A 57,671-nucleotide genomic window follows, 5' to 3' on the forward strand; every position below is an offset into this window, starting at 1 on the left:
CCGTGAGGTTCTGGTCTGAACCCCGCTGACCCGGCGGCCTGTGTGCCGTTGTTCCGTGTCAGTGGTGGCGCATTATAGGGAGTTATTTCTGCCTGACAAGAGGAAATTTAAAATAATTTTCTGAGTGTCTCTTTTTTCATCAATAGCGTGCTTAACGTGCCATAAAATAAGCAAATTGCCGTTATTGCAACTGCAATCACACTTCCAGGTGGCATACTAATAACCAAACGAAAGAGAAAGGAAGAACATTCATGCCTTTAAGCGCACAACAATTAGCCGCACAGAAAAATCTATCCTATGTTCTGGCTGAAAAGCTGGCGCAGCGGATATTAAAGGGTGACTACGCCCCCGGTACGATTCTTCCCGGCGAAATAGAACTGGGCGAGCAGTACGGCGTAAGTCGAACGGCAGTTCGCGAAGCGGTGAAAACGTTGACGGCTAAAGGTATGGTGCTACCCCGTCCGCGCATTGGTACGCGGGTGATGCCGCAGGGAAACTGGAACTTTCTGGATCAAGAGCTGCTGACCTGGTGGATGACGGAAGAAAATTTTCATCAGGTGGTAGATCATTTTCTGGTGATGCGTATTAGCCTGGAGCCGCAAGCCTGCCTGCTGGCGGCGACGCTTGGCACTCCGGAGCAGAAAGCGCGGCTTAATGCCTTAATGGAAGAGATGGTCGCGCTGAAAAAGCATTTTAAGCGTGAACGCTGGATTGAAGTGGATATGGCGTGGCACGAGCATATCTACGAAATGAGCGCCAATCCCTTTCTAATCTCTTTTGCTACGCTATTTCATTCGGTTTATCACACTTACTTTACCTCAATCACCTATAACGAGGTGGTAAAGCTGGATTTGCACCAGGCCATTGTTGATGCCATCGCTGATGGCGACGGCGAACGCGCTTTCCAGGCCTGTCAGGCGTTGTTAATAGCGCCCAATGAGAGACCAGATAATTAACAGGATATTGAATGACCAGCAAAAAAGCGCGCAGTATGGCTGGCCTGCCGTGGATCGCGGCGATGGCCTTCTTTATGCAGGCGCTAGACGCCACCATTTTGAATACCGCTTTACCGGCTATTGCGCATAGTCTTAACCGTTCACCACTCGCCATGCAGTCCGCTATTATCAGTTATACCCTGACAGTAGCCATGTTAATTCCGGTAAGCGGCTGGCTGGCTGACCGCTTCGGTACGCGTCGCGTCTTTATGGTTGCCGTAAGTCTGTTTACGTTAGGCTCGCTGGCCTGCGCGCTCTCCAGTTCACTATCTGAATTGGTTATTTTTCGCGTCGTACAAGGCGTCGGCGGAGCGATGATGATGCCAGTGGCGCGACTGGCGTTATTGCGAGCCTATCCGCGTAGTGAGCTGCTGCCCGTTCTTAACTTTGTCACTATGCCGGGGCTGGTAGGTCCGATTCTGGGGCCGGTATTAGGCGGCGTACTGGTGACCTGGGCAAGCTGGCACTGGATCTTCCTGATTAATATTCCCATTGGGGTTGCAGGCATTCTGTATGCCCGCAAATATATGCCCAACTTCACCACGCCGCGTCGCAAGTTTGACATGACCGGCTTCTTTCTTTTTGGATTAAGTCTGGTTTTATTTTCCAGCGGAATGGAACTGTTTGGCGAAAAGATTGTGGCGACATGGATCGCATCCGCCATTATTTTTTGCAGTATCGTTCTACTATTGGCCTATATCCGCCACGCCCGCCGTCATCCGACACCGTTAATATCACTATCGCTGTTTAAGACACGCACATTTTCCGTCGGTATTGCCGGCAACCTCGCCACGCGTCTGGGGACAGGCTGCGTACCTTTTTTGATGCCGTTAATGCTACAGGTTGGTTTTGGCTACCCGGCTCTGATCGCCGGCTGCATGATGGCGCCGACAGCTTTGGGTTCTATTATCGCGAAATCGACCGTAACGCAGGTTTTGCGACGTTTGGGATACCGGAAGACTCTGGTCGGCATTACGGTATTTATCGGTCTGATGATTGCCCAGTTTTCGTTTCAATCTCCCGCCATGCCGATCTGGATGCTCGTGCTGCCGCTATTCATTCTTGGAATGGCGATGTCCACTCAATTTACGGCAATGAATACGATTACTCTTGCGGATCTGACGGACGATAACGCCAGCAGCGGCAACAGCGTTCTGGCGGTTACGCAGCAATTGTCTATCAGTTTAGGCGTGGCGATCAGCGCGGCGGTGTTACGTATTTATGAAGGTTTTGCGGGCACCAGTACCGTGGAACAGTTCCACTATACCTTTATCACGATGGGGGCGATCACTATCGTGTCCGCGCTGATGTTTATGCTGCTAAGAGCCAAAGACGGCAACAATCTGATTAAAGAACGGCATAAATCTAAACCGACCCACGCACCGTCAAAACCGGAGTAAGCTGAAGTCGCTGTTGTTGCAAGGCGGGCTGCGCCATCCGATGAATCAACACATCAATAGCCAGCTCGCCCAATTCATCTTTCGGCTGATGGATAGTCGTCAGCGGCGGCGTCATATAGCGCGCCAGCTCAATATCATCATAGCCAATGACTGCCATATCCTGCGGAATACGAAGCCCCGCCTGATATAGCGCCTGATAGGCGCCGACAGCCATCGCATCGTTTCCGGTAAAAACCGCTTGCGGTCGCTGTTGATGGGCGAGTAACGCCTGCATGGCGTCAAAGCCGCCGCCAAATTCAAAATCGCCGGTGATCTCATAGCCTTGCGGAATAGCCAGCCCTGCGCGTTTCATCGCCGCCCGATACCCTTCCAGCCGCAAACGCGCTGGCGTTTTGTCCAGCGGGCCGGTAATACAGGCTATTCGGGTAAATCCTTTATCGATAAGGTATTGGGTAGCAAGATCGCCGCCTAGCAACGAATTATCCTGAATGAGATCGCTATCGCCCTCACCATCAAACGGCGACCAGTCCATCATGACGGTAGGAATAGACGGATAACGCTCCATGATTTCACGAGAAGGCTGATGCGTTTCGGTACACAGCAGCAGTAAACCGTCTACCCGTTTTTGCATCAGGGTCTCCAGGTTGCGGTTCATCCGTTGCTCGTCGCCTTCGGTATTGCACAACACCAGACTATAACCGCGCTCAAAACAGCTTCGCTCAACGCCGCGCACCAGTTCGGAATAAAAAGGGTTGGTACTGGCGGTAATTAGCATACCAATCGTGCGGGTCTGGTTTAACTTGAGGCTTCGCGCCAGCGCAGAAGGCGCATAGTTAAGTGATTTAATCGCCGCTTCAACTTTTTCGGTTATCGTCTCACTCACAAAGCGATCTTTGTTAATAACGTGAGAGACCGTCGATGTAGAGACTCCCGCCAGGCGGGCAACATCTTTCATAGTAGCCAAGCGTTACCCCTGCTGATGTAAAAACGCTTCTATCTCTTCGCGCCACGGAACGGAAGGTTGCGCGCCTTTACGCGTTACGGCAATCGCGGCGGCGGCATGGGCAAAGCGAATCGCTTCCGGCAACGGCGTCTCCTCCAGTATCGCGGTGATAAAGGCGCCGTTAAACGTATCTCCGGCGGCAATGGTATCGACAGCCTCAACGCTAAAACCAGGAACGCGGCGGCCCTCGCCGTCTACGCTGGCCCAGACGCCACGGCTTCCTAAGGTAATTAATACGGTTCGAATGCCTTTATCATGCAAAACCTGCGCAGCTTTCGCGGCATCGTCGTCATTTTCCACACGCACGCCCGTCAGCTTTTCAGCTTCCGTTTCATTTGGCGTGATGATGTCCACCAGCGCCAGCAGTTCATCCGGTAGCTCACGGGCAGGCGCCGGGTTAAGCGCAACAGTAGTATGATGTTGATGGGCGATTTTCGCCGCCGCCAGTACGCTTTCCAGCGGCGATTCCAGCTGCATCAGTAACGCATCCGCCTGCGCGATACGTTCACGTTGCGCATCAACCAACGCCGGCGATAACGCGGCATTCGCTCCGGCATGAATACCGATGACGTTCTCGCCTTCGCCGTTAACGAAAATCAGCGCCACCCCGGTAGACTCGCCTTTAATAACGCTAACTGGCGCGATATCAATACGATCGCTGACTAATTGTTTACGAATACTGTCGCCAATATCGTCATCGCCTGTGCAGGCAATAAACGCAATATTTGCCCCGCTACGTCCCGCAGCAACCGCCTGATTCGCGCCTTTCCCGCCAAACGCGACCTGATAATGGCTACCGGTTACCGTTTCACCCGGGGTAGGGAAGGACTCAAGATTAAGGATATGATCGGCATTAATGCTGCCAAGGACGATGAGATTACCTGCGGTTTTCATATTCGGGGTTCCACGTCAAAGTGCGCCACCGGTTAGGGTGGCGCGTGCCCTGCTTTTCTTTTTTTACGTTCACCTCAGCGGAGGCTCGCGTATTTCTGTCGCCATCAGGCCATAGTTGACCCGTGTCGTTTATTACTGCTTGATGACCAGTTTCAGGTCAACCGGATATTTGGCCTGAACTTTTTCGCCTTTCAGCACCTTATCCGCCACTTCAACGCCTTTGGCGCCGATTTGATCCGGTAACTGAGCGATAGTCGCTGCCAGTTTGCCATCTTTTACGGCCTTTTCGCCATCCGGCGTACCGTCAAATCCAACCACCATCACATCTGCTTTACCGGCAGTTTGCAGCGCGCGCAGTGCGCCCAGCGCCATTTCATCGTTCTGGGCGAAGACAGCCTGAACATCCGGATGCGCGGTCAGCAGGTTCTGCATGACGTTCAGACCCTTAGTACGGTCGAAATCGGCAGGCTGGCTGGCCAGGACATTAAATTTGTGGGCGGCTACCGCCTGCTGGAAACCTTCGCCACGCTCACGCGCCGCAGATGTTCCGGCAATGCCTTGCAGCTCAATCACTTTGGCGCCTTCACCAGCTTTTTTCGCGATATAGTCGCCAGCAATCTTACCGCCCAGCACGTTATCAGACGCGATATGGCTGACGACATCACCTTTGGTTGCCTGGCGGTCAAGTGTGATAACCGGAATCTTCGCCTGGTTCGCCATCTTCACCGCGTTACCCACCGCATCGGAGTCAGTCGGGTTGATCAGCAAAATTTTGGTCCCGCGAACGGTTAAATCCTGCACGTTCGCCAGCTCTTTGGCAGGGTTGTTCTGGGAGTCCAGCACCACCAGGTTATAACCCAGTTTATCCGCCTCTTTTTGCGCCCCGTCTTTTAACGACACGAAGAAGGGATTATTGAGGGTAGAGATCACCAGCGCAATGGTGTCTTTCGCCATTGCATTCGCGCTCACGGTGGCGCTCAGCGCAACAGCAGATACCAGGGTAGCCAGTTTTTTCATGTTCATATTTCAGATGTCCTGTAGTCGTTGTTACTGCTTTTTGTTGTCTACCAGTACCGCCAGCAAAATCACCACCGCTTTGACGATCATCTGGTAATAGGAGGAAACACCTAACAAATTCAAACCATTATTAAGGAAGCCGAGAATCAATGCGCCGATCAATGTCCCAACAATGCGCCCTTTACCACCTGCAAGGCTGGTGCCGCCCAGCACCACGGCAGCAATAGCATCCAGCTCATAGCCGGTACCCGCCGTCGGCTGCGCGGAAGAGAGGCGCGCCACTTCAATGATGCCCGCCAGCGATGCTGTCAGGCCGCAAAGTGAATAGACGATAATTTTCACTTTGCTCACGCTAATGCCAGACAGACGCGTCGCCGCTTCGTTACCGCCCAGCGCGTAGATATAGCGTCCCAGACGGGTGTGATGCAGCATATACCAGGCGGCGATAAAGACGATAGCCATGATCCAGACCGGCGTAGGAACGCCCAGCGGACGGCCGATACCGAACCAGCCAAACAGATCGGCGTTATCGGTAAAGCCAGTGTTGACCGGGCTACCGTCGGTGTAAACCATCGTTACACCGCGCAGTAATAGCATCATCACCAGCGTAGCGATAAACGCCTGTACGCGGCCTTTCGCGACGATAACGCCAGTAACAGCGCCAATCGCGGCGCCCAGCGCCAGCGCGGCGGCAACCGCGACCAGCGCATTCACTTCAACGCCGACGATTGAAGCGGCAACCGCGCCGGTGAGCGCCAGCAGGGAACCGACGGACAGATCGATCCCCGATGTCAGAATCACCAACGTCATCCCCACCGCCATAATGGCGTTGACGGAGGTCTGTTGAAGAATATTGAACAGATTATTAACGGTAAAAAAGTTGGGGCTCAACGTCGACACAATCGCGATCAACACCAGCAGGGCAATGAGCGACTTCTGCTCAAGAAGCCACGCTTTAGTGAAATAACGGCGACCAGAAACAGCCTGGGTTGTCATCTTTTTTACTCCTGATTCACGCGATTAAGCTTGCCCACTGCGGCAGCCATTAACACTTCTTGGGTGGCCTGCTCGCGAGTAAATTCACCGCTGAGATGCCCTTCATGCATGACGATGATGCGATCGCTCATGCCTAATACTTCTGGCATCTCAGATGAGACCAGAATGATGCTCAGGCCGTCGGCCTTAAACTGGTTGATAAGCTGGTAAATCTCTTTCTTGGCGCCGACGTCCACGCCGCGGGTCGGCTCGTCGAGAATGAGCACTTTCGGGCGCGTCATCAACCCGCGGGCAATCGCCACTTTTTGCTGATTACCGCCAGAAAGCAGGCCTATCGCCTGTTCCATTGACGGCGTCTTGACGTTGAACAGACGGATAAAATCCCCCACCGCCTGCTGCTCATCTTTGTGTTTCAGGCTTCCGCCAGCGCGGCTGAAATAGTCCAGCGCCGTCAGCGACATATTCTCTTTAACTGACATGCCGAGCACCAGTCCATCGCGCTTACGGTCTTCAGAGATATAAACGATGCCATTGGCCAGCCCGTCCTGCGGAGAACGCGTCACCACTTCGTGTCCATCGAGCGTCACGTAACCGCTGGTTCGCGGCATCGCGCCGTACAATACTTTCATCAGCTCGGTGCGACCGGCGCCCATCAGGCCGGAGATGCCAAGGATCTCGCCTTTTCGCAGCACAAAAGAGACATCATTCACGCCCGGTCCGCACAGATTATCGACCTTCAGGCGAATCTCACCCGGCGCGTTATCCAGATGCGGGTACTGATCTTCCAGCTTACGTCCCACCATCATTTCGATAAGAAAATCTTCGGTCAACGTGGCCACTTCACGCTCGGCGATAAATTGCCCATCGCGGAAGACCGTCACGTCATCGCAAATTTCGAAAATCTCTTTCATACGGTGGGAGATATAGACAATGCCGCGCCCCTGCGATTTTAATTCGCGGATAACGCGGAACAGAGAGTCGGTTTCAGTGTCGGTCAGCGCATCGGTCGGTTCATCCATAATGATGACTTTGGATTCGAAGCTCAGCACTTTGGCGATTTCCACCATTTGCTGATCGCCGATAGAGAGTTCGCCCACCAGCTTATCGCTCTTAAAACGCAGATTGAGTTTGGCTAAGAGGTGGTCGGCTTCGGCATACATCTTTTTCCAGTCGATTTTGCCAAAGCGATTCACAAACTCACGGCCCAGGAAGATGTTTTCCGCAATGGTCAACTGCGGAATCAGGTTCAGTTCCTGATGAATAATGCCGATCCCGGCTTCCTGAGACGATTTAGGCCCATTAAAGGTGGTCTCTTTACCCAGCCATAACAACGATCCCGCATCTCGCGTATAGATGCCGGTTAATACTTTCATCATGGTGGATTTTCCGGCGCCGTTTTCCCCCACCAGCGCCATAACGCGGCCAGGATAAACGTTTAACGCGGCGCCGGAGAGAGCCTTCACGCCGGGGAACGCTTTATCGATCCCTTTGAGTTGCAGTAATGCGTCCATAGCGGCCTCAGAACGTAACGCCAGCGCAAAGAATGACGTTCGCATACGGGGAACACTCCCCGCTGCGAATCACCGCCTGACTGTCTGCAGTCAATTTTTTGAATTGTTCGTGTGTCGTATAACTAATTTTTATGGTGTTTCCCTGGTGTTGCTGCAGTTGCTCAAGGTGAGTGAGCAACGTTTCGTGGAGCTGCGGATTCTGTTGTTTGATTTCCGTTGCAAGAATCGCCGCCTCAACCTGCATTTCCCGGGTCACGACATCCACCACCTGCATAAAAGAAGGTACGCCCTGGGTTAGTGCCATATCGATACGCGCGGTGCTATTCGGGATGGGTAAACCCGCATCACAGACCACCAGAGTATCAGTATGCCCCAGACGGGAAATGACCGACGAGATTTCAGAGTTGAGTACGGTGCCTTTCTTCATTTTTCTGCTCCACTAGCGAAACGTTTCGCTGGCCGCAGTGTAACCCTGGATGTGTTCATAAAACCATCATGACGTAACAGAATTGTGATCGCCGTCGAAACGTTTCGCTAGCGGAAATCAGGTGAAGATAATCGCCATCAGGCGATTATCTTGTGGGAATCTACGGATTGGTCAGGCCGGGTAAGCCAACGCGGCCCCCGGCATGTTGATGGGAGGTTAAATCTCGACCTGCGTACCTAACTCAATCACGCGGTTAGGCGGGATCTCGAACTGATCCGGCGCGCGCAGGGCGTTACGTTGCAGCAACAAATACAGTTTACCGCGCAAACGCAAATACCACGGGCGTTTGCCGACAATCAACGACTCGTGCGACATAAAGAACGACGTTTCCATCATCCGACAGCTAAGCCCTTCCAGACCGCAGCGGTGGAACACCTCTTCAACGTTTGGCGTTTCGCGCCAGCCGTAGCTAGCCACCACGCGCCAGAATGTCGGAGACAACTGCTCAATCTGCACCCGGCGAACGTTATGCACATAAGGCGCATCTTCCGTACGCAACGTCAGTAAGATTACGCGCTCATGCAACACTTTGTTGTGCTTCAGGTTATGCAATAAAGCAAAAGGGATCACACTGAGCGCGCGCGACATGTATACGGCAGTACCCGGTACCCGAACCGGCGGTGACTTCTCCAGTGAAGCAATCATCGCTTCCAACGAATTACCGTGTTCATGCATACGACGCAACAGACGGAAACGCTCGCTCTTCCAGGTGGTCATGATCGTGAACATGATCAGGCCCAGGCTCAGCGGAAGCCAACCACCGGACAACAATTTGTCGAGGTTGGCCGAGAACAGCGGGATATCCACGCACAGGAATGCGATGAGGATCAGCGCGACAAAATATTTGTTCCAGTGCCAGTTCTTACGCGCCACGGTCGTAGAAAGAATAGACGTCAGCACCATCGTGCCGGTCACGGCGATACCATAGGCCGCCGCCAGGTTGCTGGAGTGCTCAAAGCTAACAATAACAACCACGACCGCGAAATAAAGCAGCCAGTTAACGAAAGGGATATAGATCTGACCGGATTCCATCTCGGAGGTATGGATAATGCGCATTGGCGACAAATAGCCAAGACGCACGGCCTGACGCGTCAGCGAAAAGACGCCGGAAATGACCGCCTGGGAGGCGATCACCGTCGCCAGCGCGGCCAGAATCAGCAGCGGAATTAACGCCCAGTCCGGTGCCAACAGGAAGAAGGGGTTTTTAATCGCTTCCGGATGCTTTAGTAGCAATGCGCCCTGACCAAAGTAGTTCAGTACTAACGACGGCAATACCACGGTAAACCACGCCAGGCGAATCGGGAACTTACCGAAGTGTCCCATATCGGCGTACAACGCCTCTACGCCGGTAATCGACAGCACCACCGCGCCCAACGCAATAAACGATACGGTTTTATATTCAAGGAAAAAACGTACCGCCCAGACAGGATTCAGCGCATGTAACACTTCGGGATTGGCGATAATACTGCGCAGGCCAAGTACCGCCAGGATTAAAAACCAGGTCAGCATGATCGGCGCAAAGAGTTTCCCTACCATTCCCGTACCGTGCTTCTGAATCATAAACAACAGAGTCAGCACAATAATGGAAAGCGGGACAATCCAGGTATCCAGCTGCGGCGCGACAATTTCCAGGCCTTCAATCGCCGACATCACTGAAATCGCCGGCGTAATGACCACTTCGCCATAGAAAAAGCTGCCGCCTATCAGTCCCATGATAACTAACATGGATGTGGTGCGCGCCGAGGTATTACGCCCGGCAAGCGACATCAGTGTCAAAATTCCACCTTCACCCGCGTTATCGGCGCGCATCACGAAGGTGAGATATTTGATGGAAACCACAAAGATGAGTAGCCAGAAGATCAGCGACAGAAAACCAAACACGGCATCTCGTTCAACGCCAAAACCAAACTGACCGGACAAACATTCACGAAGCGTATAAAGCGGGCTGGTACCAATATCACCGTAGACAACCCCAATAGCTGCGAGGGTAATCGCAGGCAACGATTGCTTATTATCAGTGCTCATAGACTCATCTTTCGTTTATACACGTCACCCTTCACGCTACCTCCTTGTCGGCTGCATTCGCTTACCCCAGTCACACGTTTAAGTCAGTGCCAGGGGATTCACTCCTTTGCCGCCTTGATGTAGTTTGAATGAATGAGTGTATAGATATGAAATGTGTGCTTAGTCCCTTGGCCCACAAAAAAGCGCACAGTATGCACGATTAATCATAAAATCGTACCCCTAAATGAAGCCAGATTAACCTGGCTCAAAGAAAAATAAACAGCGCGTCAGACGATTACAGCCCCGGTGGTGAAACGTCTATACTCGCAATTAGCATGATCCATTTGTCGAAAGGACGCCTCTTTATTATGGCTCACCCACATTTATTAGCGGAAAGAATTTCCCGTCTGAGCAGCGCCCTTGAGAAGGGGCTGTATGAACGTAGTCACGCCATACGCCTGTGCCTACTGGCGGCGTTAAGCGGTGAAAGCGTCTTTTTGTTGGGCCCGCCCGGTATCGCCAAGAGTCTGATTGCCCGCCGCCTGAAGTTTGCTTTCCAGCGCGCCCGCGCTTTTGAATATCTGATGACACGCTTTTCCACGCCGGAAGAGGTGTTTGGCCCGCTCTCTATTCAGGCGCTGAAAGATGAAGGTCGCTATGAACGCTTAACGACCGGCTATCTTCCCGAAGCCGAAATCGTTTTTCTGGATGAAATCTGGAAAGCCGGGCCCGCTATCCTGAACACATTGCTGACCGCCATTAACGAACGCCATTTCCGCAACGGCGCATTTGAGGAAAAAATTCCGATGCGGCTGCTGGTGGCGGCCTCTAACGAACTGCCCGAAGCGGACAGCAGCCTGGAAGCGTTGTACGACCGAATGTTGATTCGCCTGTGGCTGGATAAAGTTCAGGATAAAGCCAATTTCCGCTCCATGCTGGTTAGTCAGCAGGATGAGAGTGATAACCCGGTCCCCGCCTCGTTACAGGTTAGCGACGAAGAATATCAACAGTGGCAAAAAGATATCGGCACGATTTCACTCCCTGATCCGGTCTTTGAGCTGATATTTACTCTGCGCCAACAGCTGGATAATTTGCCGAATGCGCCTTATGTCTCCGACCGTCGCTGGAAGAAAGCCATCCGCCTGTTACAGGCCAGCGCCTTCTTTAGCGGACGCGACGCGGTTGCGCCGATTGACCTTATCCTGCTAAAAGATTGCTTGTGGTATGACGCGCAGAGTCTGAATCTCATGCAACAGCAACTGGAAATATTGATGACCGGACACGCCTGGCAGCAGCAGGCCATGCTGACTCGCCTCGGCGGTATTGTCCAGCGCCGCCTCCAGTTGCAGCAACAGCAAAGCGATAAAACCGCCTTCACCGTCATTAAAGAAGGCGGTATGTTCAGCCGCCGCCCGCATTACACTTTACCGCCGGAAGCCAGTGCGTCAACGTTGACGTTATTGCTACAAAAACCGCTAAAACTGCATGATATGGAAGTGATCCATATTACCTTTGACCGCAGCGCGCTGGAACTTTGGCTGACCAAAGGCGGCGAGATCCGCGGCAAACTGAACGGGATCGGCTTTGCCCAAACGCTGAATATGGAAGTCGATAACGCTCAACATCTGGTGGTGCGCGACATCAGTCTACAAGGTACCCGTCTGGCGTTACCGGGAGCGGCTGAAGACAGTATGCCTGCGGAGATCAAACAGCAGCTGGAAACGTTAGAAAACGACTGGCGCCAGCAGCATACCCGCTTCAGCGAACAGCAACATTGCCTGTTTATTCACAGCGACTGGTTAGGGCGCATTGAGGCCAGCCTGCAGGATGTAGGAGAACAGATCCGCCAGGCGCAACAATGCTGACGCTGGATACGCTAAATACCATGCTGGCCGTCAGCGAAGAGGGAATGGTCGAAGAGATGATCCTCGCGCTACTGGCTTCCCCACAGCTGGTCATTTTCTTTGAAAAGTTTCCACGTTTAAAAAACGCCGTGACCGCCGATCTCCCGCGCTGGCGGGAAGCGCTACGCAGCCGTCTTAAAGACGCACGCGTTCCGCCGGAACTCACGGAAGAGGTCATGTGTTATCAGCAAAGCCAACTTCTCTCTACACCACAGTTCATCGTGCAACTGCCGCAAATACTGGCGTTGCTTCATCGCCTGCATTCACCGTATGCCGCGCAGGCGAAGCAGTTGACGGAGAGCAACAGTACCTTTACCCCTGCGCTACACACGCTTTTTTTGCAACGCTGGCGGTTAAGTCTGGTCGTGCAGGCCACCACGTTAAACCAGCAACTACTGGAAGAAGAGCGCGAGCAGTTGCTGAGTGACGTTCAGGAACGGATGACGCTGAGCGGGCAACTGGAACCGACGCTGGCGGAAAATGATAATGCCGCAGGCCGCCTGTGGGATATGAGCACGGGCCAGCTTAAACGTGGTGATTATCAACTGATCGTAAAATACGGCGAATTTCTCGCCGCCCAGCCGGAGCTAATGCAACTGGCGGAACAACTGGGACGTTCGCGGGAAGCCAAATCGGTACCGAAAAAAGACGCGCCGATGGAAACCTTTCGTACACTGGTACGCGAACCCGCAACGGTGCCGGAGCAGGTTGACGGTATTCAGCAAGGCGATGATATTCTGCGCCTGTTGCCGCCAGAGCTGGCGACGCTCGGCATCACCGAGCTGGAATATGAATTCTACCGCCGGTTAGTGGAAAAACAGCTCCTCACCTATCGCCTGCATGGCGAAGCGTGGCGTGAGAAAGTAACCGAACGGCCGGTAGTACACCAGGATGTCGACGAGCAGCCGCGCGGACCGTTTATTGTCTGCGTCGATACTTCAGGCTCGATGGGAGGATTTAACGAGCAGTGCGCAAAAGCGTTCTGCCTGGCGTTGATGCGCGTTGCGCTGGCGGATAACCGCCGCTGCTTTATTATGCTGTTTTCCACTGACGTTGTGCGCTATGAACTCTCCGGCCCGGAAGGTATCGAGCAGGCTATCCGCTTTTTAAGTCAACGTTTTCGCGGCGGCACGGATATCGCCAGCTGTTTTCGCGCCATTATTGAAAGAATGCAGGGACGGGAATGGTTTGATGCCGATGCGGTGGTCATTTCGGATTTTATCGCCCAGCGCTTGTCGGATGACGTGGTGAGCAAAGTGGGAGAGTTGCAGCGTCTTCACCAGCATCGATTCCATGCGGTGGCGATGTCGGCGCACGGCAAACCCGGCATCATGCGCATTTTCGATCATATCTGGCGCTTTGACACCGGGATGCGAAGCCGCCTGCTGAGACGCTGGCGGCGCTAACGGCTTATAAAATAGCAGGAATGCTTTCGCGAACCTGCGCGGGCCATACGCCGCACTGTACCTGACCAATATGCGGCAATTGCAGCAGCAACATCGTCAGACGCGACTGCCCAATCCCGCCGCCGATGGTCTGCGGCATTTCGCCGCGCAGCAGCGCCTGATGCCACTCCAGTTGCAGACGATCTTCATCACCGGTCAACGCCAGCTGGCGCATCAGCGTATCGGCATCTACGCGAATACCCATAGAGGAAAGCTCAAACGCATCTTCCAGCACCGGGTTCCACACCAGGATATCGCCGTTCAGACCGGCGTAGCCCAGCTCAGATGCGGAGCTCCAGTCATCATAATCCGGCGCGCGTACATCATGGCGGTGGCCATCGCTCAGTTTACCGCCGATCCCCACCAGGAAAACGGCGCCAAGTTCTTTGGCAATCGCGCGTTCGCGCCCTTTCGCATCCAGATCCGGATAGCGAGACAACAGCTCCTGGCTGTGAACAAACTGAATTTGCTCTGGCAGGAACGGCGCCAGACCAAACTGTTTATGCACTTCTGCTTCCGTCGCCTTAATTCCTGCCCATATAGCCTCTACTGTGCTTTTCAGGGTGGAAAATTGGCGCTCGCCATCGCCCATGACACGCTCCCAGTCCCACTGATCCACATAGACCGAGTGGAGCGGAGAGAGTCGGTCTTCATCGGGGCGAAGGGCTTTCATGTGCGTGTACAGTCCTTCGCCCGCGCTGAAGTCATGTTGCCCCAGGGTTTGACGTTTCCACTTCGCCAGTGAATGCACCACTTCGAACTGGGCGTCAGGCAACGCTTTCACTTTTACCTGCACCGCTTTTTCACAGCCGGACAAATTATCCTGCGTACCATCCCCTACGCGACTCAGGATCGGCGCCTGGACCTCAATCAGACCCAGACGCTCCTCCAGCTGGCGAGAGAAATGTGATTTCACGAAGCTAATTTGACGTTGTTTGGCAATGTAAGCGGTTTTCATTTTTTTACTCCTGCGTCCTGTTGCCTATGATTAAGCAACAAAACGAGAGTACTATTCAATAATCAACAGATAAAAAGCTAATTTATGTTTTGATTCGTTAAAAATAATGGCTAAAATAGAGATAATCATTAATCTGCATAAGAAAAAGCGATGGAAAATTATCAGATCGACAATCTGGACCGCGGCATACTTGACGCCTTAATGGGAAATGCCCGCACCGCCTACGCCGAACTGGCCAAACAATTTGGCGTTAGCCCTGGAACCATTCACGTTCGCGTCGAGAAAATGAAGCAGGCCGGGATCATTACGGGCGCACGGATTGACGTCAGCCCTAAACAGCTGGGCTACGATGTGGGCTGCTTTATTGGCATCATCCTCAAAAGCGCCAAAGACTATCCCTCCGCACTGGCCCGGCTGGAAAGCCTGGATGAAGTGACGGAAGCGTATTACACCACCGGTCACTACAGCATCTTTATAAAAGTGATGTGCAAATCAATCGACGCGCTTCAGCACGTACTTATCAACAAGATCCAAACAATTGATGAAATTCAGTCCACTGAGACACTGATCGTCTTGCAGAACCCGATCATGCGCACCATCAAGCCATGATCGGCTTTTTTAATCCCACATTTTTCCACAGGTAGATCCCAGCTCGTTCACAGAGTACAATGCAGCCTCTTTACCTGAGCGAGCGATCAATGGCAGACATTACTCTTATCAGCGGCAGCACCCTGGGCGGCGCCGAATACGTCGCGGAACATCTGGCGGAAAAGCTGGAAGCTGCCGGTTTTTCAACCGAAACGGTGCACGGCCCGTTATTAGAGGATCTGTCAACTTCCGGGATCTGGCTGATAATCAGCTCAACGCACGGCGCCGGAGACATTCCGGACAACCTGACTCCTTTCTATGAAGACCTTCAGACGCAGAAACCCGATCTTTCCGCGGTACGTTTCGGCGCAATTGGCATTGGTAGTCGAGAATACGACACGTTTTGCGGCGCGATTGAGAAAATAGAAGCGGAACTGAAAGGCGCTGGCGCAAAACAGGTTGGGGAAACACTGAAGATCAACATCCTTGAACATGAGATTCCGGAAGATCCAGCGGAGATTTGGCTCGGATCCTGGATTAATTTACTCAAATAAGTGTAAAGATCGTGCGATCCATTGTGGATAAATCTGGTGGAAAGCTTGGATCAACCGGTAGTTATCCAAAGAATAACCGTTGTTCACTTTTTGAGTTGTGTATAAGTACCCGTTTTGATCCCAGCTTATACGGACCACGATCACCGATCATTCACAGCTAGTGATCCTTTCCAACGCATTGATCTTTATTACAGGATCCGGGTTATCCACAGCCTGGAGCGATCCTAATAAGAGATCACAATAGAACAGATCTCTAAATAAAAAGATCTTCTTTTTAATAGCCCGGATCCCGGGGCTTTCTCCATCGGCTAAAGTTGAGTAGAATCCACCGCCCGGGCTTCAATCCATTTTCACACCGCGTTATGCGAGGCAATTACCATGTTTTATCAGGATCCTTTTGACGTCATTATTATTGGCGGGGGTCATGCAGGCACTGAGGCCGCGATGGCCGCAGCGCGTATGGGTCAACAGACTCTGCTTTTGACACACAATATTGACACGTTGGGACAGATGAGCTGCAACCCGGCGATCGGCGGTATTGGAAAGGGACATCTGGTAAAAGAGGTGGATGCGCTCGGCGGTCTGATGGCGAAAGCGATCGATCAGGCAGGTATTCAGTTTAGGATACTAAACGCCAGCAAAGGTCCGGCTGTTCGCGCTACCCGGGCTCAGGCGGATCGAGTCTTATACCGCCAGGCGGTGCGTACCGCGCTGGAGAATCAGCCGAATCTGATGATCTTCCAGCAAGCGGTTGAAGATCTGATTGTCGAAAACGATCGCGTTGTCGGCGCTGTGACCCAAATGGGGCTCAAATTCCGCGCGAAAGCGGTGGTGCTGACAGTCGGAACCTTCCTCGACGGCAAAATTCATATTGGTCTGGATAACTACAGCGGCGGTCGTGCTGGCGATCCGCCATCCATCCCGCTGTCTCGCCGTCTGCGTGAGCTTCCGCTACGCGTCAGTCGCCTGAAAACCGGCACACCGCCGCGTATTGATGCGCGTACTATCGATTTCAGCGTGTTGGCTCAACAGCATGGCGATAACCCGATGCCGGTTTTCTCGTTTATGGGGAATGCTTCTCAGCATCCGCAACAGGTGCCGTGTTACATCACGCATACCAATGAGAAAACCCATGACGTGATTCGTAATAACCTCGATCGTAGCCCAATGTACGCTGGCGTGATCGAAGGGATCGGCCCACGCTACTGTCCTTCGATCGAAGACAAGGTGATGCGTTTTGCCGATCGTAACCAGCATCAGATCTTCTTGGAGCCGGAAGGACTGACCTCTAACGAGATTTACCCTAACGGTATCTCCACCAGCCTGCCGTTTGACGTGCAGATGCAGATTGTCCGTTCCATGCAGGGCATGGAGAACGCGAAGATCGTTCGCCCTGGTTACGCGATTGAGTACGATTTCTTCGACCCGCGCGATCTGAAACCGACTCTGGAAAGTAAATTTATTCACGGCCTGTTCTTTGCTGGTCAAATCAACGGTACTACCGGTTATGAAGAGGCTGCGGCGCAGGGCTTGCTCGCTGGTCTGAATGCCGCGCGTCTTTCCGCCGACAAAGAGGGCTGGGCGCCTGCGCGTTCTCAGGCTTATCTCGGCGTGCTGGTGGACGATCTCTGTACGCTGGGCACCAAAGAGCCGTATCGCATGTTTACCTCCCGCGCCGAATATCGCCTGATGCTGCGTGAGGACAACGCCGATCTGCGTTTGACTGAAATGGGCCGCGAGCTGGGTCTGGTGGATGATGAACGCTGGGCGCGCTTCAACGAGAAGCTGGAAAATATCGAACGCGAACGTCAGCGGCTGAAATCGACATGGGTAACGCCGTCTGCGGAATCCGCCGATGAAGTGAATGCGCATTTGACCACGCCTCTCTCCCGTGAGGCCAGCGGCGAAGATCTGTTGCGTCGTCCGGAAATGACCTACGCGCAGCTCACTTCGCTTGCCGCATTCGCGCCTGCGCTTGAAGATGAGCAAGCCGCTGAGCAGGTGGAAATCCAGGTCAAATACGAAGGCTATATCGCTCGCCAGCAGGATGAGATTGAAAAACAACTACGTAACGAGAATACGTTGCTGCCTGCCACGCTGGATTATCGTCAGGTTTCCGGTCTGTCGAACGAAGTTATCGCCAAGCTGAACGATCATAAACCGGCGTCTATCGGCCAGGCATCGCGTATCTCCGGCGTTACGCCAGCGGCAATCTCCATTCTGCTGGTATGGCTGAAAAAACAAGGTATGCTGCGTCGTAGCGCTTGATAACACTAATTTGGCGGGGGCGCTTCGCTTGCCCGCCCTACAAATTTGTAGGCCCGATAAGCGAAAGCGCATCGGGCATTTGATTATTAACAGGTAATGACCGTGCTCAACAAACTCTCTCGTCTGCTGGCTGATGCCGGTATTTCTCTTACCGATCACCAGAAAACGCTGCTGGTCGCCTACGTTGATATGCTGCACAAATGGAACAAAGCATACAACCTGACGTCAGTGCGGGATCCCAACGAAATGTTGGTACGCCATATTCTCGACAGCATAGTCGTTGCGCCGTATCTTCAGGGACAGCGTTTTATCGACGTAGGAACAGGACCGGGGCTGCCGGGCATCCCGCTGGCTATTGTTCTCCCTGACGCGCATTTCACCTTACTCGACAGCCTGGGCAAGCGGGTACGTTTTCTGCGTCAGGTCCAGCACGAACTGAAACTGGAAAACATCACGCCGGTTCAAAGCCGCGTTGAAGCCTATCCCTCCGAACCGCCGTTTGATGGCGTTATCAGCCGCGCTTTCGCATCGTTGAATGATATGGTGAGCTGGTGTCACCATCTGCCGGGAGAGAAAGGGCGTTTTTATGCCTTAAAAGGGCAATTGCCAGGGGATGAAATTGCCTCACTACCTGACGATTTTAGCGTCGAATCTGTTGAAAAATTACGCGTTCCGCAACTGGAAGGCGAGCGGCATCTGGTGATTATTAAGTCAAACAAAGTTTAATTTTTATCAAAAAAAATAGAAAAAAAACGACGCGGCTTGTGTTAAAAATCGACAGGTATAACGCATTTCAGCGTTGTTACATTTAACTCTGGATTTACGGTTTCGTTTCAACATGACAACGTCGCTTCTTTTGTTAAAACAGAGAGTAATCAACTTTGTAAATATCAGTCTGCTAAAAATCGAATCGAAAAATCACTTTTGCTTGTTAAATTTTTATTATAAATGTCAATGGGGCGTTTTTAAGGTGTAAGCTGGTATTTTTAAAACAGTACCTGGTTTTACGCTTAAATATCAAAAAGATGAAAAGGCATGAATTGACACGTAAATGAATTGCGTAAGCATGAATATGTTTAATGTGTGATCTGGTGCACGCTTTATCGCCAGTGTTTTCGCGCTATTTGCAGTTTTGTACGATCGTTCACACTTTGGCTAAAAGTTAAAAATGCGGGCCAGAGAAAAATATTTAAACATTTATTCACCTTTTGGCTACTTATTGTTTGAAATCACGGGGGCGCACCGTATAATTTGACCGCTTTTTGATGCTTGACTCTAAGTCTTAAAGAACGTTTTATACGACACGCGGCATACCTCGAAGTGGGCAGGAGTAAAAACGTGATGTCTGTGTCGCTCGTGAGTCGAAACGTTGCTCGTAAGCTTCTGTTCATTCAGTTTCTGGCGGTAATAGCAAGTGGATTGCTGTTTTGCCTCAAAGACCCCTTCTGGGGCATCTCCGCAGTATGTGGGGGATTGGCAGTGGCACTGCCTAATATGTTGTTTATGATATTTGCCTGGCGTCACCAGGCGCATACACCTGCTAAGGGCCGCGTGTCCTGGACTTTCGCCTTCGGTGAAGCCTTCAAGGTGTTAGCGATGCTGGTTTTACTGGTGGTGGCGTTGGCGGTTTTAAAGGCGGTGTTTTTGCCGCTGATCGTTACGTGGGTTTTGGTGCTGGTGGTTCAGATACTGGCGCCGGCTGTAATTAACAACAAAGGGTAAAAGGCATCATGGCTTCAGAAAATATGACGCCGCAGGAATACATAGGACACCATCTGAATAACCTTCAGCTGGACCTGCGTACTTTCTCGCTGGTGGATCCGCAGAACCCCCCAGCCACCTTCTGGACGCTCAATATTGACTCCATGTTCTTCTCGGTGGTGCTGGGTCTGTTGTTTCTGGTGATGTTCCGTAGCGTTGCTAAAAAAGCGACCAGCGGCGTGCCAGGCAAGTTTCAGACCGCGATTGAGCTGATAGTCGGCTTTGTGCATGGCAGCGTCAAAGACATGTACCATGGCAAAAGCAAGCTGATTGCGCCGCTGGCCCTGACGATTTTCGTCTGGGTATTCCTTATGAACCTGATGGACTTACTGCCTATCGACCTGCTGCCGTATATCGCTGAGCATTGGCTGGGTCTGCCGGCAACGCGCGTGGTGCCGTCTGCTGACGTCAACATCACCCTGTCGATGGCGCTGGGCGTATTCATCCTTATTCTGTTCTACAGCATCAAAATGAAAGGCATCGGCGGCTTCGCAAAAGAGTTGACGCTGCAGCCGTTCAATCACTGGGCGTTCATTCCTGTCAACTTAATCCTTGAAGGGGTAAGTCTGCTGTCCAAACCGGTTTCTCTCGGTCTGCGACTGTTCGGCAACATGTATGCCGGTGAGCTGATTTTCATTCTGATTGCTGGTCTGTTGCCGTGGTGGTCACAGTGGATTCTGAATGTGCCGTGGGCCATTTTCCACATCCTGATTATTACGCTGCAAGCCTTCATTTTCATGGTTCTGACGATTGTCTATCTGTCGATGGCGTCCGAAGAGCATTAATTTACCAACACTACTACGTTTTAACTGAAACAAACTGGAGACTGTCATGGAAAACCTGAATATGGATCTGCTGTACATGGCTGCCGCTGTGATGATGGGTCTGGCGGCAATCGGTGCTGCGATCGGTATCGGCATCCTCGGGGGTAAATTCCTGGAAGGCGCGGCGCGTCAACCTGATCTGATTCCTCTGCTGCGTACTCAGTTCTTTATCGTTATGGGTCTGGTGGATGCTATCCCGATGATCGCTGTAGGTCTGGGTCTGTACGTGATGTTCGCTGTCGCGTAGTAAGCGTTGCTTGAATTAAGAGCAATATCAGAAGGTTAACTAGATAGAGGCATTGTGCTGTGAATCTTAACGCAACAATCCTCGGCCAGGCCATCGCGTTTATTCTCTTTGTCTGGTTTTGCATGAAGTACGTATGGCCGCCGTTAATGGCAGCCATCGAGAAACGTCAGAAAGAAATTGCTGACGGTCTCGCTTCTGCTGAACGAGCACATAAGGATCTTGACCTTGCAAAGGCCAGCGCGACCGACCAGCTGAAAAAAGCGAAAGCGGAAGCTCAGGTAATCATCGAGCAGGCAAACAAACGCCGCGCTCAGATCCTGGACGAAGCCAAAACTGAAGCAGAGCAGGAACGTACTAAAATCGTGGCGCAGGCGCAGGCGGAAATTGAAGCCGAGCGTAAACGCGCCCGTGAAGAGCTGCGTAAGCAAGTTGCTATCCTGGCTGTTGCTGGCGCCGAGAAGATCATCGAACGTTCCGTGGATGAAGCTGCTAACAGCGACATCGTGGATAAACTTGTCGCTGAACTGTAAGGAGGGAGGGGCTGATGTCTGAATTTGTTACGGTAGCTCGCCCCTACGCCAAAGCAGCTTTTGACTTTGCCGTTGAACACCAAAGTGTAGAGCGCTGGCAGGATATGCTGGCGTTTGCCGCCGAGGTAACCAAGAACGAACAAATGGCAGAGCTTCTCTCTGGCGCGCTGGCGCCGGAAACGCTCGCTGAGTCGTTTATCGCAGTCTGCGGTGAGCAGTTAGACGAAAACGGTCAGAACCTGATTCGGGTGATGGCTGAAAATAATCGTCTGAACGCGCTCCCGGATGTTCTGGAGCAGTTTATTCATCTGCGTGCCGCCAGTGAAGCTACCTCCGAGGTAGAAGTTACGTCGGCAACCGCATTGAGTGAAGAGCAGCTTTCGAAAATCAGCGCCGCGATGGAAAAACGTCTGTCACGCAAAGTGAAGCTGAATTGCAAAATCGATAAGTCTGTAATGGCAGGCGTTATCATCCGGGCGGGTGATATGGTCATTGATGGCAGCGTACGCGGCCGTCTTGAGCGCCTTGCAGACGTCTTGCAGTCTTAAGGGGACTGGAGCATGCAACTGAATTCCACCGAAATCAGCGAACTGATCAAGCAGCGCATTGCTCAGTTCAATGTGGTGAGCGAAGCTCACAACGAAGGTACTATTGTTTCTGTCAGTGACGGTGTTATCCGCATTCACGGCCTGGCCGATTGTATGCAGGGTGAAATGATCTCCCTGCCGGGTAACCGTTACGCTATCGCACTGAACCTGGAGCGCGACTCCGTGGGTGCGGTAGTCATGGGTCCATACGCTGACCTTGCCGAAGGCATGAAGGTTAAATGTACGGGGCGTATCCTGGAAGTTCCGGTTGGCCGCGGCCTGCTGGGACGTGTGGTAAACACCCTGGGTGCGCCAATCGACGGTAAAGGTCCGGTTGATAATGACGGCTTCTCTGCCGTTGAAGCGATTGCGCCGGGCGTTATCGATCGTCAGTCTGTCGATCAGCCGGTGCAGACCGGTTATAAAGCCGTTGACTCCATGATCCCAATCGGTCGTGGTCAGCGTGAACTGATCATCGGTGACCGTCAAACCGGTAAAACCGCACTGGCTATCGACGCCATCATCAACCAGCGCGATTCCGGTATCAAATGTATCTATGTCGCTATCGGCCAGAAAGCGTCCACCATCTCTAACGTGGTGCGTAAACTGGAAGAACACGGCGCGCTGGCTAACACCATTGTTGTGGTGGCGACCGCGTCTGAATCCGCTGCGCTGCAATATCTGGCGCCGTATGCCGGTTGCGCAATGGGCGAATACTTCCGTGACCGCGGTGAAGATGCGCTGATCATTTACGATGACCTGTCTAAACAGGCTGTTGCTTACCGTCAGATCTCCCTGCTGCTCCGTCGTCCGCCAGGACGTGAAGCATTCCCGGGCGACGTATTCTACCTCCACTCTCGTCTGCTGGAGCGTGCTGCGCGTGTTAACGCCGACTACGTCGAAGCCTTCACCAAAGGTGAAGTGAAAGGGAAAACCGGCTCTCTGACCGCGCTGCCGATTATCGAAACGCAGGCAGGTGACGTTTCCGCGTTCGTTCCGACCAACGTAATTTCCATTACCGATGGTCAGATCTTCCTGGAATCTAACCTGTTTAACGCCGGTATTCGTCCTGCGGTTAACCCGGGTATCTCGGTATCCCGTGTAGGTGGCGCAGCCCAGACCAAGATCATGAAAAAACTGTCCGGTGGTATTCGTACCGCGCTGGCGCAGTATCGTGAACTGGCGGCGTTCTCTCAGTTTGCATCCGACCTTGACGATGCCACCCGTAAACAGCTTGACCACGGTCAGAAAGTGACCGAACTGCTGAAACAGAAACAGTATGCGCCGATGTCCGTCGCGCAGCAGTCTCTGGTTCTGTTCGCAGCAGAACGTGGTTATCTGGCGGATGTCGAACTGGCGAAAATCGGTAGCTTCGAAGCCGCACTGCTGGCTTACGTCGACCGTGATCACGCTCCGCTGATGCAAGAGATCAACCAGTCCGGTGGCTATAACGACGAAATCGAAGGCAAGCTGAAAGGCATCCTCGATTCCTTCAAAGCAACCCAGTCCTGGTAACGTCTGGCGGCTTGCCTTAGGGCAGGCCGTAAGGCATTGAGGAGAAGCTCATGGCCGGCGCAAAAGAGATACGTAGTAAGATCGCAAGCGTCCAGAACACGCAAAAGATCACTAAAGCGATGGAGATGGTCGCCGCTTCCAAAATGCGTAAATCGCAGGATCGCATGGCGGCCAGCCGTCCTTATGCAGAGACCATGCGCAAAGTGATTGGTCACCTTGCGAACGGTAATCTGGAATATAAGCACCCCTACCTGGAAGAGCGCGACGTTAAACGCGTGGGCTACCTGGTAGTGTCGACCGACCGTGGTTTGTGCGGTGGCTTGAACATTAACCTGTTCAAAAAGCTGCTGGCGGATATGAAGGCATGGTCCGATAAAGGCGTTCAGTGCGAACTCGCAATGATCGGCTCTAAGGGCGTGTCATTCTTTAATTCCGTAGGCGGCAACGTTGTCGCTCAGGTGACAGGTATGGGGGATAACCCTTCTCTGTCCGAACTGATCGGTCCGGTTAAAGTGATGTTGCAGGCCTACGACGAAGGCCGTCTGGACAAGCTTTACATTGTCAGCAACAAATTTATTAACACCATGTCTCAGGTGCCGACGATCACTCAACTGCTGCCGCTGCCGGCGTCAGAAGATGATGATCTGAAGCGTAAAGCCTGGGATTACCTGTATGAACCAGACCCGAAAGCGCTGCTGGATACTCTCCTGCGTCGTTATGTGGAGTCTCAGGTTTATCAGGGCGTGGTAGAAAACCTGGCCAGCGAGCAGGCCGCACGAATGGTGGCGATGAAAGCCGCAACCGATAATGGCGGCAGCCTGATTAAAGAGCTGCAGTTGGTATACAACAAAGCTCGTCAGGCCAGCATTACTCAGGAACTCACCGAGATCGTCTCGGGGGCCGCCGCGGTTTAACCAGGTTATTTCGTAGAGGATTTAAGATGGCTACTGGAAAGATTGTCCAGGTAATCGGCGCCGTGGTCGACGTCGAGTTCCCTCAGGATGCCGTACCACGCGTGTACGATGCCCTTGAGGTGCAGAATGGTAATGAGAAGCTGGTGCTGGAAGTTCAGCAGCAGCTTGGCGGCGGTATCGTGCGTACCATCGCGATGGGGTCTTCTGACGGTCTGCGTCGCGGTCTGGATGTAAAAGATCTCGAACACCCGATCGAAGTCCCGGTAGGTAAAGCCACGCTGGGTCGTATCATGAACGTCCTGGGCGAACCGGTCGACATGAAAGGCGAGATCGGCGAAGAAGAGCGTTGGGCGATTCACCGCGCAGCACCTTCCTATGAAGAGTTGTCAAACTCTCAGGAACTGCTGGAAACCGGTATCAAAGTTATCGACCTGATGTGTCCGTTCGCGAAGGGCGGTAAAGTCGGTCTGTTCGGTGGTGCGGGTGTAGGTAAAACCGTAAACATGATGGAGCTTATCCGTAACATCGCGATCGAGCACTCCGGTTACTCTGTGTTTGCGGGCGTAGGTGAACGTACTCGTGAGGGTAACGACTTCTACCACGAAATGACCGACTCCAACGTTATCGATAAAGTATCCCTGGTGTATGGCCAGATGAACGAGCCGCCGGGAAACCGTCTGCGCGTTGCATTGACCGGTCTGACCATGGCGGAGAAATTCCGTGACGAAGGTCGTGACGTACTGCTGTTCGTCGATAACATCTATCGTTACACCCTGGCCGGTACGGAAGTATCCGCACTGCTGGGCCGTATGCCTTCCGCAGTAGGTTACCAGCCGACTCTGGCGGAAGAGATGGGCGTTCTGCAGGAACGTATCACCTCCACCAAAACCGGTTCTATCACCTCCGTACAGGCGGTATACGTACCGGCGGATGACTTGACTGACCCGTCTCCAGCCACCACCTTTGCGCACTTAGATGCAACCGTGGTACTGAGCCGTCAGATCGCATCCCTGGGTATCTACCCGGCCGTTGACCCGCTGGACTCCACCAGCCGTCAGCTGGATCCGCTGGTTGTTGGTCAGGAACACTACGACACCGCGCGTGGCGTTCAGTCCATCCTGCAGCGTTATCAGGAACTGAAAGACATCATCGCCATCCTCGGTATGGATGAACTGTCTGAAGAAGATAAACTGGTGGTAGCTCGCGCGCGTAAAATTCAGCGCTTCCTGTCCCAGCCGTTCTTCGTGGCGGAAGTATTTACCGGTTCTCCGGGCAAATACGTCTCCCTGAAAGACACCATCCGTGGCTTTAAAGGCATCATGGAAGGCGAATACGATCACCTGCCGGAGCAGGCGTTCTACATGGTCGGTTCCATCGACGAAGCCGTGGAAAAAGCCAAAAAACTTTAACGCCTTAATCGGAGGGTGATATGGCAATGACTTACCACCTGGATGTCGTCAGCGCGGAGCAACAAATGTTCTCCGGTCTGGTCGAGAAAATCCAGGTTACGGGTAGCGAAGGCGAACTGGGGATTTACCCGGGGCACGCGCCGCTACTCACCGCCATTAAGCCTGGTATGATTCGCATCGTTAAGCAGCACGGTCATGAAGAGTTTATCTATCTGTCCGGCGGCATTCTGGAAGTGCAGCCTGGCAGCGTGACCGTTCTGGCGGATACCGCGATTCGCGGTCAGGATCTCGACGAAGCGCGAGCCCTGGAAGCGAAGCGTAAAGCCGAAGAGCACATTAAGAGCTCGCACGGTGACGTGGATTACGCTCAGGCGTCTGCGGAACTGGCCAAAGCGATCGCTAAACTGCGCGTTATCGAGTTGACCAAAAAAGCGATGTAACACCGGCTTGAAAGCATAAAACCAGTCTGATTGCGGACTGGTTTTTTTTTATCCTCTCAATTTTTATTCGATAAACTAGCAACGACAAAAACAAGCGGCTGAAGGCGACGCGTTTTCAGCGACAGCGCTGTTTTCATTAAATCCTTCTTTCTGTCATTGGCATCTGCACATTGTGCGAAGAAGGGAGGAATGGATGCGTTTTTATTGCATAAAATGAGGGATTATTACTATGTCATTTCAGCCATCCTTTGCGGGTCCACAACCCGACTCAAGGATTGATCGTACTACCTTTATTCGTCGTGCTTATCTTCATCTCGCCGTCGCCATCGTCGGTTTTATCGTATTGAGCGCGGCGTGGAGTTTTATAGGGGTCGGGGAGTATGCGCTTGATGTGCTGCTGGCTGGTGGAAGATATAGCTGGTTGGTTGTTCTCGGCGCTTTTATGCTGGTGGGAATGCTGGCGACCCGTCTGGCGGATAATGCGGGGAATAATCAAACGCAACTTATCGGGCTGGGGATTTATGTGTTGGCAGAATCCCTGATTTTTGCCCCCCTGTTAACGGTGGCGGCGTATATTAACCCGTCGAGCATTGGCGCGGCGGCAATAACGACTCTGTTGCTGGTCGGCGGCCTGACGTTTACCGCTTTTTCTATAAAAAAAGACTTTTCTTTTCTGCGCTCGTTTCTGACTATGGCTGGGTTCATTGCTTTTGGCGCGATTATTGCCAGCGTCATCTGCGGCTTCTCGCTGGGCGTCTGGTTTTCTGCGCTGATGGTACTGCTGTGCGCCGGGTTTATACTTTACGATACTTCTAACATTATTCACCATTACCCTACCGATCGCCCTGCTGGCGCGGCATTACATCTGTTTGCTTCTATCGCGACCATGTTCTGGTATATTTTGCGGATTTTTATGTCGCGTAATTAAGTAAAAAATACGCGCAACGGAAAACCAGCGGCCTCTGTCGCTGGTTTTTGCTTTTCTGACTCCCCTGCGCTTTATTACGTTATCTTCTTTATTTATGGAGTAAAAAAACAGCAAAAACATCGGACTACGTTGCCAATACGCGGGTGTTTTTACTTTTCAGGAGACAAGAGGCGCGGTAATGAACGAAAATGATTCATTAGCAGGCGGGGATTTTATCCCGGTGAGCGTTTTATCCTTCTTCCATTTTACGATGAAAAAAATGTAGTATTTTCAACGTGAAACAGTATAAATTCGTTCTCAAATTACAGTCAGGACGCGTATGTTAAATAGTGCTATGAGCGTAGTGATCCTTGCCGCAGGTAAAGGCACACGCATGTATTCCGATATTCCTAAAGTGCTGCACACGCTGGCGGGTAAACCCATGGTGCAGCATGTCATTGATGCAGCTACTAAATTAGGGGCCGCACAGGTTCATCTGGTCTATGGCCACGGTGGCGAGTTGTTAAAACAGACCCTGAAAGATGACAAGCTGAACTGGGTGCTTCAGGCGGAACAGTTGGGAACAGGTCACGCAATGCAGCAGGCCGCGCCCTTTTTTAGCGACGATGAAGATATTTTAATGCTTTACGGCGACGTGCCGCTGATTTCGGTTGAAACCTTACAGCGCCTGCGCGATGCCAAACCGCAGGGTGGTATTGGGTTATTAACCGTGAAGCTGGACGATCCGAGCGGCTATGGCCGTATTACGCGTGAAAACGGTAAAGTGACCGGCATCGTTGAACATAAAGACGCCACTGATGAACAGCGTCAGATCCAGGAAATTAACACTGGTATTCTGATCGCCAACGGCGCGGACCTGAAACGCTGGTTGTCTAAGCTGACTAACAATAATGCGCAGGGTGAATATTACATCACAGATATCATCGCGCTGGCTTATCAGGAAGGACGGGAAATCGCCGCGGTGCATCCGGCTCGCATCAGCGAAACGGACGGCGTGAATAACCGTCTACAGCTTTCTCGTCTGGAGCGTATTTACCAGGCCGAACAGGCGGAGAAACTGCTGTTATCCGGTGTTATGTTGCGCGATCCGGCACGTTTTGATCTTCGCGGCACCCTTCATTGTGGAATGGATGTGGAAATTGACGCTAACGTTATCATCGAAGGTTATGTAACGCTCGGTCACCGCGTGAAGATCGGCGCGGGCTGCATTATTAAAAACAGCGTTATTGGCGATGACTGCGAAATTAGCCCATACAGCGTGGTGGAAGATGCGCATCTGGAAGCGGCCTGCACCATCGGTCCGTTTGCTCGCCTGCGTCCCGGCGCGGAGCTGTTAGCGGGCGCTCACGTCGGCAATTTCGTTGAAATGAAAAAAGCGCGTCTCGGTAAAGGTTCTAAAGCCGGCCATCTGACCTACCTGGGCGATGCGGAAATTGGCGACAACGTGAATATCGGCGCGGGGACCATCACCTGTAACTATGATGGCGCGAACAAATTCAAAACGGTTATTGGCGACGATGTGTTTGTCGGCTCCGATACCCAACTGGTGGCGCCGGTTACTGTTGGTAAAGGGGCCACCATCGCCGCAGGGACTACCGTCACCCGTAATGTAGCCGACAATGAACTGGTATTAAGCCGCGTGCCGCAGGTGCATAAGCAAGGCTGGCAGCGTCCGGTGAAGAAAAAGTGATTTTGTAGGTCGGATAAGCGTCAGCGCCATCCGGCAGACCGGAGATGAGAGGATAAAATAATCCTCCGCTCCATGAGCAGTACTTATAAAAATAACCCCACTCTCTACAAGGCTCGGGGCGCCCGCAACGACGGGCATACAGGTCAGCGACAACGCATGGCGTAATGCCATAATCAGGAAATAAAACTATGTGTGGAATTGTTGGCGCTATCGCGCAGCGTGATGTAGCTGAAATCCTTCTCGAAGGTTTACGTCGTCTGGAATACCGCGGATATGACTCTGCCGGTCTGGCCGTGGTGGATGCAGAAGGTCATATGACCCGCCTGCGTCGCCTCGGTAAAGTCCAGATGCTGGCTCAGGCAGCGGAAGAACATCCTCTGCATGGCGGCACTGGTATTGCTCACACTCGCTGGGCGACGCACGGTGAACCTTCAGAAGCTAACGCGCATCCGCATGTTTCTGAACACATTGTGGTGGTGCATAACGGCATCATCGAAAACCATGAACCGCTGCGTGAAGCGTTAAAAGCGCGTGGCTATACCTTCGTTTCTGAAACCGACACCGAAGTGATTGCACACCTGGTAAACTGGGAACTGAAACAGGGCGGTACTCTGCGTGAGGCTGTTCTGCGTGCTATCCCGCAACTGCGTGGTGCGTACGGTACAGTGATCATGGACTCCCGTCACCCGGATACCCTACTGGCGGCACGTTCTGGTAGCCCGCTGGTGATTGGCCTGGGTATGGGCGAAAACTTTATCGCTTCTGACCAGCTGGCGCTGTTGCCAGTGACTCGTCGCTTTATCTTCCTTGAAGAGGGCGATATCGCTGAAATCACTCGCCGTTCGGTAAATATCTTCGATAACACCGGCGCGGAAGTAAAACGTCAGGATATCGAATCCAATCTGCAATATGACGCGGGCGATAAAGGTATTTACCGCCACTACATGCAGAAAGAGATCTACGAACAGCCGAACGCGATCAAAAACACCCTTACCGGGCGCATCAGCCACGGTCAGGTGGATTTAAGCGAGCTGGGACCGAACGCCGATGAACTGCTGTCGAAGGTTGAGCATATTCAGATCCTCGCCTGCGGTACGTCTTACAACTCCGGTATGGTTTCCCGTTACTGGTTTGAATCGCTGGCAGGTATTCCGTGCGACGTTGAAATCGCCTCTGAATTCCGCTATCGCAAATCTGCCGTGCGTCGTAACAGCCTGATGATTACCCTGTCACAGTCTGGCGAAACCGCAGATACCCTGGCTGGCCTGCGTCTGTCGAAAGAGCTGGGATATTTGGGCTCTCTGGCCATTTGTAACGTGCCGGGCTCTTCGCTGGTGCGTGAATCCGATCTGGCGCTGATGACCAACGCGGGTACGGAAATTGGCGTAGCATCTACCAAAGCCTTCACCACCCAGTTAACCGTGCTGTTGATGCTGGTGGCGAAACTGGCGCGTCTGAAAGGTCTGGATGCGTCCATTGAGCATGATATCGTGCATGGCCTACAGGCGCTGCCGAGCCGTATTGAGCAGATGCTGTCGCAGGACAAACGTATCGAAGCCCTGGCGGAAGATTTCTCTGACAAACACCATGCGCTGTTCCTGGGGCGTGGCGATCAATATCCGATTGCGCTCGAAGGCGCGCTGAAGCTGAAAGAGATCTCTTACATTCACGCGGAAGCCTATGCTGCAGGCGAGCTGAAACACGGGCCGTTGGCGCTGATTGACGCCGATATGCCGGTGATTGTGGTGGCGCCGAACAACGAACTGCTGGAGAAACTGAAATCCAACATCGAAGAAGTTCGCGCACGTGGCGGTCAGTTGTACGTCTTCGCCGATCAGGATGCGGGTTTCGTCAGCAACGACAACATGCACATCATCGAGATGCCGCATGTGGAAGAGGTCATTGCGCCTATCTTCTACACCGTTCCGCTGCAACTGCTGGCGTATCACGTGGCGCTGATTAAAGGCACCGACGTTGACCAGCCGCGTAACCTGGCGAAATCGGTTACCGTAGAGTAAGTACAAATGTAGTACCAGGCAGAAGGCCGTCGATAGACGGCCTTTTTTTGTGCGCCGTGACAGGCGCTGTTCTTTCTCTATGGTGGCTGAAGAGCGACTAAGAGGTGCTACGCCTACCTGCGCTACGGGTACCCGGTCACATTCTCTTCTTTAAGGCCCTGGCTCAATCCAGGTGGATCGGAAATCAAACCATCCTAGGTTATTCAGGTGGATCCCCCTGGCCCGGTCGGGGCCTTTGAGTCGCATCCAGTGGTGAAAAAGCGGCTGTAGCCAGCCTGAACGGGTGGTTTCCCTGACCAGTTGTTCCGCGCTGATGGTTTCGGCATGCCACTGGGTTTCCCATTGGGCCAGCAGCGCATCATCCCCACCGCTGATGGCGTGGCGCAGTAAAGGGGAGCCCAGCAGCCATGTACCGACGTTCCACTCTTCGGGAATGGGGAAATTGACCGTCCCCAGCCAGAGATCCACATTGGCTTTGCCATTCGCCCAGTCATCATAATTCAGCTCCACGCCCTCAAGTAAAATGCCCTGCTGGCGCATGATCTCTTGCATGATATCCAGGAGCATCGGAAATTCAGGGTGCTGATCGTGATAGGCCAGACGCAGTTTTGCGTAGGGCGACGACGAGATAAAAGGTGAACAGGCTGGGCCCGCCTCAATAGTATGAAACCAGGAGGACAGTAGGCTGCCGCCCGGTACCCAGAAGGGGCGAATTGCCTCACTCAGATGCTGGAGTAAGGCGTAAGGGCTGAGTGTTTCCCGCAGCCAGCGGCGATGTTCGGCGGTATGCCAGTGCGGAGAGCGACTGTCGCATAATAAAAAATAGCCTCCACGCTCAAGAAACATCTCGCGCAGGTTGTCAGAAGGTTTGCCTGATACCTGGCTAAGCCGTCCGGAAACGTAATCCTCATCGCTCAGGCTGGAACTGAGCCAGGCTGCCGTGTCGTTATCCGACAGCGATTCCGCCAGGTTATCTGTCTCCGTTAAATTCGGCCAGATAAAGACCTCCACTTCATCCAGCAGCCCGCGCAGGCCGAAATAGTGGTCAAAGGCCTTCATTTGCAGATGAAAGCCATTGTTTTCCACCACCTCATAAGGGCCAGTCCCCACAGGATGTGCCGGGAAATCAGCGCGTTGTGTATGGTCAGGCGGTAGGATCATGGCATCAATATGGCTGAGCAGCAGCGGCAGTCGGTTATCCGGGTGCGCCAGCGTAATTTCAAGGCTCAGCGGCCCGGTGGCCTGAATGGTCTGCAAGTGCGAGAACAACGGCAGCTTAGCGCTGCGGGTCAGTGAAGCGATAACCGCGTCGATCGTCAGCTCCTGACCATCATGCCAGAGGACGGCGGGGCGCAGATAAAAACGCCAGCGCAGCGGATCAATCTGCCGCCAGTGGTGGGCAAGATCGGCTTCGACTTCACCTTTTTCCTCATTTATGCGCGTCAGGCCGCTAAAAATCTGCCTGACCAGATGCTGCTCAGAGCGGCGCAACGGCGTGCCGGGGCACAGCGACGGCATTGTCCGGTAATAGGGGATGCACAGCCGCTGATAGTCTGCCCGCACGCTATAGCCCAGCTTTGAACGCAGCAGTTGCGCCACCTGGTGCTTATTTTTACCCAGCAGCTGAATGGCCTGATCAATATGACCAGACTCCAGTAACTGCTCCGCCTTTTCGCTTAACAGCTGTTCTGGTTTATAGCGCAGGTGAAGCCGGGCGCGATGCCCACGTCCGGCCTGTGATTGCCAGATGAGCCACTTTGCCTCCTGCATCTGAAGCAACAGATTACGCATATGCCGTCGGGTGCAGAACAACACATCCGCCAGCTCCTGTAATGTCACGCTAACAGGCTTGTCGCCATAGTGCTGGAGTAGCTTTAAGTATTTTTGTTCAGTGTGCCGGGTTGTCATAAAAGGTGAAATTTCCCGAACGGGAATGAGCAATTTTTAATATCCCCTTTTTAGCCGATGATTTTCTCTATCGCAACTTCTATGAGGATTCATCATGACAAAGCGCATTAATAAAGACACTCAGGTCTGCATGTCCTTGGCGGCACGCCCAAGTAACTTCGGTACACGCTTTCACAACTATCTGTACGAAGCGCTGGATCTCAATTATCTCTACAAAGCTTTCTCGCCGACCGATCTTACGCAGGCCATTAGCGGCGTGCGCGGTCTGGGGATCCGTGGGTGCGCGATCTCTATGCCGTTTAAAGAAGCCTGCATTCCGCTGGTGGATGAACTGGATGCTTCTGCTCAGGCCATTCACTCAGTTAATACCATTGTGAATACCAATGGCCATCTGAAGGCGTACAACACCGATTACATTGCAATAGCTCGCTTGCTGGCGAGTTACAAGGTCTCTCCCGACCTGGTGTTTGCTTTGCGTGGCAGCGGTGGTATGGCAAAGGCGGTGGCCTGCGCGCTGAAGGATGCGGGGTTTACCCGTGGTTATATTGTCGCGATTGATGAAGCGTCAGGTAAACAACTGGCCGAACTCTATGGCTATGAATGGCGCCCGGATACCGACGGTATTGAAGCCGATTTGTTAATTAACGCCACGCCTATCGGAATGGCTGGCGGTAATGATGCCGACAAACTCTCTTATTCCGAACAGGAAGTGGATAAGGCGAGCGTTATCTTTGATGTGGTGGCGCTACCGCCCGTCACACCGCTGATCCGCTACGCCCGTGAACGCGGTAAAACCGTGATTACCGGTTCCGAAGTGTTTGCTATTCAGGCCGTGGAGCAATTTGTCCTTTATACCGGGATTCGCCCGGATGACGCGCTGTTCCAGAAAGCAGCGGCCTGGTCACGCCTGTAACATTTTTTCCCGCTTTTTCTTTAAATTAAAAGAACAGGGTACCCTACTATGACTAAAAAAATTGTTGCTGTGACGGCCTGTCCGACGGGCGTCGCCCATACCTTTATGGCGGCAGAAGCGCTGGAAATTGAAGCCCGCAAGCGTGGTGACTGGATCAAGGTTGAAACTCGCGGTTCCGTCGGGGCGAAGAACACGCTGACCGCGGAAGAGATAGCGCAAGCGGATGTGGTGATTATCGCGGCGGATATTGAGCTGGATCTGTCAGGCTTTGTTGGCAAAAGACTCTATCGCACCAGTACCGGCGCGGCGCTAAAAAAGAGTGCGCAGGAAATGGATAATGCTTTCAATAGCGCCGAGGTCTATCAGGGGAGTGCCGGGCGCTCTTCTTCAGCTGGTAAAACAGAGCTACCCGGCGTTTATAAGCATTTAATGACCGGCGTATCCCATATGCTTCCTTTGGTGGTGGCGGGAGGGTTGTGTATCGCGCTCTCTTTTGTCTTCGGTATCCAGGCCTTCAATGAGCCGGGCACGCTGGCGGCTGCGCTATTTCAAATTGGTGGTAAGGCGGCCTTTGCGCTGATGGTGCCGGTACTGGCTGGGTTTATTGCCTTCTCAATTGCCGATCGTCCGGGCCTGGCCCCGGGGCTTATTGGCGGGATGTTGGCCAGCCTGTGCGGTGCTGGTTTCCTGGGAGGGATTGTGGCCGGTTTTCTGGCCGGTTACAGCGTACGGTTTCTGGCGCAAAATATTAAGCTGCCGGCGTCAATGGAAGCGCTTAAGCCTGTGCTGGTTTTGCCGCTACTGTCTACGCTGATTACCGGCCTTATCATGATTTACGTGGTGGGTGGCCCCGTTTCTGCGGTGATGGAAGGGCTGACGACGTTCCTGGGGAATATGACCTCTACGAATGCTATCTTGCTGGGAATGTTGCTGGGCGCAATGCAAGGTTTTGACCTTGGTGGGCCGGTGAATAAAGCTGCGTATACCTTCGGCGTCGGTTTACTGGCTTCTCATTCTTATATGCCAATGGCGGCCATTATGGCGGCAGGGATGGTACCGGCATTAGGAATGGGCGTCGCAACCTGGGCGGCCAGAGCGAAATTCAATGCCGCTGAGCATGAAGCGGGTAATGCATCTTTTATCCTGGGGCTGTGCTTTATCTCTGAAGGGGCGATTCCCTTCGCCGCGCGTGACCCGATGCGCGTCATCCCTTCCACGATGGTCGGTGGCGCAATCGCCGGGGGACTATCGATGTATTTCGGTTGTACACTGATGGCGCCACACGGCGGCCTCTTTGTCCTGGCGATCCCACATGCGGTAGAACATGTGATGCAGTACCTGCTCTCAATTGCCCTGGGCACGATTGTCTGCGGCCTGATGTACGCGCTGTTGAAACCGTCTGCGGTTGCGCAAACAGTTTAATTCATCTCCCCCTGCAGGCTGGTCTGGTGTCTCCCCGGGCCAGCTTTTTTATTTCCATTGTCATCAAACCGTCATAATCAAGACATATAACTGTCATCAATTTGTCCTATTTTGCTCATCGTAGCAACTCAAACAACGATTTACCGAAACCGTGCAGGAGACATTATGAAAGTTATGCGTACCACTGTCGCAACTGTTGTCGCCGCGACCTTATCGATGAGCGCGTTCTCTGCCTTTGCAGCAGCAAGCCTGACAGGTGCCGGTGCAACGTTTCCTGCGCCGGTGTATGCCAAATGGGCGGATACCTACCAGAAAGAAACCGGTAACAAAGTCAATTACCAGGGGATAGGCTCTTCCGGCGGCGTGAAACAAATCACCGCGAATACCGTTGATTTCGGCGCTTCCGATGCGCCGCTGTCTGACGAAAAACTGAATCAGGAAGGCCTGTTCCAGTTCCCGACGGTGATCGGCGGCGTGGTGCTGGCGGTGAATATTCCAGGCCTCAAATCCGGTGAACTGGTGCTGGATGGTAAAACGCTGGGTGACATCTACCTCGGTAAAATCAAGAAGTGGGATGATGAAGCCATCACTAAACTGAACCCAGGCGTGAAGCTGCCTTCTCAGAACATCGCTGTGGTGCGTCGCGCTGACGGTTCCGGTACCTCCTTCGTGTTCACCAGTTACCTGGCGAAAGTCAACGACGAGTGGAAATCGAAAGTGGGCGCGGGTTCTACCGTGAACTGGCCAACCGGTCTGGGCGGTAAAGGTAACGACGGCATCGCGGCATTTGTACAGCGTCTGCCAGGCGCTATCGGCTACGTTGAATACGCTTACGCTAAGCAGAACAACCTGGCCTACACCAAACTGGTTTCTGCCGACGGCAAACCGGTAAGCCCGACGGAAGAGAGCTTCTCTAATGCGGCGAAAGGCGCAGACTGGAGCAAAACCTTCGCGCAGGATCTGACCAACCAGAAAGGTGACGATGTGTGGCCAATCACCTCCACCACGTTTATCCTGGTCCACAAAGCGCAGAAGAAACCTGAGCAGGGTGCTGAAGTGTTGAAGTTCTTCGACTGGGCCTACAAAAATGGCGCTAAGCAGGCGAATGATCTGGACTACGCCAGCCTGCCGGATAACGTTGTTGAGCAGGTTCGTACCGCCTGGAAGACCAGTATAAAAGACAGCAACGGTAAGGCGCTGTATTAATTAACGAATTGGCGGATGGCGCTACTCTTATCCGCCCTACGGTTTCGACCGCAGGCCCACGTTGTAGGCCGGATAAGCGTAGCGCCATCCGGCAGGGGCAACGTCGTAAAACGCGTTTAATGGAAAGAGTAATTTATGGCTGCAACCAAGCCTGCTTTTAACCCGCCGGGTAAAAAAGGCGACATGATTTTCAGCGCGCTGGTAAAACTGGCTGCGCTGATTGTGCTATTGATGTTGGGCGGTATTATCGTCTCATTGATCATCTCCTCCTGGCCAAGTATTCAGAAATTTGGTTTCTCATTTCTTTGGACTAAGGAATGGGACGCGCCAAACGATATCTACGGCGCTCTGGTGCCCATTTACGGCACGCTGGTAACCTCCTTTATCGCACTGCTGATCGCCGTTCCGGTCAGTTTCGGCATTGCCCTGTTTTTAACCGAGCTGGCGCCAGGCTGGCTAAAGCGTCCGCTCGGCATCGCCATTGAACTGCTGGCGGCAATTCCCAGTATCGTGTACGGCATGTGGGGGCTGTTTATCTTCGCGCCGCTGTTTGCGACGTACTTCCAGGAGCCGGTCGGCAATATTCTTTCCAACATTCCGTTTGTCGGCGCGCTGTTCTCCGGCCCGGCGTTTGGTATCGGCATTCTGGCGGCGGGCGTCATCCTCGCCATCATGATCATCCCCTACATTGCGGCGGTTATGCGCGACGTCTTCGAGCAAACGCCGGTAATGATGAAAGAGTCCGCTTACGGTATCGGCTGTACTACCTGGGAAGTTATCTGGCGCATCGTGCTACCGTTCACCAAAAATGGCGTGATCGGCGGCATTATGCTGGGGCTGGGCCGTGCTCTTGGTGAAACGATGGCGGTCACTTTTATCATCGGCAACACCTACCAGCTCGACAGCGCGTCGCTGTATATGCCGGGCAACAGCATCACTTCCGCGCTGGCGAACGAATTCGCTGAGGCGGAATCGGGTCTGCACGTGGCAGCGTTGATGGAGCTGGGGCTGATTCTGTTTGTGATCACCTTTATCGTCCTGGCGGCGTCTAAGTTCATGATTATGCGTCTGGCGAAGAACGAGGGAGCACGTTAATGGCTACGCTTGATATGCAGAACACCGCGCAGCTCGCGGAATCCCGTCGCAAGATGCAGGCGCGTCGCCGCATGAAGAACCGTATCGCACTAACGCTATCAATGGCGACGATGGCATTTGGCCTGTTCTGGCTGATCTGGATTTTGATGTCCACCATCACGCGCGGCATTGATGGTATGTCGCTGGCGCTGTTTACCGAAATGACGCCGCCGCCGAACACGGCGGGCGGCGGGCTGGCGAACGCCCTGGCGGGGAGTGGATTATTGATTCTCTGGGCTACCGTATTGGGTACGCCGCTGGGGATTATGGCCGGGATCTATCTGGCGGAATATGGCCGTAAATCCTGGCTGGCGGAAATCATTCGCTTTATTAACGACATTCTGCTTTCCGCGCCGTCAATTGTTGTGGGGCTGTTTGTTTACACCATCGTGGTGGCGCAGATGCAGCACTTCTCCGGCTGGGCAGGGGTGATTGCGCTGGCGCTGTTGCAGGTGCCGATCGTTATCCGTACCACTGAAAACATGCTCAAGCTGGTACCGGATAGCCTGCGTGAAGCCGCTTATGCGCTGGGTACGCCGAAGTGGAAGATGATCTCCGCGATTACGCTGAAAGCCTCTATCTCCGGCATTATGACCGGTATTCTGCTGGCTATTGCGCGTATCGCCGGGGAAACGGCGCCATTGTTGTTTACCGCGCTCTCGAACCAGTTCTGGAGCACCGACATGATGCAGCCGATCGCCAACCTGCCGGTGACTATCTTTAAATTCGCGATGAGCCCGTTTGCCGAATGGCAACAATTAGCCTGGGCGGGCGTGCTGATTATTACCCTGTGCGTACTGCTGCTGAATATTCTGGCGCGTGTTGTTTTCGCGAAGAAAAAACACGGTTAAAGACATTGTCGGCCTGATAAGCGTAGCGCCATCAGGCATTATTTTACGGCGTGGCGGATGCGGCGCTGGATGAGGAAAAGAGTGAAATGAGTATGGTTGAAACTGCCCCGAGTAAGATTCAGGTTCGTGATTTGAACTTCTACTACGGCAAATTCCATGCCCTGAAGAACATTAATCTGGATATCGCGAAGAATCAGGTAACGGCATTTATCGGGCCATCCGGCTGCGGTAAATCAACGCTACTGCGTACCTTCAATAAAATGTATTCGCTTTATCCGGAGCAGCGAGCGGAAGGTGAAATTCTGCTGGATGGCGACAATATTCTCACCAACACCCAGGATATCGCGCTGCTGCGCGCAAAAGTGGGGATGGTATTCCAGAAGCCGACGCCGTTCCCGATGTCCATCTATGACAATATCGCCTTTGGCGTGCGTCTGTTTGAGAAGCTGTCTCGTGCCGATATGGACGAGCGCGTGCAGTGGGCGTTGACCAAAGCCGCATTATGGAACGAAACCAAAGATAAATTGCACCAGAGCGGGTACTCTCTCTCCGGTGGTCAGCAGCAGCGTCTGTGCATTGCGCGCGGTATCGCCATTCGTCCGGAAGTGTTGCTGCTGGATGAGCCATGTTCAGCTCTGGACCCGATCTCCACCGGGCGTATCGAAGAGCTGATCACCGAGCTGAAACAGGATTACACCGTGGTGATCGTGACCCACAACATGCAGCAGGCGGCACGTTGTTCCGATCATACGGCGTTTATGTACCTGGGCGAGTTGATTGAGTTCAGCAACACGGACGATCTGTTCACCAAGCCCGCGAAGAAACAAACAGAAGACTATATCACCGGTCGTTACGGTTAATTCAGGAGTGCGTAATGGACAGTCTGAACCTTAATAAACATATTTCCGGCCAGTTCAACGCCGAACTGGAAAGCATCCGCACTCAGGTAATGACCATGGGCGGCATGGTGGAGCAGCAGCTTTCTGACGCTATCACCGCTATGCACAACCAGGACAGCGAGCTGGCGAAGCGCGTGGTAGAAGGCGACCATCAGGTTAATATGATGGAAGTCGCCATCGATGAGGCCTGCGTGCGTATTATCGCCAAGCGCCAGCCGACGGCGAGCGATCTGCGCCTGGTGATGGCGATTATCAAAACCATCGCCGAACTGGAGCGCATTGGTGACGTGGCGGATAAAATCTGCCGTACCGCGCTGGAGAAATTCTCCCAGCAGCACCAGCCGCTGTTGGTGAGTCTGGAGTCACTGGGCCGCCACACCGTGCAGATGCTGCACGACGTGCTGGATGCGTTCGCGCGCATGGATCTCGACGAAGCGGTGCGTATCTATCGTGAAGATAAGAAAGTTGACCAGGAGTACGAAGGCATCGTGCGTCAGCTGATGACCTACATGATGGAAGACTCGCGCACCATTCCCAGCGTGCTGACCGCGTTATTCTGCGCGCGCTCTATCGAGCGTATCGGCGACCGCTGCCAGAATATCTGTGAATACATCTTCTACTTCGTGAAGGGGCAAGATTTCCGTCACGTCGGCGGCGATGAGCTGGATAAGCTGCTGGCGGGGAAAGACCCAAAAGAGTAAATCTCATTCTTTTGCCCGGTGGCGCTGCGCTTACCGGGCCTACAGGTACAGATGCTGTAGGCCGGATAAGCGTCAGCGCCATCCGGCATTTCAGTTAACGCGTAATCTCCCACCCGCGCGCTTTCCACAATCCCGGCAACTGCGCCAAATCGGTAAAAGTCGTCACGTTAGGGTGATCGATCGGCTTGTTATGCGGATCGGCGCAGAAATAAAACACTTCCATTCCCGCCGCAATTCCTGACTGCGCGCCTGCGCTGGAATCATCCACCAGAATACACTTCTCAACATTGACCTTCATGGCGTTCGCCGCATGGAGCATCAGCGCCGGATCGGGCTTCCAGCGTTGAATATCGTAACCGCTAAACAGCAAATCAGGAAAATGATGCAACATGCCCAGTTTACCCAGCGAATGCTGCATCTTACTGACCGGCCCGTTGGATACCACGCACATGGGCGTCTTAATGCTGTCCAGCAGCGTATTTGCGCCCGCGATCGCTTCCAGTTCGGTATCGAACAGGCGCGCCACTTCCGCGCGGTACACCGGCTCCAGCTCCGCCTTTGCCAGCGCAACGCCATGCTCTTTACTGATGGTATCGATAATTTCGTAGAGCTTTACGCCTTTAAAGCGTCTGAATACTTCCGTGAGCTCAAGCGTAATGCCGAACTGCCGGAACATAGCGACATAGGCACGCGAGCAAATCACTTCACTGTCGACCAGCGTGCCGTCACAGTCAAAAAACACCGCTTCGATTTGGGACATGTCATTTCCATTTTAACAAGTTTAACGTTTACGTAATGCTGAATGAGGGGACGCAATCGTTGCCGTACTAACAAATTGAGTGAAAAAAATTACCACACAACTGCGCCAGGTGTCGCATTTTGGTATAGGATAACGGCGAATTTTCCCTCCTTTCTCCGGAAATTGATAATGAGTCAACAACACACCACCCAGGCTTCTGGTCAGGGTATGCTGGAACGCGTGTTTAAACTGCGCGAACATGGCACGACGGCACGAACCGAAGTGATCGCCGGTTTTACCACTTTCCTGACGATGGTTTATATCGTTTTTGTTAACCCGCAAATTCTGGGCGTAGCTGGCATGGACACCAGCGCCGTCTTTGTGACCACCTGTCTGATTGCGGCCTTTGGCAGTATTCTGATGGGCCTGTTCGCTAACCTGCCGGTGGCGCTGGCGCCCGCGATGGGGCTGAACGCGTTCTTTGCCTTCGTGGTTGTGCAGGCAATGGGACTGCCGTGGCAGGTAGGCATGGGCGCCATTTTCTGGGGCGCTGTTGGTCTTTTATTGCTGACTATCTTCCGCGTGCGTTACTGGATGATCGCCAACATTCCGGTCAGCCTGCGCGTGGGCATCACCAGCGGCATCGGCCTGTTTATCGGCATGATGGGGCTGAAAAACGCCGGCGTGATCGTCGCTAACCCGGAAACGCTGGTCAGCATCGGCAACCTGACCTCGCACAGCGTGCTGCTGGGGGTTCTCGGATTCTTTATTATTGCGATTCTCGCTTCGCGCAACATTCATGCGGCGGTGCTGGTGTCCATCATCGTCACGACGCTGCTTGGCTGGATGATGGGCGATGTACATTACAACGGCATTGTCTCCGCGCCGCCAAGCGTCACCAGCGTGGTAGGGCATGTCGATTTGGCAGGTTCGTTCAATCTTGGCCTGGCGGGGGTTATTTTCTCCTTCATGCTGGTAAACCTGTTTGACTCCTCCGGTACGCTGATTGGCGTGACCGATAAAGCCGGGCTGGCGGATGAGAAAGGCAAATTCCCGCGCATGAAGCAGGCGCTGTTTGTTGATAGTATCTCTTCTGTCACTGGCGCATTTGTCGGAACGTCTTCTGTGACCGCTTATATTGAATCCTCTTCCGGCGTTTCGGTGGGCGGTCGCACCGGTTTGACGGCGGTGGTGGTCGGTATTTTGTTCCTGCTGGTTATCTTCCTGTCGCCGCTGGCGGGCATGGTGCCGCCTTACGCGGCGGCGGGCGCGCTGATTTACGTCGGCGTGCTGATGACCTCCAGCCTGGCGCGGGTAAACTGGCAGGATTTAACCGAATCGGTCCCGGCGTTTATTACGGCGGTAATGATGCCGTTTAGCTTCTCGATCACCGAAGGTATCGCGCTGGGCTTTATCTCTTACTGCGTGATGAAAATCGGTACCGGTCGCCTGCGCGACCTTAGCCCGTGCGTAGTGATTGTCGCGCTGTTATTTGTGCTGAAGATTGTGTTTATTGACGCACACTGATGAAATGAACCCTCGCCCCATCGGGGGGAGGGTTTTTAAATAACTTACGCTTTAACGCGCTGAATATACTCGCCAAATGCGGTCAGCTGACCGGTCAAATGATCTAACGTTCCCTGATCCACCACTTCTCCAGTCTGCGGGTCGACTTTATTCTGAATCACGCCGCCCATAAACTCCGGTTTGTTCATCACCATCGCATCAAGGAACACCAGAATCTGGCGCAGATGATACTGGCAGCGCGCGCCGCCAATCGCCCCCATTGAACTGGTCTGGATAAGAACGGGCTTACCCGCCAGCGGCTGCTCAGGCAGACGGGATAGCCAGTCGATGGCATTCTTCAGGCCGCCGGGAACGGAATAGTTATATTCCGGCGTCACAATGACGACGCCGTCGGCGTTGCGAATCTGCTCCGCCAGCGCCTCTACGCTGGCTGGAAATCCCTCTTCCTGCTGGATATCGGCGTCATACAGCGGAATATCCCCGATCGAAGGCAGCGGCGATACCGTCATTCCTGCCGGCGCGACTTTAGGCAGCGTACGCGCCACCATCCCGTTAAAGGAACCTTTGCGTAAACTTCCCAGCAATGTAACCACATTCAGCGTTTCAGACATACGTGCCCCTTTTTTCATTATGAACGATTAAGCGTATACGATTTGGCGGCGGGGAGTTGGGCGAATCGCATCAGACGCCCGGTTGGCTCATTGGCGCGCGTCTGGATATCGGGCAGGCTTTTCCAGCCCAGTTTGCCATCGAACTCCCACACTTTTAATTTTTCTATCGCTGGCGTAACGGTTACGGACCATACCAGCACATCTTCCGCATCGCATACGGCTTCAAGCTGTGTGACATGCGCGCACTTCAGGCGTCCGGCAACGGGTAAAAGTTGCAGCTCCCGCGGATCGTCATTCATGACATCGCCGGTGAGTTTTAACACGCTCTGGCGCAATGTAATGAGTTGCGCTCGCGCTTCGTTGGGATCGTTTTGATTGGCTACCCATAAGTTTTCATTACGGGAGAAAGGGTGGCGTTCGAGCGAATGCGGATGGTGAAAGCCGCGGGAGGTGCGCTGTAATTCCATATCCAGCCCGCACTCTCCTTCGGTGGTCAACGCCACGCCAACCATATTTCCGGCGTAGGAGATAGAAAAGCCTGGCAGATTTTTGTCACGAAACGCGGGTTTACCTTTCGCCTGAATAATGATTTCCGGCAGCTCGCTAATTCCGTACAGCATAAACATCAGTTCGGCAAGAAGGCCTCTGGAGGCGAGAAAACGCGTTCGTCGGTGAGCAGGCAGGTTTCTGGCTTCAATATGGCAAGACGAAGAGAGACGAATTGAAACCAACTGTCCCTCCGTAAGTATCCCTCTGGCAAAGTGAGTCGCCATTTTTCGCTCCGTGATTAATGGTCCGTGATAATGACGAGAGTAACATTAACGTAAATTATGGACAGGTTTTACGCGCTAAAAATTCAATTTCAGAAGGTTCTTTAATCAGACGGTGACATTTCTGGTAAGAGGAAGGTTAATTTATCAACGCAGGTGGTCAGATAAGGCGACGGCAGAGCGTGTTGATAGCCTGTCGTAGCCACACAATCTTGGGATTATGACTATTACGTTTGTGCCATAATAGGGTAAACGGCACCATCAGCTTTTCCCGCTGTTGCGCATCAAAAGGCAGGGGGCGCGCCACTAACGGTAGCTGGTGGAGCTGATTGTAGTGCTGGCAATAGCGCGGCGCGGTTGCTATCAGGGTGTGATCCGGCTGGGCGGCCATAAAGAGCGACTGCTCGAACCCCGGCAGGCTCAACGCGATATGGCGTTTGCGTCCCATTTCTTGCAGGACATCATCCAGCGCCCAGGTATCACTTTGCTCCCAGCAAATACTGATATGCGGGTAGCGCAGAAAAGTGTCCAGATCCCACGCTTCGCGCAGCGCCGGATGATCTTCCCGCAGCCAGACCCACGGCAAATCGCTAAACAGTACCTCAAAATCAATCGCGAGCGGCAACAGACTGAGCAATTCTCGCGAGCGGGGATGGCTTTCGCGTCCGGTAAATCCGATATCGACTTCCCCGCGCGTAATCGCCTCCAGCGAGTCATAATCCCAGTTGCGAACCTTAATGGTAGCCTGCGGATAGCGCTGATAAATCTGCTGCGACAGTGAATTAAACATAATCATCATCAGCGGCGACTCTGCCGCCAACTCAAATTTTAAACCGCGCGGCGTTTGATGATGCGGCTTATCAAGCAGTTGATTCCCCATCTGCATCCAGTCCGCCAGACTTTGCTCCATACTGACCATCAGCGGCGTCGGCGCCAGGCCCAGCGGCGTATTGACGAACAGCGGATCGTCAAACCATGCCCGGAGTTTCGCCAGCGATTTGCTGACCGCCGAGGGCGTTACGTTCATCCGTTTTGCAGCTTTAGTGACGCTGCGCTCCTGCATGAGTAACTGTAGGCATAACAGCAAATTAAGGTCGAGATTGGTAAGGGATTTCTTCATGCTCGGCTACGGACCTGTTGGGCGTGACGGAGAAGATCAGCAGAATACTCACTATGCTACAACCAATCAGAATCCCGATCAGCATATTCATCGCGCTGATACCGAGTATTGCCGCCAGCCAAATCCACAGTGATGAACCGCAAACCTGCGCGATACCGAGCGTGGAACTGGCCACTCCGGCGCGCAGCGAAAACGGCCCCAGCGCCTGGCTCATCGCGACGCCAAAACCAACCGAGAATCCGGCGCAGATAAGCGTCAGGCCAAAGAGTGTGACGGTATTGGTATGAGCAAGGCTTAACGTCACGCCAGCCGTCAAAAACAGCCCCTGTGAGACGAGCATTAAGGTTCGCGGCTTAAATAACCCAAGCGCAAAAGGGGTGGAAAAAGAGACGACCATACTGACGCCTGCGGTGAGCGCCATGGTAATGGCATAGTCGCCACGGCTAAATCCCATCACCTCCATCAGCAGCACTGGAGAGGCATTGACAAAGGTCAGGATCACCGACACGCTAAGGGTGGTGATCGCCAGTCGACTAACGAAAAAACGGTTAATCAGCGACTCGGCGGCGGGCGACGATCGTGATAAATCGCGTGGAGCCAGCCTTACCGGGCGCGTCTCGCGCAGGATAAACAGTGATAACAGGCCCACAATAATGCCCATCGCGGACATCGTATAGAACAGACTTTGCCAGGGGAAACGAAGCATAATCAAATGCCCCACCACCGGGGCGAGTACCGGCACAATACAGGTAATCCCATTCAATAATGACAGCACTTTCGCCCGGCGATGCTCGTCGAGCGTGTCGCGCAGAATGGCGAACGCCACCACATAGCAGCCGCCTGCACCTATTCCCTGAAGAAAACGCCCACTCAGAAATAGCGAGCCTTCCGACGCCCGTGAACAAAGCAGTGAGGCCATCATAAAAACGATCGCGCCGACGATCGCGACCGGTTTGCGGCCTGACTGATCGGCTATCTTCCCGGCAAACAGCATGGCCGTCGCCATTCCGGCCAGGTAAACGGAGAAGGCGATATGCAACTGCGACTCACTGGCGTTCAGATCGACGGCTATACGCGGTAAACCGACCAGATACATATCAATACCGGCAGGATAGAGTAAAACCAGGGCAAAACTACACAGTAGAAAACGTTTCATAGCGGCCTCACGAAAAGTGTGGCGCTAAGAATACGGGGCGACGTTGCGCGAGACGAGTTGCCATTTGGACAACAGTGATTTCCTCATGGGAAATTATTGCTGCCGGATGGCGGCATAAACGCCTTATCCGGCTTACGGGTTTTGTAGGCCCGGTAAGCATCGCGCCACCGGGCAACACAACGTTATTTGCCGATACAGAAGCTGGAGAAAATCCGTCCCAGCAGGTCGTCGGAGGTAAACTCGCCGGTAATCTCGCTTAAGCTTTGCTGCGCCAGGCGCAACTCTTCCGCCAGCAGTTCCCCCGCCCATGCGCCTAATAACTGCGCTTTGCCCTGCTCAAGATGTTCAGCGGCTTCCGCCAGCGCCTGTAGGTGACGGCGGCGGGCCAGGAAGCCGCCTTCCATATTGGTATCAAACCCCATGCTCTGCTTGAGGTGGTTACGCAACACGTCGACGCCTTCGCCGGTACGCGCCGAGAGGCGAACCAGTGAGTGACCGTTTACTTCACTAATACCCAGCGTTTCGCCGGTGATATCCGCCTTGTTACGTACCACGGTAATCGGTAGATTTTTGGGCAGACGGGCGATAAAGTCCGGCCAGATGTCGGCAGGGTCAACGGCGTCCGTCGTGGTGCCATCCACCATAAACAGCACGCGATCGGCCTGTTCAATCTCCTGCCAGGCGCGTTCGATGCCGATACGCTCAACTTCGTCGCTGGCGTCGCGCAGTCCGGCGGTATCGATGATATGCAGCGGCATCCCGTCGATGTGAATATGCTCGCGCAACACGTCGCGCGTGGTGCCGGCGATATCGGTAACAATGGCCGCTTCACGGCCTGCCAGCGCATTCAGCAGGCTGGATTTCCCGGCATTCGGGCGTCCGGCAATCACTACCTTCATCCCTTCGCGCAGCAGGCTGCCCTGGCGCGCTTCGGTGCGCACGGCGTCAAGATCGGCGATGACACCATTGAGCTGCGCTTCGATTTTGCCGTCAGAGAGAAAGTCGATCTCCTCATCCGGAAAATCGATAGCCGCTTCGACGTAGATTCGCAGGTGAGTAAGTGCTTCCACAAGGTGGTTAACGCGGGCGGAAAATGCCCCCTGTAACGAGTTTAGCGCCGAACGCGCCGCCTGTTCGGAACTGGCATCGATCAGGTCGGCAATGGCTTCCGCCTGGGCTAAATCGAGCTTATCGTTGAGGAACGCTCGCTCGGAGAACTCGCCCGGTCGGGCAATGCGCACGCCTGGAAGCGTCAGGATACGTTTTAACAGCAGGTCCAGGATCACCGGACCGCCGTGCCCTTGTAGCTCCAGCACATCTTCACCGGTGAAGGAGTTTGGGCCGGGGAACCACAGCGCAATACCCTGATCCAGCGCGCTGCCGTCAACGTCTTTAAACGGCAGGTAGTCGGCATAGCGCGGCTTCGGCAGCTTGCCCAGCACCTCTTGCGCAACGTCGCGCGCTTTCAGACCAGAGATACGCAGGATACCCACGCCACCGCGTCCCGGTGGGGTTGCCTGGGCGACGATAGTGTCGTTATGGCTCATGGTTAGTCTCAACTTTGTTGCAATAAAAAAGGCGGTCATATGACCGCCTTTTGATTGTAGGCCTGATAAGCGTTAGCGCCATCAGGCTGACCGGCGCGCCTTGCCGGATGGCGGCTTCGCCTTATCCGGCCTACACCGAATCAGGATTTTTTCTTCTCGCGGCTATGCAGGCCACGCTTCTCCAGACCACGGTAAATCAGCTGCTGCTGAATGATGGTGACCAGGTTGCTGACGATATAGTACAGCACCAGACCTGACGGGAACCACAGGAAGAACACCGTAAAGATGACCGGCATAAAGGTCATGATCTTCTGCTGCATCGGGTCGGTCACGGTGGTCGGCGACATCTTCTGAATGAAGAACATCGTTACGCCCATCAGGATCGGCAGAATGTAGTACGGGTCCTGTGCGGACAGGTCATGAATCCACAGCGCGAACGGCGCATGACGCAGTTCAATGGAACCCATCAGCATGTAGTACAACGCCAGGAAGATAGGCATCTGGATGATCAGCGGGAAGCAGCCGCCCAGCGGGTTAACCTTCTCCGCTTTGTACAGGGCCATCATCTCCTGGCTTTGGCGCTGTTTATCATCGCCAAGACGTTCGCGCATCGCCTGAATTTTCGGCTGCAGCATACGCATCTTCGCCATTGACGTGTACTGCGCTTTGGTCAGCGGGTACATGATACCGCGAACGATAAAGGTAATGATGATAATGGAGAAGCCCCAGTTGCCCACAAAGCTGTGGATCCACTTCAGCAACTTGAACAGCGGCTGAGAGATGAACCACAACCAACCGTAGTCCACGGTCAAATCCAGGTGCGGTGCAACAGCCGCCATTTTATCCTGAATTTCCGGGCCGACCCACAGGGTGCTGGTCATCGCGCCAGTCTGGCCTGGCTGTACCAGTACCGGCTGCGCTTTATAGCCGATAGCGACAATGCCGTTACCCAGATTGGCGGTGTAGAAATTGTTGGTGCCGTCGTTACGCGGAATCCATGCGGTAGCGAAATACTGCTGCAACATTGCCACCCAACCGCCTTTGGAGCTGACGTTGAGGTTTTCGTTATCGGCAATGGTGTCGAATTTGTATTTCTCATACTTCTCATCCGGCGTGGAGTACGCTGCGCCGCGGAACGTATGCAGCGCAAAGTTGCTGCTGCCGGTGTCGCGATGAGGAGGCAGGTTGACGGATTGTTTTAACTGACCAAAGGTGGAGACTTCCAGCGGTTTTTCGCCGGTGTTCTGCACGCTATAGTTCACGTTAACCGCATAATCGCCACGCTTAAAGACAAACGTTTTGGTAAACGTGTTGCCTGCGGCGTCAGTATAAGTCATCGGAACCTGCAGTTCGTTCTGACCGTCGGCCAGTACAAACGCATCTTTCTCGACGTTGTACAGCGGACGCGGGCCGTTCGCCGGGTTATCCGGGCCGTCGCGGCCTGTCAGGCCGCTTTGCGCCTGATAGATAAACTGCGGGGTGGTTTCCAGCAGCTGGAACGGTTCGTTGGAACCCAGTTCTTTCGGGTAAGCCGGGAGCAAGGCCTGCTCGACATCACCACCACGGGTGTTGATAGTCAAATCAAGCACATCGGTTTTCACCGTAATCATTTTCCCCTGGCCACTGGCTGGTACGCCCTGGTCGGCGGCGCTACCCGCTGCGGTGGTCGTTGTCTGCGTGGTCTGTTGAGTCTGAGGTTGCGGATTTTTATCCTGCTCCCAGGCTTGCCAGATCATGAAAGACACGAACAGCAAAGCGATGACTAAAAGATTGCGTTGCGAATCCATCGTTAGTGTTCTCTGGTATCAAATGGTCCGGGCGGGACGGGATCGTCACCACCAGGGTGTAAAGGGTGGCATTTTAATACGCGTTTCACCGTCAACCAACTGCCTTTTATCACTCCAAACCTGCGCAATGCCTCAATTCCGTAGCTTGAGCACGTTGGCGTGAAACGACAATGCGGCCCAAGCAGCGGACTGATCAGGCGTTGATAGACCCGAATAAGGGCTATCAGGACCCGCGAGCCAGGCGACAGTGGCGGCGCCATAATTTTTCCAACGCTTCCGAGAGAGCACGGTTATCGAGGTCGGCAACCCCTTTTTTCGCCACCACCACGAAATCCATTGCAGGAAGTTCATGCTGGCGCAGACGGAAGCTTTCACGCGTCAGACGTTTAATCCGGTTGCGTTCATGCGCACGTCGAACATTTTTCTTGGCGACGGTAAGACCGATACGGGGATGCCCCAGCGAATTCAGGCGGCCGAGGATGGTGATTTGCGGCGTGCCAGCCCGTTGAGGTTGCTGGAAGACGAATGTGAAATGAGCGGGAGTTAACAAACGTAACTCCCTGGGAAATGCGAGCTTAACCACTCAGGGGTTAGCTTTATTACTTGGAAACGGTCAGACGAGCGCGGCCTTTAGCACGACGACGTGCCAGAACCTGACGACCATTTTTAGTAGCCATACGAGCACGGAAGCCGTGAGAACGGTTGCGCTTCAGTACAGACGGTTGAAAAGTGCGTTTCATGGCGATTTCTACCTAAACTTGAATAAATTCACTGACTTTTGCGTATACCCGAACAAACTTTGAACGACTTACGCCACAGTGTGGGTGATTAAAGAGGCCGGATTGTAATAATTGTACACTCCGGAGTCAATTCTCTTTCCTTATTTTCCCGCGATTTTCCACGCCTTTTTGTGCGGAAAATAAGCAGCGTTGACGCCATATGACGGGCATTGCGCGACGGGTGGAGAATTATACGGACTGCCAGGTAAAGCGCAAGGATCGCCCTGGATCTTTATGCGATCTTTTAGGCGTCTGCTCACCTTTACCTATTAATTTTTTCAATATGCGCGCGAAAGCGTACAGGAGTTCCCCAGGATCGATTACACTTATCCTTTCCTGGAAAGTCCTGTGGATAAATCGGGAAGAATCTGTGAGAAACAGAAGATCTCTTGCTCAGTTTAGGCTATGATCCGCGGTCCTGATCGTTTCAAACGATCCTGGTCAGGCATGAACACGAAATCTTTCAGACTGCGTGAAGTCGCGATCGTTTGAAAGATCCGTGAAAACCGCAGACAGCGGTTCGTGCGTCACCCTTCATGCAGGGTCTTATCGACGTGCGCCAACAATCATTAATGTATCAGCCTTTGTCATTTATCGACTTTTGTTCGAGTGGAGTCCGCCGTGTCACTTTCGCTTTGGCAGCAGTGTCTTGCCCGATTGCAGGATGAGTTACCAGCCACAGAATTCAGTATGTGGATACGCCCGTTGCAGGCGGAACTGAGCGATAACACGCTGGCTTTGTATGCGCCAAACCGTTTTGTGCTCGATTGGGTAAGAGATAAGTACCTCAACAATATCAATGGATTACTCAACACATTCTGCGGCGCGGATGCCCCACAACTGCGTTTTGAAGTGGGAACAAAGCCCGTTACGCAAACGCTAAAAACGCCTGTGCATAACGTTGTCGCGCCTGCGCAGACAACGACGGCGCAGCCGCAGCGCGTAGCGCCTGCGGCCCGTTCGGGCTGGGATAACGTACCAGCGCCGGCGGAGCCGACCTACCGCTCCAACGTCAATGTTAAGCATACATTTGATAACTTCGTCGAAGGTAAATCCAACCAACTGGCGCGCGCGGCGGCACGTCAGGTGGCGGATAATCCTGGCGGCGCTTATAACCCGTTATTCCTCTATGGCGGCACTGGTCTGGGTAAAACTCACCTGCTGCACGCGGTGGGTAACGGCATTATGGCGCGCAAACCCAACGCGAAAGTCGTGTATATGCACTCCGAGCGCTTTGTGCAGGACATGGTAAAAGCCCTGCAAAATAACGCCATCGAAGAGTTTAAACGCTACTACCGCTCCGTTGACGCATTGCTGATCGACGATATTCAATTCTTCGCCAATAAAGAACGATCCCAGGAAGAGTTTTTCCACACCTTTAACGCTCTGCTGGAAGGCAATCAGCAGATCATTTTGACGTCGGATCGCTATCCGAAAGAGATCAACGGCGTTGAGGATCGTCTCAAGTCCCGCTTTGGTTGGGGGCTAACAGTGGCGATCGAACCACCAGAGCTGGAAACCCGCGTGGCGATCCTGATGAAAAAAGCGGACGAAAATGATATTCGTCTGCCAGGCGAAGTAGCGTTCTTTATCGCCAAGCGTCTACGCTCTAACGTACGTGAACTGGAAGGCGCGCTGAACCGGGTGATCGCCAATGCCAACTTTACCGGCCGGGCGATTACTATCGACTTTGTGCGCGAAGCGCTGCGCGATTTACTGGCGTTGCAGGAAAAACTGGTCACCATCGACAATATTCAGAAGACGGTGGCCGAGTATTACAAAATCAAAATTGCGGATCTGCTTTCTAAGCGTCGATCTCGCTCGGTAGCACGTCCGCGCCAGATGGCTATGGCGCTGGCAAAAGAGCTCACCAACCACAGTCTGCCGGAAATCGGCGATGCGTTTGGCGGGCGCGACCACACTACCGTACTTCATGCCTGTCGTAAAATTGAGCAACTGCGTGAAGAAAGCCACGATATCAAAGAAGATTTTTCGAATTTAATCAGAACATTGTCGTCGTGATCCTATGAAATTTACCGTTGAACGTGAACATTTATTAAAACCGCTTCAGCAGGTCAGCGGCCCGCTGGGCGGTCGTCCTACGCTGCCGATTCTCGGTAACCTGCTCCTCCAGGTAGCGGACGGTACGCTTTCTCTGACCGGCACCGATCTTGAAATGGAGATGGTCGCGCGCGTTACGCTTTCTCAGCCGCATGAGCCAGGCGCCACTACCGTGCCGGCGCGGAAATTCTTTGATATCTGCCGCGGCCTGCCGGAGGGCGCGGAGATTGCCGTTCAGTTGGAAGGCGATCGGATGCTGGTGCGTTCTGGCCGTAGCCGCTTCTCGCTGTCTACGCTGCCTGCCGCCGATTTCCCGAATCTTGACGACTGGCAAAGCGAAGTTGAATTTACGCTGCCGCAAGCCACGATGAAGCGCCTGATTGAAGCGACCCAGTTTTCGATGGCCCATCAGGATGTGCGCTACTACTTAAACGGTATGCTGTTTGAAACGGAAGGTAGCGAACTGCGCACTGTCGCGACCGACGGCCACCGCCTGGCGGTGTGCTCAATGCCGCTGGAAGCGTCTTTACCCAGCCATTCGGTGATTGTGCCGCGTAAAGGCGTGATTGAACTGATGCGTATGCTCGACGGTGGCGAAAACCCGCTGCGCGTGCAGATCGGCAGTAATAATATCCGCGCGCACGTCGGCGACTTTATCTTTACCTCGAAGCTGGTGGATGGTCGCTTCCCGGATTACCGTCGCGTTCTGCCGAAGAATCCGGATAAACATCTGGAAGCGGGCTGCGATATCCTCAAGCAGGCGTTTGCCCGCGCGGCAATCCTCTCGAATGAGAAATTCCGCGGCGTGCGTCTGTACGTCAGTGAGAATCAGCTCAAAATCACCGCCAATAACCCGGAACAGGAAGAAGCGGAAGAGATTCTGGACGTGAGCTATGGCGGGACGGAGATGGAAATCGGCTTTAACGTCAGTTACGTGCTGGACGTGCTCAATGCGCTGAAGTGCGAAACCGTGCGCATTATGCTGACGGATTCCGTATCCAGCGTACAGATTGAAGATGCGGCGTCACAGTCGGCTGCCTACGTTGTTATGCCAATGAGGCTGTAGAATCTGAAAAGGGGCTGGTTTACTTGCCATTTCGCCTCCCGGCAGTGCTCGAAATGCTCACGTACTTCGTGTACGCTCCGCTTTCTGCGCGCTGGCGGTAGACGAACTGGCTGCGACACACACGCCCCTGGACGAATGTACTAATATATGTCACTGACGCGCCTTTTAATCAAAGACTTCCGCAACATAGAAAATGCGGATCTCGCTTTATCCCCCGGCTTTAACTTCCTGGTTGGCGCCAACGGCAGCGGCAAAACCAGCGTGCTGGAAGCTATCTATACGCTTGGCCATGGTCGGGCGTTTCGCAGTTTGCAGCCTGGCCGCGTGATTCGTCATGAGCAGGAAGCGTTTGTTCTTCACGGGCGATTACAGGGCGAAGAGCGTGAGACGTCGATTGGTTTAACCAAAGATAAGCAGGGCGACAGCAAAGTCCGTATCGATGGTACCGACGGTCACAAGATCGCGGAGCTGGCGCATTTAATGCCGATGCAGTTGATTACGCCGGAGGGGTTTACTTTACTCAACGGCGGCCCCAAATACAGAAGAGCGTTCCTTGACTGGGGATGCTTTCACAACGAAGCCGGATTCTTCACCGCCTGGAGCAACCTGAAACGATTGCTGAAACAGCGTAATGCCGCGCTGCGCCAGGTGAGTCGTTATGAGCAATTGCGCCCGTGGGATAAAGAGCTGATTCCGCTGGCGGAACAAATTAGTACCTGGCGGGCGGAGTACAGTAGCGCTATCGCACAGGACATGGCGGATACCTGTCAGCAGTTTTTACCTGAATTTTCCCTGACGTTCTCTTTCCAGCGCGGCTGGGAGAAAGAGACAGACTATGCGGACGTGCTGGAGCGAAGCTTTGAGCGTGACCGTATGTTGACCTACACCGCGCACGGGCCGCATAAAGCGGACTTTCGCATTCGCGCCGACGGCGCGCCGGTGGAAGATACCCTGTCGCGCGGGCAGCTAAAGTTATTGATGTGCGCCTTACGTCTGGCGCAGGGCGAGTTCCTCACCCGCGAAAGCGGGCGGCGCTGCCTGTACCTGATAGATGATTTTGCCTCTGAACTTGACGATGCGCGTCGCGGACTGCTGGCCAGCCGCTTAAAAGCCACGCAATCGCAGGTCTTTGTCAGCGCAATTAGCGCTGAACACGTTATAGACATGTCGGATGAAAATTCGAAGATGTTTACCGTGGAAAAGGGTAAAATAACGGATTAACCCAAGATTAAATGAGCGAGAAACGTTGATGTCGAATTCTTATGACTCCTCCAGTATCAAAGTCCTGAAAGGGCTGGATGCGGTGCGTAAGCGCCCGGGTATGTATATCGGCGACACGGATGACGGCACCGGTCTGCACCACATGGTATTCGAGGTGGTAGATAACGCTATCGACGAAGCGCTCGCAGGTCACTGTAAAGATATCGTCGTGACTATTCACGCCGATAACTCCGTGTCCGTAACGGATGATGGCCGTGGCATTCCGACCGGGATTCACCCGGAAGAAGGCGTCTCGGCGGCGGAAGTGATCATGACCGTTCTGCACGCGGGCGGTAAATTTGACGATAACTCCTATAAAGTCTCCGGCGGTCTGCACGGCGTGGGCGTCTCGGTAGTCAACGCTCTGTCGCAAAAACTGGAACTGGTTATCCAGCGAGATGGCAAAATTCACCGTCAGATCTACGAGCACGGCGTGCCGCAGGCACCCCTGGCCGTCACTGGCGATACCGATAAAACCGGCACGATGGTACGTTTCTGGCCGAGCCACGAAACCTTCACCAACGTCACTGAATTTGAATATGAGATCCTGGCGAAACGCCTGCGTGAACTGTCATTCCTGAACTCAGGCGTCTCCATCCGCCTGCGCGACAAGCGCGATGGCAAAGAAGATCATTTCCACTACGAAGGCGGCATCAAGGCGTTTGTTGAATATCTGAACAAGAATAAAACGCCGATCCACCCGAATATCTTCTATTTCTCCACCGAAAAAGACGGTATCGGCGTGGAAGTAGCGCTGCAGTGGAACGATGGTTTCCAGGAAAACATCTACTGCTTTACCAACAACATTCCGCAGCGCGACGGCGGTACTCACCTTGCAGGCTTCCGTGCGGCGATGACCCGTACGCTGAACGCCTACATGGACAAAGAAGGCTACAGCAAAAAAGCCAAAGTCAGCGCCACCGGCGACGATGCCCGTGAAGGTCTGATTGCGGTGGTTTCCGTAAAAGTACCGGATCCGAAATTCTCCTCACAGACCAAAGATAAGCTGGTCTCTTCCGAGGTGAAATCGGCGGTAGAACAGCAGATGAACGAACTGCTGAGCGAATACCTGCTGGAAAACCCATCTGACGCGAAAATCGTCGTCGGCAAAATTATCGACGCCGCGCGTGCGCGTGAAGCGGCGCGTCGCGCCCGTGAAATGACCCGTCGTAAAGGCGCGCTCGATTTAGCCGGTCTGCCGGGCAAACTGGCGGACTGTCAGGAACGCGACCCGGCGCTGTCCGAACTGTACCTGGTGGAAGGGGACTCCGCGGGCGGCTCTGCGAAGCAGGGGCGTAACCGCAAGAACCAGGCGATTCTGCCGCTGAAAGGTAAAATCCTTAACGTCGAGAAAGCGCGCTTCGACAAGATGCTTTCCTCCCAGGAAGTGGCGACGCTGATCACCGCGCTGGGCTGCGGTATCGGTCGCGACGAGTACAACCCGGACAAGCTGCGCTATCACAGCATCATCATCATGACCGATGCGGACGTCGACGGCTCGCACATCCGTACGCTGCTGTTGACCTTCTTCTATCGTCAGATGCCGGAAATTGTCGAGCGTGGCCACGTCTACATTGCGCAGCCGCCGCTGTACAAAGTGAAGAAAGGCAAGCAGGAACAGTACATTAAAGACGACGAAGCGATGGATCAGTACCAGATTTCCATCGCGCTTGACGGTGCGACTCTGCACGCGAACGCTCATGCGCCGGCGCTATCCGGCGAAGCGTTAGAAAAACTGGTCTCTGAATATAACGCCACGCAGAAAATGATTGGTCGTATGGAGCGTCGCTTCCCGAAAGCGCTGCTCAAAGAGCTGGTGTATCAGCCAACTCTGACCGAAGCCGATCTTTCTGATGAGCAGACTGTAACGCGCTGGGTGAATGCGCTGATTACCGAGCTGAACGAGAAAGAGCAGCACGGCAGTCAGTGGAAGTTCGATGTTCATACTAATACGGAACAGAATCTGTTCGAGCCGATCGTTCGCGTGCGTACGCATGGCGTGGATACCGATTATCCGTTGGATCACGAGTTTGTGACCGGCGCGGAATATCGTCGTATCTGCACGCTGGGCGAGAAGCTGCGCGGTCTGATTGAAGAGGACGCGTTCATCGAACGCGGCGAGCGTCGCCAGCCGGTAACCAGCTTCGAGCAGGCGCTGGAGTGGCTGGTGAAAGAATCACGTCGCGGTCTGGCTATCCAGCGTTATAAAGGTCTGGGTGAAATGAACCCGGATCAGCTGTGGGAAACCACCATGGACCCGGAAAGCCGCCGTATGCTGCGCGTGACCGTCAAAGATGCGATTGCTGCCGACCAGCTGTTCACCACGCTGATGGGTGATGCCGTTGAGCCGCGTCGTGCCTTTATCGAAGAGAACGCCCTGAAAGCGGCGAACATCGATATTTAACCTGCCTTAATCCCCGGCCTACCGCTGGTTGGTCGGGGCATCATGATGTTCTCCGACATAGCTGAATAAAAAATCTCTAAAGCGCTGCGTGGCGGGCGTTTGTGCGCGCCACGCATGGTAATACACGTTCATATTGCGCCGCAGCGGAGGCGTGAGCGAACAGGTCGCTAATTGGTAGCTTTTGGCGTAATTGCGGGAAAAGGTTCCGGCGATCACCACGCCTTCACACTGCGCCGCCAGCGACATGGCGGTCGCCATATGTTCCACCGTCATTTTGGGCTTAATGCGCACGCCAGCGGTCGCGGAGATCATCGGAATGGATTCGTTGCCAACGGCGATCAGCTCTTCGCTTTGAATCTCTTCCCAGCGAACCGTTTTTTTATGCAGCCGATAGTCCGGATGGCAGTACAGGGCGATTTCCGTTGTGAACAGCGTTTGTTTGTCGATTTCCGGTTCCAGCGGCCGCTCCGGGCCGATACCAAAATCGGCTTCTCCCAACATAATGCTTTTTTGTAATTGCGACATGGGCTTATCAATAAGCTGTACGTGGGTATGCGGATGCTGCCGCTTAAAGGCATGGATGATTTGCGGCAGAAAAGCACAGGCGATCAGCGGCGCGCCAACAACCCGCACCAGGGATTTTTTGATCTCTTTCAGGTCGCGGGCATAATTTTCGGCCCGTTGAAACTCTTCAACAACCCGCATGGCGGCGGGTAAAAACTTTTCGCCGTCGGGCGATAGCTTCACCACGCGCGAAGTGCGGTCGAAAAGGGAAACCTCCATCTGGCTTTCCATTTCGTTGATTAAACCGCTAACAGCTCCCTGCGTGATGCACAGATATTTGCTGGCGGCGGTAAAACTACGCAAATCCGCGACGGCCAGAAACGCGCGAAATTGCCGGATAGTTAAATTCATTTGCCACC

Annotated in this window: 52 protein-coding genes; 32 read left to right on the forward strand and 20 right to left on the reverse strand. The window is 53.5% G+C overall.

Annotated features, from left to right (window positions below):
• Positions 1–251: 251 nt before the first annotated feature.
• Together J4613_RS21420 and mdtD are read left to right on the forward strand one after the other, a co-directional pair.
• Entirely contained in the window at positions 252–956 is a 705-nt protein-coding gene (locus J4613_RS21420; protein WP_001131144.1) for a FadR/GntR family transcriptional regulator, read from the forward strand.
• Between the two features lie 11 nt (positions 957–967).
• The gene (mdtD, locus tag J4613_RS21425; protein ID WP_000202071.1) at positions 968–2,395 is read left to right on the forward strand and encodes a multidrug transporter subunit MdtD; all 1,428 of its coding nucleotides are present in this window, start codon (positions 968–970) and stop codon (positions 2,393–2,395) included.
• Here mdtD and rbsR read toward each other — a convergent pair.
• The 7 genes from rbsR to kup form a co-directional block, all read right to left on the reverse strand.
• The gene (rbsR, locus tag J4613_RS21430) at positions 2,361–3,359 is read right to left on the reverse strand and encodes a ribose operon transcriptional repressor RbsR (protein ID WP_000224491.1); all 999 of its coding nucleotides are present in this window, start codon (positions 3,357–3,359) and stop codon (positions 2,361–2,363) included. The two genes, mdtD and rbsR, sit on opposite strands and share 35 nt — an antisense overlap.
• Before the next feature lie 3 nt (positions 3,360–3,362).
• The gene (gene rbsK, locus J4613_RS21435; RefSeq protein WP_000844728.1) at positions 3,363–4,292 is read right to left on the reverse strand and encodes a ribokinase; all 930 of its coding nucleotides are present in this window, start codon (positions 4,290–4,292) and stop codon (positions 3,363–3,365) included.
• A 132-nt stretch (positions 4,293–4,424) separates the two neighbouring features.
• Entirely contained in the window at positions 4,425–5,315 is an 891-nt protein-coding gene (gene rbsB / locus J4613_RS21440; RefSeq protein WP_001056260.1) for a ribose ABC transporter substrate-binding protein RbsB, read from the reverse strand.
• 24 nt (positions 5,316–5,339) lie between these two features.
• Positions 5,340–6,305 (reverse strand): ribose ABC transporter permease, encoded by a 966-nt coding sequence (gene rbsC / locus J4613_RS21445; protein WP_000211345.1) that lies wholly within the window; start codon positions 6,303–6,305, stop codon positions 5,340–5,342.
• Between the two features lie 5 nt (positions 6,306–6,310).
• A complete protein-coding gene (rbsA, locus tag J4613_RS21450; RefSeq protein WP_208293671.1) occupies positions 6,311–7,816 on the reverse strand; it encodes a ribose ABC transporter ATP-binding protein RbsA in 1,506 nt (501 codons plus the stop codon).
• A gap of 7 nt (positions 7,817–7,823) precedes the next feature.
• Positions 7,824–8,243, reverse strand: a complete 420-nt coding sequence (gene rbsD / locus J4613_RS21455; RefSeq protein ID WP_000715944.1) for a D-ribose pyranase — start codon at positions 8,241–8,243, stop codon at positions 7,824–7,826.
• A 216-nt stretch (positions 8,244–8,459) separates the two neighbouring features.
• On the reverse strand, positions 8,460–10,328 hold the full coding sequence (gene kup, locus J4613_RS21460; protein WP_000102338.1) for a low affinity potassium transporter Kup: 1,869 nt from the start codon (positions 10,326–10,328) through the stop codon (positions 8,460–8,462).
• A 347-nt stretch (positions 10,329–10,675) separates the two neighbouring features.
• Here kup and ravA point away from each other — a divergent pair, with 347 nt between their 5' ends.
• The gene (gene ravA / locus J4613_RS21465) at positions 10,676–12,172 is read left to right on the forward strand and encodes an ATPase RavA (protein ID WP_111742536.1); all 1,497 of its coding nucleotides are present in this window, start codon (positions 10,676–10,678) and stop codon (positions 12,170–12,172) included.
• Positions 12,166–13,617: an ATPase RavA stimulator ViaA gene (gene viaA, locus J4613_RS21470; RefSeq protein WP_111742537.1), complete on the forward strand. Its 1,452-nt coding sequence runs from the start codon at positions 12,166–12,168 to the stop codon at positions 13,615–13,617. The genes ravA and viaA overlap by 7 nt, the downstream gene beginning before the upstream one ends.
• 4 nt (positions 13,618–13,621) lie before the next feature.
• Here the strand turns inward: viaA and asnA are convergent, their stop codons facing one another.
• Positions 13,622–14,614, reverse strand: coding sequence for an aspartate--ammonia ligase (gene asnA, locus J4613_RS21475; RefSeq protein WP_000845123.1), 993 nt, complete (start codon positions 14,612–14,614; stop codon positions 13,622–13,624).
• A 150-nt stretch (positions 14,615–14,764) separates the two neighbouring features.
• On the opposite strand from asnA, the gene asnC reads away from it, so the two are divergent.
• The 16 genes from asnC to glmS all read left to right on the forward strand — a co-directional run bounded on the left by asnC (position 14,765) and on the right by glmS (position 30,887).
• On the forward strand, positions 14,765–15,223 hold the full coding sequence (asnC, locus tag J4613_RS21480) for a transcriptional regulator AsnC (protein WP_000433018.1): 459 nt from the start codon (positions 14,765–14,767) through the stop codon (positions 15,221–15,223).
• 89 nt (positions 15,224–15,312) lie between these two features.
• The gene (gene mioC, locus J4613_RS21485; protein ID WP_000763722.1) at positions 15,313–15,756 is read left to right on the forward strand and encodes an FMN-binding protein MioC; all 444 of its coding nucleotides are present in this window, start codon (positions 15,313–15,315) and stop codon (positions 15,754–15,756) included.
• A gap of 378 nt (positions 15,757–16,134) precedes the next feature.
• Complete coding sequence (gene mnmG / locus J4613_RS21490; RefSeq protein WP_000499872.1) at positions 16,135–18,024, forward strand: tRNA uridine-5-carboxymethylaminomethyl(34) synthesis enzyme MnmG; 1,890 nt, start codon at positions 16,135–16,137, stop codon at positions 18,022–18,024.
• Positions 18,025–18,126: 102 nt separating this feature from the next.
• Positions 18,127–18,750 (forward strand): 16S rRNA (guanine(527)-N(7))-methyltransferase RsmG, encoded by a 624-nt coding sequence (gene rsmG, locus J4613_RS21495; RefSeq protein WP_001528235.1) that lies wholly within the window; start codon positions 18,127–18,129, stop codon positions 18,748–18,750.
• A 615-nt stretch (positions 18,751–19,365) separates the two neighbouring features.
• On the forward strand, positions 19,366–19,746 hold the full coding sequence (atpI, locus tag J4613_RS21500; protein ID WP_000116685.1) for a F0F1 ATP synthase subunit I: 381 nt from the start codon (positions 19,366–19,368) through the stop codon (positions 19,744–19,746).
• 8 nt (positions 19,747–19,754) lie between these two features.
• Entirely contained in the window at positions 19,755–20,570 is an 816-nt protein-coding gene (gene atpB / locus J4613_RS21505) for a F0F1 ATP synthase subunit A (protein WP_000135632.1), read from the forward strand.
• Between the two features lie 46 nt (positions 20,571–20,616).
• A complete protein-coding gene (gene atpE, locus J4613_RS21510; protein WP_000429386.1) occupies positions 20,617–20,856 on the forward strand; it encodes a F0F1 ATP synthase subunit C in 240 nt (79 codons plus the stop codon).
• Positions 20,857–20,915: 59 nt separating this feature from the next.
• The gene (gene atpF / locus J4613_RS21515) at positions 20,916–21,386 is read left to right on the forward strand and encodes a F0F1 ATP synthase subunit B (protein ID WP_001052212.1); all 471 of its coding nucleotides are present in this window, start codon (positions 20,916–20,918) and stop codon (positions 21,384–21,386) included.
• 14 nt (positions 21,387–21,400) lie between these two features.
• On the forward strand, positions 21,401–21,934 hold the full coding sequence (gene atpH / locus J4613_RS21520) for a F0F1 ATP synthase subunit delta (RefSeq protein ID WP_001288957.1): 534 nt from the start codon (positions 21,401–21,403) through the stop codon (positions 21,932–21,934).
• 12 nt (positions 21,935–21,946) lie between these two features.
• Positions 21,947–23,488: a F0F1 ATP synthase subunit alpha gene (atpA, locus tag J4613_RS21525; RefSeq protein WP_001176751.1), complete on the forward strand. Its 1,542-nt coding sequence runs from the start codon at positions 21,947–21,949 to the stop codon at positions 23,486–23,488.
• 50 nt (positions 23,489–23,538) lie between these two features.
• Positions 23,539–24,402 (forward strand): F0F1 ATP synthase subunit gamma, encoded by an 864-nt coding sequence (gene atpG, locus J4613_RS21530; RefSeq protein ID WP_000896506.1) that lies wholly within the window; start codon positions 23,539–23,541, stop codon positions 24,400–24,402.
• Between the two features lie 26 nt (positions 24,403–24,428).
• A complete protein-coding gene (gene atpD / locus J4613_RS21535; protein ID WP_000190499.1) occupies positions 24,429–25,811 on the forward strand; it encodes a F0F1 ATP synthase subunit beta in 1,383 nt (460 codons plus the stop codon).
• 20 nt (positions 25,812–25,831) lie between these two features.
• A complete protein-coding gene (locus J4613_RS21540) occupies positions 25,832–26,251 on the forward strand; it encodes a F0F1 ATP synthase subunit epsilon (RefSeq protein WP_001251971.1) in 420 nt (139 codons plus the stop codon).
• A 229-nt stretch (positions 26,252–26,480) separates the two neighbouring features.
• The gene (locus J4613_RS21545) at positions 26,481–27,179 is read left to right on the forward strand and encodes a Bax inhibitor-1 family protein (RefSeq protein ID WP_000009904.1); all 699 of its coding nucleotides are present in this window, start codon (positions 26,481–26,483) and stop codon (positions 27,177–27,179) included.
• 319 nt (positions 27,180–27,498) lie between these two features.
• The gene (gene glmU / locus J4613_RS21550; RefSeq protein ID WP_000934851.1) at positions 27,499–28,869 is read left to right on the forward strand and encodes a bifunctional UDP-N-acetylglucosamine diphosphorylase/glucosamine-1-phosphate N-acetyltransferase GlmU; all 1,371 of its coding nucleotides are present in this window, start codon (positions 27,499–27,501) and stop codon (positions 28,867–28,869) included.
• A 188-nt stretch (positions 28,870–29,057) separates the two neighbouring features.
• Positions 29,058–30,887 (forward strand): glutamine--fructose-6-phosphate transaminase (isomerizing), encoded by a 1,830-nt coding sequence (glmS, locus tag J4613_RS21555; RefSeq protein ID WP_080169926.1) that lies wholly within the window; start codon positions 29,058–29,060, stop codon positions 30,885–30,887.
• Positions 30,888–31,037: 150 nt separating this feature from the next.
• Here glmS and J4613_RS21560 read toward each other — a convergent pair whose 3' ends face one another.
• Positions 31,038–32,795: an SgrR family transcriptional regulator gene (locus J4613_RS21560; protein ID WP_080169927.1), complete on the reverse strand. Its 1,758-nt coding sequence runs from the start codon at positions 32,793–32,795 to the stop codon at positions 31,038–31,040.
• A gap of 94 nt (positions 32,796–32,889) precedes the next feature.
• On the opposite strand from J4613_RS21560, the gene J4613_RS21565 reads away from it, so the two are divergent.
• The 7 genes from J4613_RS21565 (at position 32,890) to phoU (ending at position 39,921) form a co-directional block, all read left to right on the forward strand.
• Complete coding sequence (locus tag J4613_RS21565; RefSeq protein ID WP_000166716.1) at positions 32,890–33,708, forward strand: shikimate 5-dehydrogenase; 819 nt, start codon at positions 32,890–32,892, stop codon at positions 33,706–33,708.
• A gap of 48 nt (positions 33,709–33,756) precedes the next feature.
• Positions 33,757–35,130, forward strand: a complete 1,374-nt coding sequence (locus tag J4613_RS21570; RefSeq protein ID WP_000162545.1) for a fructose-specific PTS transporter subunit EIIC — start codon at positions 33,757–33,759, stop codon at positions 35,128–35,130.
• 165 nt (positions 35,131–35,295) lie between these two features.
• Positions 35,296–36,336, forward strand: a complete 1,041-nt coding sequence (gene pstS / locus J4613_RS21575; RefSeq protein WP_000867131.1) for a phosphate ABC transporter substrate-binding protein PstS — start codon at positions 35,296–35,298, stop codon at positions 36,334–36,336.
• Between the two features lie 135 nt (positions 36,337–36,471).
• Complete coding sequence (gene pstC / locus J4613_RS21580) at positions 36,472–37,431, forward strand: phosphate ABC transporter permease PstC (RefSeq protein ID WP_000741630.1); 960 nt, start codon at positions 36,472–36,474, stop codon at positions 37,429–37,431.
• Positions 37,431–38,321 (forward strand): phosphate ABC transporter permease PstA, encoded by an 891-nt coding sequence (pstA, locus tag J4613_RS21585; RefSeq protein WP_000212197.1) that lies wholly within the window; start codon positions 37,431–37,433, stop codon positions 38,319–38,321. The genes pstC and pstA overlap by 1 nt, the downstream gene beginning before the upstream one ends.
• 86 nt (positions 38,322–38,407) lie before the next feature.
• On the forward strand, positions 38,408–39,181 hold the full coding sequence (pstB, locus tag J4613_RS21590; RefSeq protein ID WP_000063118.1) for a phosphate ABC transporter ATP-binding protein PstB: 774 nt from the start codon (positions 38,408–38,410) through the stop codon (positions 39,179–39,181).
• Positions 39,182–39,195: 14 nt separating this feature from the next.
• Positions 39,196–39,921, forward strand: a complete 726-nt coding sequence (phoU, locus tag J4613_RS21595; protein WP_000377800.1) for a phosphate signaling complex protein PhoU — start codon at positions 39,196–39,198, stop codon at positions 39,919–39,921.
• 94 nt (positions 39,922–40,015) lie between these two features.
• On the opposite strand, the gene yieH is transcribed toward phoU, so the two are convergent.
• A complete protein-coding gene (gene yieH, locus J4613_RS21600; protein WP_021000930.1) occupies positions 40,016–40,681 on the reverse strand; it encodes a 6-phosphogluconate phosphatase in 666 nt (221 codons plus the stop codon).
• A gap of 168 nt (positions 40,682–40,849) precedes the next feature.
• Between yieH and adeP the strand changes: the two genes are divergently transcribed.
• A complete protein-coding gene (gene adeP / locus J4613_RS21605; RefSeq protein WP_001519317.1) occupies positions 40,850–42,187 on the forward strand; it encodes an adenine permease AdeP in 1,338 nt (445 codons plus the stop codon).
• 44 nt (positions 42,188–42,231) lie between these two features.
• Here the strand turns inward: adeP and J4613_RS21610 are convergent, their stop codons facing one another.
• From J4613_RS21610 to rpmH, 9 genes are all read right to left on the reverse strand, one after another.
• A complete protein-coding gene (locus J4613_RS21610; RefSeq protein WP_001575173.1) occupies positions 42,232–42,816 on the reverse strand; it encodes an NADPH-dependent FMN reductase in 585 nt (194 codons plus the stop codon).
• Positions 42,816–43,571 (reverse strand): 4'-phosphopantetheinyl transferase superfamily protein, encoded by a 756-nt coding sequence (locus J4613_RS21615; RefSeq protein ID WP_000190678.1) that lies wholly within the window; start codon positions 43,569–43,571, stop codon positions 42,816–42,818. Before J4613_RS21615 ends, J4613_RS21610 begins: the two co-directional genes overlap by 1 nt.
• A 157-nt stretch (positions 43,572–43,728) precedes the next feature.
• Positions 43,729–44,688, reverse strand: coding sequence for an HTH-type transcriptional regulator YidZ (yidZ, locus tag J4613_RS21620; RefSeq protein WP_000749365.1), 960 nt, complete (start codon positions 44,686–44,688; stop codon positions 43,729–43,731).
• Positions 44,657–45,844, reverse strand: coding sequence for an MFS transporter (locus J4613_RS21625; RefSeq protein WP_023260141.1), 1,188 nt, complete (start codon positions 45,842–45,844; stop codon positions 44,657–44,659). The genes yidZ and J4613_RS21625 overlap by 32 nt, the downstream gene beginning before the upstream one ends.
• A 182-nt stretch (positions 45,845–46,026) precedes the next feature.
• Positions 46,027–47,391 (reverse strand): tRNA uridine-5-carboxymethylaminomethyl(34) synthesis GTPase MnmE, encoded by a 1,365-nt coding sequence (gene mnmE / locus J4613_RS21630; RefSeq protein WP_000019081.1) that lies wholly within the window; start codon positions 47,389–47,391, stop codon positions 46,027–46,029.
• 140 nt (positions 47,392–47,531) lie between these two features.
• Positions 47,532–49,178 carry a membrane protein insertase YidC gene (gene yidC, locus J4613_RS21635; RefSeq protein WP_000378278.1) on the reverse strand — a complete coding sequence of 549 codons (1,647 nt, stop codon included), beginning with the start codon at positions 49,176–49,178 and terminating at the stop codon, positions 47,532–47,534.
• 2 nt (positions 49,179–49,180) lie between these two features.
• Entirely contained in the window at positions 49,181–49,438 is a 258-nt protein-coding gene (gene yidD, locus J4613_RS21640) for a membrane protein insertion efficiency factor YidD (protein WP_001307474.1), read from the reverse strand.
• Positions 49,402–49,761, reverse strand: a complete 360-nt coding sequence (gene rnpA, locus J4613_RS21645; protein WP_000239725.1) for a ribonuclease P protein component — start codon at positions 49,759–49,761, stop codon at positions 49,402–49,404. Before rnpA ends, yidD begins: the two co-directional genes overlap by 37 nt.
• A 16-nt stretch (positions 49,762–49,777) precedes the next feature.
• A complete protein-coding gene (gene rpmH, locus J4613_RS21650) occupies positions 49,778–49,918 on the reverse strand; it encodes a 50S ribosomal protein L34 (protein ID WP_000831330.1) in 141 nt (46 codons plus the stop codon).
• A 660-nt stretch (positions 49,919–50,578) separates the two neighbouring features.
• Here rpmH and dnaA point away from each other — a divergent pair.
• The 4 genes from dnaA to gyrB all read left to right on the forward strand — a co-directional run bounded on the left by dnaA (position 50,579) and on the right by gyrB (position 56,748).
• The gene (dnaA, locus tag J4613_RS21655) at positions 50,579–51,979 is read left to right on the forward strand and encodes a chromosomal replication initiator protein DnaA (RefSeq protein ID WP_000059093.1); all 1,401 of its coding nucleotides are present in this window, start codon (positions 50,579–50,581) and stop codon (positions 51,977–51,979) included.
• Between the two features lie 4 nt (positions 51,980–51,983).
• Positions 51,984–53,084 (forward strand): DNA polymerase III subunit beta, encoded by a 1,101-nt coding sequence (dnaN, locus tag J4613_RS21660; protein WP_000673474.1) that lies wholly within the window; start codon positions 51,984–51,986, stop codon positions 53,082–53,084.
• A 147-nt stretch (positions 53,085–53,231) separates the two neighbouring features.
• Positions 53,232–54,305: a DNA replication/repair protein RecF gene (recF, locus tag J4613_RS21665; protein WP_000060081.1), complete on the forward strand. Its 1,074-nt coding sequence runs from the start codon at positions 53,232–53,234 to the stop codon at positions 54,303–54,305.
• 28 nt (positions 54,306–54,333) lie between these two features.
• Positions 54,334–56,748 (forward strand): DNA topoisomerase (ATP-hydrolyzing) subunit B, encoded by a 2,415-nt coding sequence (gyrB, locus tag J4613_RS21670; RefSeq protein WP_000072047.1) that lies wholly within the window; start codon positions 54,334–54,336, stop codon positions 56,746–56,748.
• Positions 56,749–56,766: 18 nt separating this feature from the next.
• On the opposite strand, the gene J4613_RS21675 is transcribed toward gyrB, so the two are convergent.
• Positions 56,767–57,663 carry a LysR family transcriptional regulator gene (locus tag J4613_RS21675; RefSeq protein ID WP_001054597.1) on the reverse strand — a complete coding sequence of 299 codons (897 nt, stop codon included), beginning with the start codon at positions 57,661–57,663 and terminating at the stop codon, positions 56,767–56,769.
• Positions 57,664–57,671 lie beyond the last annotated feature (8 nt).

It is taken from the genome of Salmonella sp. 32020114201800008SM (assembly GCF_017572025.1).
GTDB lineage: Bacteria > Pseudomonadota > Gammaproteobacteria > Enterobacterales > Enterobacteriaceae > Salmonella > Salmonella enterica.

Bases quoted from the DNA above. Each gene is read 5' to 3' on its own strand.
- J4613_RS21420 (WP_001131144.1), top strand. From the start codon at position 252: ATGCCTTTAAGCGCACAACAATTAGCCGCACAGAAAAATCTATCCTAT.
- mdtD (WP_000202071.1), top strand. From the start codon at position 968: ATGACCAGCAAAAAAGCGCGCAGTATGGCTGGCCTGCCGTGGATCGCG.
- rbsK (WP_000844728.1), bottom strand. From the start codon at position 4,292: ATGAAAACCGCAGGTAATCTCATCGTCCTTGGCAGCATTAATGCCGAT.
- rbsB (WP_001056260.1), bottom strand. From the start codon at position 5,315: ATGAACATGAAAAAACTGGCTACCCTGGTATCTGCTGTTGCGCTGAGC.
- rbsC (WP_000211345.1), bottom strand. From the start codon at position 6,305: ATGACAACCCAGGCTGTTTCTGGTCGCCGTTATTTCACTAAAGCGTGG.
- rbsA (WP_208293671.1), bottom strand. From the start codon at position 7,816: ATGGACGCATTACTGCAACTCAAAGGGATCGATAAAGCGTTCCCCGGC.
- rbsD (WP_000715944.1), bottom strand. From the start codon at position 8,243: ATGAAGAAAGGCACCGTACTCAACTCTGAAATCTCGTCGGTCATTTCC.
- kup (WP_000102338.1), bottom strand. From the start codon at position 10,328: ATGAGCACTGATAATAAGCAATCGTTGCCTGCGATTACCCTCGCAGCT.
- ravA (WP_111742536.1), top strand. From the start codon at position 10,676: ATGGCTCACCCACATTTATTAGCGGAAAGAATTTCCCGTCTGAGCAGC.
- viaA (WP_111742537.1), top strand. From the start codon at position 12,166: ATGCTGACGCTGGATACGCTAAATACCATGCTGGCCGTCAGCGAAGAG.
- asnA (WP_000845123.1), bottom strand. From the start codon at position 14,614: ATGAAAACCGCTTACATTGCCAAACAACGTCAAATTAGCTTCGTGAAA.
- asnC (WP_000433018.1), top strand. From the start codon at position 14,765: ATGGAAAATTATCAGATCGACAATCTGGACCGCGGCATACTTGACGCC.
- mioC (WP_000763722.1), top strand. From the start codon at position 15,313: ATGGCAGACATTACTCTTATCAGCGGCAGCACCCTGGGCGGCGCCGAA.
- mnmG (WP_000499872.1), top strand. From the start codon at position 16,135: ATGTTTTATCAGGATCCTTTTGACGTCATTATTATTGGCGGGGGTCAT.
- atpI (WP_000116685.1), top strand. From the start codon at position 19,366: ATGTCTGTGTCGCTCGTGAGTCGAAACGTTGCTCGTAAGCTTCTGTTC.
- atpB (WP_000135632.1), top strand. From the start codon at position 19,755: ATGGCTTCAGAAAATATGACGCCGCAGGAATACATAGGACACCATCTG.
- atpE (WP_000429386.1), top strand. From the start codon at position 20,617: ATGGAAAACCTGAATATGGATCTGCTGTACATGGCTGCCGCTGTGATG.
- atpH (WP_001288957.1), top strand. From the start codon at position 21,401: ATGTCTGAATTTGTTACGGTAGCTCGCCCCTACGCCAAAGCAGCTTTT.
- atpA (WP_001176751.1), top strand. From the start codon at position 21,947: ATGCAACTGAATTCCACCGAAATCAGCGAACTGATCAAGCAGCGCATT.
- atpG (WP_000896506.1), top strand. From the start codon at position 23,539: ATGGCCGGCGCAAAAGAGATACGTAGTAAGATCGCAAGCGTCCAGAAC.
- atpD (WP_000190499.1), top strand. From the start codon at position 24,429: ATGGCTACTGGAAAGATTGTCCAGGTAATCGGCGCCGTGGTCGACGTC.
- J4613_RS21540 (WP_001251971.1), top strand. From the start codon at position 25,832: ATGGCAATGACTTACCACCTGGATGTCGTCAGCGCGGAGCAACAAATG.
- J4613_RS21545 (WP_000009904.1), top strand. From the start codon at position 26,481: ATGTCATTTCAGCCATCCTTTGCGGGTCCACAACCCGACTCAAGGATT.
- glmU (WP_000934851.1), top strand. From the start codon at position 27,499: ATGTTAAATAGTGCTATGAGCGTAGTGATCCTTGCCGCAGGTAAAGGC.
- glmS (WP_080169926.1), top strand. From the start codon at position 29,058: ATGTGTGGAATTGTTGGCGCTATCGCGCAGCGTGATGTAGCTGAAATC.
- J4613_RS21560 (WP_080169927.1), bottom strand. From the start codon at position 32,795: ATGACAACCCGGCACACTGAACAAAAATACTTAAAGCTACTCCAGCAC.
- J4613_RS21565 (WP_000166716.1), top strand. From the start codon at position 32,890: ATGACAAAGCGCATTAATAAAGACACTCAGGTCTGCATGTCCTTGGCG.
- J4613_RS21570 (WP_000162545.1), top strand. From the start codon at position 33,757: ATGACTAAAAAAATTGTTGCTGTGACGGCCTGTCCGACGGGCGTCGCC.
- pstS (WP_000867131.1), top strand. From the start codon at position 35,296: ATGAAAGTTATGCGTACCACTGTCGCAACTGTTGTCGCCGCGACCTTA.
- pstC (WP_000741630.1), top strand. From the start codon at position 36,472: ATGGCTGCAACCAAGCCTGCTTTTAACCCGCCGGGTAAAAAAGGCGAC.
- pstA (WP_000212197.1), top strand. From the start codon at position 37,431: ATGGCTACGCTTGATATGCAGAACACCGCGCAGCTCGCGGAATCCCGT.
- pstB (WP_000063118.1), top strand. From the start codon at position 38,408: ATGAGTATGGTTGAAACTGCCCCGAGTAAGATTCAGGTTCGTGATTTG.
- phoU (WP_000377800.1), top strand. From the start codon at position 39,196: ATGGACAGTCTGAACCTTAATAAACATATTTCCGGCCAGTTCAACGCC.
- yieH (WP_021000930.1), bottom strand. From the start codon at position 40,681: ATGTCCCAAATCGAAGCGGTGTTTTTTGACTGTGACGGCACGCTGGTC.
- adeP (WP_001519317.1), top strand. From the start codon at position 40,850: ATGAGTCAACAACACACCACCCAGGCTTCTGGTCAGGGTATGCTGGAA.
- J4613_RS21610 (WP_001575173.1), bottom strand. From the start codon at position 42,816: ATGAAAAAAGGGGCACGTATGTCTGAAACGCTGAATGTGGTTACATTG.
- J4613_RS21615 (WP_000190678.1), bottom strand. From the start codon at position 43,571: ATGGCGACTCACTTTGCCAGAGGGATACTTACGGAGGGACAGTTGGTT.
- yidZ (WP_000749365.1), bottom strand. From the start codon at position 44,688: ATGAAGAAATCCCTTACCAATCTCGACCTTAATTTGCTGTTATGCCTA.
- J4613_RS21625 (WP_023260141.1), bottom strand. From the start codon at position 45,844: ATGAAACGTTTTCTACTGTGTAGTTTTGCCCTGGTTTTACTCTATCCT.
- mnmE (WP_000019081.1), bottom strand. From the start codon at position 47,391: ATGAGCCATAACGACACTATCGTCGCCCAGGCAACCCCACCGGGACGC.
- yidC (WP_000378278.1), bottom strand. From the start codon at position 49,178: ATGGATTCGCAACGCAATCTTTTAGTCATCGCTTTGCTGTTCGTGTCT.
- yidD (WP_001307474.1), bottom strand. From the start codon at position 49,438: ATGGCGCCGCCACTGTCGCCTGGCTCGCGGGTCCTGATAGCCCTTATT.
- rpmH (WP_000831330.1), bottom strand. From the start codon at position 49,918: ATGAAACGCACTTTTCAACCGTCTGTACTGAAGCGCAACCGTTCTCAC.
- dnaN (WP_000673474.1), top strand. From the start codon at position 51,984: ATGAAATTTACCGTTGAACGTGAACATTTATTAAAACCGCTTCAGCAG.
- recF (WP_000060081.1), top strand. From the start codon at position 53,232: ATGTCACTGACGCGCCTTTTAATCAAAGACTTCCGCAACATAGAAAAT.
- gyrB (WP_000072047.1), top strand. From the start codon at position 54,334: ATGTCGAATTCTTATGACTCCTCCAGTATCAAAGTCCTGAAAGGGCTG.
- J4613_RS21675 (WP_001054597.1), bottom strand. From the start codon at position 57,663: ATGAATTTAACTATCCGGCAATTTCGCGCGTTTCTGGCCGTCGCGGAT.